Annotated in this window: 51 protein-coding genes, 1 tRNA gene and 6 pseudogenes (2 of these 58 running past the window's edge); 15 read left to right on the top strand and 43 right to left on the bottom strand. The window is 40.9% G+C overall.

Annotated elements, in window-relative coordinates:
• Both ACRWSG_RS13485 and ACRWSG_RS13480 read right to left on the bottom strand, forming a co-directional pair.
• Positions 1 to 1,971, bottom strand: partial view of a beta strand repeat-containing protein gene (locus ACRWSG_RS13485; protein WP_462166522.1) — the start only. Its footprint begins 2,451 nt before the window's first position; only the first 1,971 of its 4,422 coding nucleotides appear in the window; it begins with the start codon at positions 1,969 to 1,971; its stop codon lies off the left edge, out of view.
• On the bottom strand, positions 1,940 to 2,317 hold the full coding sequence (locus tag ACRWSG_RS13480) for a hypothetical protein (protein ID WP_462166521.1): 378 nt from the start codon (positions 2,315 to 2,317) through the stop codon (positions 1,940 to 1,942). The genes ACRWSG_RS13485 and ACRWSG_RS13480 overlap by 32 nt, the downstream gene beginning before the upstream one ends.
• 244 nt (positions 2,318 to 2,561) lie before the next feature.
• Between ACRWSG_RS13480 and ACRWSG_RS13475 the strand changes: the two genes are divergently transcribed.
• The 7 genes from ACRWSG_RS13475 (at position 2,562) to ACRWSG_RS13445 (ending at position 8,810) form a co-directional block, all read left to right on the top strand.
• Entirely contained in the window at positions 2,562 to 3,671 is a 1,110-nt protein-coding gene (locus ACRWSG_RS13475; RefSeq protein ID WP_462166520.1) for a TolC family protein, read from the top strand.
• A 73-nt stretch (positions 3,672 to 3,744) separates the two neighbouring features.
• Positions 3,745 to 4,020 (top strand): hypothetical protein, encoded by a 276-nt coding sequence (locus ACRWSG_RS13470; protein ID WP_462166518.1) that lies wholly within the window; start codon positions 3,745 to 3,747, stop codon positions 4,018 to 4,020.
• Complete coding sequence (locus ACRWSG_RS13465; protein WP_462166516.1) at positions 4,017 to 4,571, top strand: OmpA family protein; 555 nt, start codon at positions 4,017 to 4,019, stop codon at positions 4,569 to 4,571. Before ACRWSG_RS13470 ends, ACRWSG_RS13465 begins: the two co-directional genes overlap by 4 nt.
• A 72-nt stretch (positions 4,572 to 4,643) precedes the next feature.
• Positions 4,644 to 6,752, top strand: a complete 2,109-nt coding sequence (locus tag ACRWSG_RS13460) for a type I secretion system permease/ATPase (RefSeq protein ID WP_462166514.1) — start codon at positions 4,644 to 4,646, stop codon at positions 6,750 to 6,752.
• A gap of 25 nt (positions 6,753 to 6,777) precedes the next feature.
• Positions 6,778 to 8,199: an HlyD family type I secretion periplasmic adaptor subunit gene (locus ACRWSG_RS13455; protein WP_138618713.1), complete on the top strand. Its 1,422-nt coding sequence runs from the start codon at positions 6,778 to 6,780 to the stop codon at positions 8,197 to 8,199.
• 22 nt (positions 8,200 to 8,221) lie between these two features.
• Positions 8,222 to 8,647, top strand: a complete 426-nt coding sequence (locus ACRWSG_RS13450; protein ID WP_462166970.1) for a hypothetical protein — start codon at positions 8,222 to 8,224, stop codon at positions 8,645 to 8,647.
• Complete coding sequence (locus ACRWSG_RS13445; protein ID WP_462166949.1) at positions 8,538 to 8,810, top strand: response regulator transcription factor; 273 nt, start codon at positions 8,538 to 8,540, stop codon at positions 8,808 to 8,810. Before ACRWSG_RS13450 ends, ACRWSG_RS13445 begins: the two co-directional genes overlap by 110 nt.
• On the opposite strand, the gene ACRWSG_RS13440 is transcribed toward ACRWSG_RS13445, so the two are convergent.
• From ACRWSG_RS13440 to ACRWSG_RS13430, 3 genes are all read right to left on the bottom strand, one after another.
• A complete protein-coding gene (locus ACRWSG_RS13440) occupies positions 8,807 to 10,765 on the bottom strand; it encodes a bifunctional diguanylate cyclase/phosphodiesterase (RefSeq protein ID WP_462166512.1) in 1,959 nt (652 codons plus the stop codon). The two genes, ACRWSG_RS13445 and ACRWSG_RS13440, sit on opposite strands and share 4 nt — an antisense overlap.
• 87 nt (positions 10,766 to 10,852) lie before the next feature.
• Positions 10,853 to 11,467: a transglutaminase-like cysteine peptidase gene (locus ACRWSG_RS13435; protein WP_462166511.1), complete on the bottom strand. Its 615-nt coding sequence runs from the start codon at positions 11,465 to 11,467 to the stop codon at positions 10,853 to 10,855.
• 120 nt (positions 11,468 to 11,587) lie between these two features.
• Positions 11,588 to 12,046: an LPP20 family lipoprotein gene (locus ACRWSG_RS13430; protein WP_054554372.1), complete on the bottom strand. Its 459-nt coding sequence runs from the start codon at positions 12,044 to 12,046 to the stop codon at positions 11,588 to 11,590.
• A 110-nt stretch (positions 12,047 to 12,156) separates the two neighbouring features.
• Here ACRWSG_RS13430 and ACRWSG_RS13425 point away from each other — a divergent pair, with 110 nt between their 5' ends.
• The gene (locus tag ACRWSG_RS13425) at positions 12,157 to 13,347 is read left to right on the top strand and encodes a flagellar assembly protein FlgT (RefSeq protein WP_054554371.1); all 1,191 of its coding nucleotides are present in this window, start codon (positions 12,157 to 12,159) and stop codon (positions 13,345 to 13,347) included.
• On the opposite strand, the gene ACRWSG_RS13420 is transcribed toward ACRWSG_RS13425, so the two are convergent.
• Entirely contained in the window at positions 13,330 to 14,229 is a 900-nt protein-coding gene (locus ACRWSG_RS13420; RefSeq protein ID WP_194442586.1) for a LysR substrate-binding domain-containing protein, read from the bottom strand. The two genes, ACRWSG_RS13425 and ACRWSG_RS13420, sit on opposite strands and share 18 nt — an antisense overlap.
• 109 nt (positions 14,230 to 14,338) lie before the next feature.
• Between ACRWSG_RS13420 and ACRWSG_RS13415 the strand changes: the two are divergent.
• The 3 genes and pseudogenes from ACRWSG_RS13415 to ACRWSG_RS13405 all read left to right on the top strand — a co-directional run bounded on the left by ACRWSG_RS13415 (position 14,339) and on the right by ACRWSG_RS13405 (position 17,985).
• A pseudogene (locus ACRWSG_RS13415) lies at positions 14,339 to 15,069 on the top strand (glutathione peroxidase).
• Positions 15,070 to 15,301: 232 nt separating this feature from the next.
• Entirely contained in the window at positions 15,302 to 16,735 is a 1,434-nt protein-coding gene (gene nhaD / locus ACRWSG_RS13410) for a sodium:proton antiporter NhaD (RefSeq protein WP_462166510.1), read from the top strand.
• Between the two features lie 185 nt (positions 16,736 to 16,920).
• The gene (locus ACRWSG_RS13405) at positions 16,921 to 17,985 is read left to right on the top strand and encodes a zinc-binding dehydrogenase (RefSeq protein WP_462166509.1); all 1,065 of its coding nucleotides are present in this window, start codon (positions 16,921 to 16,923) and stop codon (positions 17,983 to 17,985) included.
• 42 nt (positions 17,986 to 18,027) lie between these two features.
• Here ACRWSG_RS13405 and ACRWSG_RS13400 read toward each other — a convergent pair whose 3' ends face one another.
• The 21 genes and pseudogenes from ACRWSG_RS13400 to rppH form a co-directional block, all read right to left on the bottom strand.
• Complete coding sequence (locus ACRWSG_RS13400; protein ID WP_462166508.1) at positions 18,028 to 18,216, bottom strand: hypothetical protein; 189 nt, start codon at positions 18,214 to 18,216, stop codon at positions 18,028 to 18,030.
• 4 nt (positions 18,217 to 18,220) lie between these two features.
• Positions 18,221 to 18,736, bottom strand: coding sequence for an alpha/beta hydrolase (locus ACRWSG_RS13395; RefSeq protein ID WP_462166948.1), 516 nt, complete (start codon positions 18,734 to 18,736; stop codon positions 18,221 to 18,223).
• Complete coding sequence (locus tag ACRWSG_RS13390) at positions 18,688 to 18,984, bottom strand: hypothetical protein (RefSeq protein ID WP_462166507.1); 297 nt, start codon at positions 18,982 to 18,984, stop codon at positions 18,688 to 18,690. Before ACRWSG_RS13390 ends, ACRWSG_RS13395 begins: the two co-directional genes overlap by 49 nt.
• A 360-nt stretch (positions 18,985 to 19,344) precedes the next feature.
• Positions 19,345 to 19,419, bottom strand: a tRNA-Arg gene (locus tag ACRWSG_RS13385).
• Between the two features lie 109 nt (positions 19,420 to 19,528).
• Complete coding sequence (locus tag ACRWSG_RS13380) at positions 19,529 to 20,194, bottom strand: FlgO family outer membrane protein (RefSeq protein ID WP_462166506.1); 666 nt, start codon at positions 20,192 to 20,194, stop codon at positions 19,529 to 19,531.
• A gap of 3 nt (positions 20,195 to 20,197) precedes the next feature.
• Positions 20,198 to 20,872 (bottom strand): FlgO family outer membrane protein, encoded by a 675-nt coding sequence (locus ACRWSG_RS13375; RefSeq protein ID WP_138618697.1) that lies wholly within the window; start codon positions 20,870 to 20,872, stop codon positions 20,198 to 20,200.
• 14 nt (positions 20,873 to 20,886) lie between these two features.
• Positions 20,887 to 21,480 (bottom strand): FlgO family outer membrane protein, encoded by a 594-nt coding sequence (locus tag ACRWSG_RS13370; RefSeq protein ID WP_054554363.1) that lies wholly within the window; start codon positions 21,478 to 21,480, stop codon positions 20,887 to 20,889.
• A gap of 54 nt (positions 21,481 to 21,534) precedes the next feature.
• Positions 21,535 to 22,137: an SPOR domain-containing protein gene (locus tag ACRWSG_RS13365; RefSeq protein WP_462166505.1), complete on the bottom strand. Its 603-nt coding sequence runs from the start codon at positions 22,135 to 22,137 to the stop codon at positions 21,535 to 21,537.
• Positions 22,127 to 22,336 (bottom strand): hypothetical protein, encoded by a 210-nt coding sequence (locus ACRWSG_RS13360; RefSeq protein WP_462166504.1) that lies wholly within the window; start codon positions 22,334 to 22,336, stop codon positions 22,127 to 22,129. Before ACRWSG_RS13360 ends, ACRWSG_RS13365 begins: the two co-directional genes overlap by 11 nt.
• A 53-nt stretch (positions 22,337 to 22,389) precedes the next feature.
• On the bottom strand, positions 22,390 to 25,116 hold the full coding sequence (locus ACRWSG_RS13355) for a hypothetical protein (protein ID WP_462166503.1): 2,727 nt from the start codon (positions 25,114 to 25,116) through the stop codon (positions 22,390 to 22,392).
• Between the two features lie 20 nt (positions 25,117 to 25,136).
• Complete coding sequence (locus ACRWSG_RS13350; RefSeq protein WP_138600288.1) at positions 25,137 to 25,928, bottom strand: fimbria/pilus periplasmic chaperone; 792 nt, start codon at positions 25,926 to 25,928, stop codon at positions 25,137 to 25,139.
• 8 nt (positions 25,929 to 25,936) lie between these two features.
• Positions 25,937 to 26,404 carry a DUF4402 domain-containing protein gene (locus tag ACRWSG_RS13345; protein WP_054554359.1) on the bottom strand — a complete coding sequence of 156 codons (468 nt, stop codon included), beginning with the start codon at positions 26,402 to 26,404 and terminating at the stop codon, positions 25,937 to 25,939.
• 147 nt (positions 26,405 to 26,551) lie between these two features.
• Positions 26,552 to 27,016 (bottom strand): DUF4402 domain-containing protein, encoded by a 465-nt coding sequence (locus ACRWSG_RS13340; protein ID WP_462166501.1) that lies wholly within the window; start codon positions 27,014 to 27,016, stop codon positions 26,552 to 26,554.
• Between the two features lie 111 nt (positions 27,017 to 27,127).
• A complete protein-coding gene (locus tag ACRWSG_RS13335; RefSeq protein WP_054554357.1) occupies positions 27,128 to 27,670 on the bottom strand; it encodes an SPOR domain-containing protein in 543 nt (180 codons plus the stop codon).
• Positions 27,671 to 27,809: 139 nt separating this feature from the next.
• The gene (locus tag ACRWSG_RS13330; RefSeq protein ID WP_054554356.1) at positions 27,810 to 28,319 is read right to left on the bottom strand and encodes an SPOR domain-containing protein; all 510 of its coding nucleotides are present in this window, start codon (positions 28,317 to 28,319) and stop codon (positions 27,810 to 27,812) included.
• A gap of 428 nt (positions 28,320 to 28,747) precedes the next feature.
• A complete protein-coding gene (galU, locus tag ACRWSG_RS13325) occupies positions 28,748 to 29,629 on the bottom strand; it encodes a UTP--glucose-1-phosphate uridylyltransferase GalU (protein WP_054554355.1) in 882 nt (293 codons plus the stop codon).
• A 26-nt stretch (positions 29,630 to 29,655) separates the two neighbouring features.
• Positions 29,656 to 30,506: pseudogene (locus ACRWSG_RS13320) on the bottom strand (thymidylate synthase).
• 13 nt (positions 30,507 to 30,519) lie between these two features.
• Positions 30,520 to 31,323, bottom strand: a complete 804-nt coding sequence (gene lgt / locus ACRWSG_RS13315; RefSeq protein WP_054554353.1) for a prolipoprotein diacylglyceryl transferase — start codon at positions 31,321 to 31,323, stop codon at positions 30,520 to 30,522.
• A 14-nt stretch (positions 31,324 to 31,337) separates the two neighbouring features.
• Positions 31,338 to 32,147 carry a sulfite exporter TauE/SafE family protein gene (locus ACRWSG_RS13310; RefSeq protein ID WP_462166500.1) on the bottom strand — a complete coding sequence of 270 codons (810 nt, stop codon included), beginning with the start codon at positions 32,145 to 32,147 and terminating at the stop codon, positions 31,338 to 31,340.
• Positions 32,148 to 32,484: 337 nt separating this feature from the next.
• Positions 32,485 to 34,760, bottom strand: a pseudogene (gene ptsP / locus ACRWSG_RS13305) (phosphoenolpyruvate--protein phosphotransferase).
• A 33-nt stretch (positions 34,761 to 34,793) separates the two neighbouring features.
• Positions 34,794 to 35,312, bottom strand: coding sequence for an RNA pyrophosphohydrolase (rppH, locus tag ACRWSG_RS13300; RefSeq protein ID WP_054554350.1), 519 nt, complete (start codon positions 35,310 to 35,312; stop codon positions 34,794 to 34,796).
• Between the two features lie 540 nt (positions 35,313 to 35,852).
• Here rppH and mutH point away from each other — a divergent pair.
• Positions 35,853 to 36,524, top strand: coding sequence for a DNA mismatch repair endonuclease MutH (gene mutH, locus ACRWSG_RS13295; protein ID WP_054554349.1), 672 nt, complete (start codon positions 35,853 to 35,855; stop codon positions 36,522 to 36,524).
• Here mutH and ACRWSG_RS13290 read toward each other — a convergent pair.
• From ACRWSG_RS13290 to rlmD, 6 genes and pseudogenes are all read right to left on the bottom strand, one after another.
• On the bottom strand, positions 36,519 to 37,487 hold the full coding sequence (locus tag ACRWSG_RS13290; RefSeq protein ID WP_462166499.1) for a prolyl hydroxylase family protein: 969 nt from the start codon (positions 37,485 to 37,487) through the stop codon (positions 36,519 to 36,521). The genes mutH and ACRWSG_RS13290 overlap by 6 nt on opposite strands.
• Before the next feature lie 155 nt (positions 37,488 to 37,642).
• Positions 37,643 to 38,940: pseudogene (gene eno, locus ACRWSG_RS13285) on the bottom strand (phosphopyruvate hydratase).
• Positions 38,941 to 39,040: 100 nt separating this feature from the next.
• Positions 39,041 to 40,675, bottom strand: coding sequence for a CTP synthase (locus tag ACRWSG_RS13280; protein WP_054554346.1), 1,635 nt, complete (start codon positions 40,673 to 40,675; stop codon positions 39,041 to 39,043).
• Between the two features lie 157 nt (positions 40,676 to 40,832).
• Positions 40,833 to 41,633: a nucleoside triphosphate pyrophosphohydrolase gene (mazG, locus tag ACRWSG_RS13275; RefSeq protein WP_462166498.1), complete on the bottom strand. Its 801-nt coding sequence runs from the start codon at positions 41,631 to 41,633 to the stop codon at positions 40,833 to 40,835.
• Entirely contained in the window at positions 41,633 to 43,792 is a 2,160-nt protein-coding gene (relA, locus tag ACRWSG_RS13270) for a GTP diphosphokinase (RefSeq protein ID WP_054554344.1), read from the bottom strand. The genes mazG and relA overlap by 1 nt, the downstream gene beginning before the upstream one ends.
• A gap of 7 nt (positions 43,793 to 43,799) precedes the next feature.
• Entirely contained in the window at positions 43,800 to 45,125 is a 1,326-nt protein-coding gene (gene rlmD, locus ACRWSG_RS13265) for a 23S rRNA (uracil(1939)-C(5))-methyltransferase RlmD (protein WP_462166496.1), read from the bottom strand.
• Between the two features lie 80 nt (positions 45,126 to 45,205).
• Here rlmD and barA point away from each other — a divergent pair, with 80 nt between their 5' ends.
• Both barA and ACRWSG_RS13255 read left to right on the top strand, forming a co-directional pair.
• Positions 45,206 to 47,974, top strand: coding sequence for a two-component sensor histidine kinase BarA (gene barA, locus ACRWSG_RS13260; RefSeq protein WP_462166947.1), 2,769 nt, complete (start codon positions 45,206 to 45,208; stop codon positions 47,972 to 47,974).
• Between the two features lie 28 nt (positions 47,975 to 48,002).
• Positions 48,003 to 48,329 (top strand): hypothetical protein, encoded by a 327-nt coding sequence (locus ACRWSG_RS13255; protein WP_166341790.1) that lies wholly within the window; start codon positions 48,003 to 48,005, stop codon positions 48,327 to 48,329.
• Between the two features lie 70 nt (positions 48,330 to 48,399).
• On the opposite strand, the gene pdxJ is transcribed toward ACRWSG_RS13255, so the two are convergent.
• From pdxJ to rpoE, 10 genes and pseudogenes are all read right to left on the bottom strand, one after another.
• A complete protein-coding gene (pdxJ, locus tag ACRWSG_RS13250; protein WP_462166495.1) occupies positions 48,400 to 49,131 on the bottom strand; it encodes a pyridoxine 5'-phosphate synthase in 732 nt (243 codons plus the stop codon).
• 43 nt (positions 49,132 to 49,174) lie between these two features.
• Entirely contained in the window at positions 49,175 to 49,861 is a 687-nt protein-coding gene (gene recO, locus ACRWSG_RS13245; protein WP_235377485.1) for a DNA repair protein RecO, read from the bottom strand.
• 17 nt (positions 49,862 to 49,878) lie between these two features.
• Complete coding sequence (era, locus tag ACRWSG_RS13240) at positions 49,879 to 50,811, bottom strand: GTPase Era (RefSeq protein WP_054554338.1); 933 nt, start codon at positions 50,809 to 50,811, stop codon at positions 49,879 to 49,881.
• Positions 50,801 to 51,478 carry a ribonuclease III gene (rnc, locus tag ACRWSG_RS13235; RefSeq protein WP_054554337.1) on the bottom strand — a complete coding sequence of 226 codons (678 nt, stop codon included), beginning with the start codon at positions 51,476 to 51,478 and terminating at the stop codon, positions 50,801 to 50,803. Before rnc ends, era begins: the two co-directional genes overlap by 11 nt.
• Positions 51,479 to 51,480: 2 nt before the next feature.
• Positions 51,481 to 52,415: pseudogene (gene lepB, locus ACRWSG_RS13230) on the bottom strand (signal peptidase I).
• Positions 52,416 to 52,441: 26 nt separating this feature from the next.
• Positions 52,442 to 54,230: pseudogene (lepA, locus tag ACRWSG_RS13225) on the bottom strand (translation elongation factor 4).
• 70 nt (positions 54,231 to 54,300) lie between these two features.
• The gene (locus tag ACRWSG_RS13220; RefSeq protein WP_054554334.1) at positions 54,301 to 54,750 is read right to left on the bottom strand and encodes a SoxR reducing system RseC family protein; all 450 of its coding nucleotides are present in this window, start codon (positions 54,748 to 54,750) and stop codon (positions 54,301 to 54,303) included.
• Positions 54,751 to 54,753: 3 nt separating this feature from the next.
• On the bottom strand, positions 54,754 to 55,707 hold the full coding sequence (locus tag ACRWSG_RS13215; RefSeq protein WP_054554333.1) for a MucB/RseB C-terminal domain-containing protein: 954 nt from the start codon (positions 55,705 to 55,707) through the stop codon (positions 54,754 to 54,756).
• Positions 55,708 to 55,711: 4 nt separating this feature from the next.
• A complete protein-coding gene (locus tag ACRWSG_RS13210) occupies positions 55,712 to 56,338 on the bottom strand; it encodes a sigma-E factor negative regulatory protein (protein ID WP_054554332.1) in 627 nt (208 codons plus the stop codon).
• A gap of 1 nt (position 56,339) precedes the next feature.
• Positions 56,340 to 56,921: an RNA polymerase sigma factor RpoE gene (gene rpoE, locus ACRWSG_RS13205; RefSeq protein ID WP_036969086.1), complete on the bottom strand. Its 582-nt coding sequence runs from the start codon at positions 56,919 to 56,921 to the stop codon at positions 56,340 to 56,342.
• Between the two features lie 393 nt (positions 56,922 to 57,314).
• Here rpoE and nadB point away from each other — a divergent pair, with 393 nt between their 5' ends.
• Positions 57,315 to 57,671, top strand: the 5' end (the start) of a protein-coding gene (nadB, locus tag ACRWSG_RS13200; RefSeq protein ID WP_462166494.1) for an L-aspartate oxidase. The gene runs 1,266 nt beyond the window's last position; the window shows 357 of its 1,623 coding nt (coding positions 1-357); its start codon is at positions 57,315 to 57,317; its stop codon lies beyond the right edge, outside the window.

The following is a 57,671-nucleotide window of genomic DNA, read 5'->3' as shown; positions in this document are numbered from 1 at the left end:
TGTTGAACCAGATACACTTGGAGTCGTGTCATTAGTATCAATAATGAAATTAATACTGACTGTTAAATCTACATTACCAATCGCGGTTGCTTGTGCTTCATTGCCTTGAGGATCTAATACCGATGCGACAACTGTAAAATCTCCTTCAGGTAAAGGTTCTGTCAATTGAATAGACCAACTTCCATCAGCTTGAGTGATTGCGAGTAAATTAATAACCCGCCCATCACTTGCTGTAATTGTCAGCGAAATTGTCGTTCCAGTAGCTACGCCATCGGTTTGCCCACTCAGCAATGGTGTTGTGTCATTACTATCAGCAATAGAATCAATTGTGATTGAAATAGGAGAAAATGCGACGGTACCTGTCGTATTTGCAGATGCTGAGTTACCCGCAGCATCACTAACGGTAGCAATTGCCGTAAAACTGCCTTCAGGCAAAGGGCTTATTGCATCAACACTATAACTGCCATCAGCAAGAACAAGCGCCGTCAACGTTTGCGACTGACCATTACTATCAACAACTTGTATTGTAACTTCGGTGCCCTCTGGCACCCCTTCAACTCGCCCGACAAAGGTTGGCGTTGTATCATTTGTATTGGCAATAGCTGTTAACGTTATGTCAGGAGCCGTCAAGTCAACAACCCCTTGGGTGTCAGCTTGGGCAGTATTTCCGGCTGCATCAGTTACGGATGCACTTACGTCAAAAATCCCTTCAGCAAGATCTGCGACAACATCTAAACTCCAATTCCCATCAGCATCGGTTACCGTTGTCAATGTTTGAACTTGACCATTAATATCAGTGACAACAACGGTAACAAGTGTGCCTTGTTGAACACCAACAACATTACCACTGATATTTGGCGTAGTGTCCTGCGTATCATCAATTGGCGTGATACTAATCACAGGCGCTGTATTATCAATAACACCTGTGGTCGTTGCTTGCGCCTCATTTCCAGCAATATCAACGGCTGTTGCAGTTACAGTAAACTCACCTTCAACAAGTGCATCAGGCACATCAACGATCCAACTACCATCTTCAGCAACAATTGCAGTTACGGTCTGCACTGTATTATCTGCGCCAGTGATCACGACAGTGATTTCACTACCAACAGTGACTCCACTTACCGTTCCTGAAATAGTTGGCGTGGTATCATTTGTTTCGCCGATGGTGTCAATACTTATAACGGGAGCAGTCAGATCGACTAGACCATTTTCACTATCACTGCCTTCATTGCCAGCCTCATCAACTGCCGATGCAACGACCGTATAAAGCCCCTCAGCAAGTGCTTCAGTCGTAATACTCCAATTTCCTTGATCATCTACTTGCGTCGCTATTACCTGCACTTGTCCTGCGCTGTCTGTAACAGTGATAGTGACAGTATCACCACTGCTGATACCAGACACTGTGCCAGTAATTAGTACATTTTGAATCGCTGAATCAGTAAGTGTATCAATCGTTACAACTGGCGCGACAGTATCAATACTTGCGCCTATATTATCTGATACAGGGTCACCATTTGGATCAAGAGCAACCACATCGACAGTGATTGGACCATCAGGTAATGGGTCAAGTGGTGGGGTTACAAAAGTACCATCTGGTTGGACTACAACAGTCACAACTTGGGTATTACCATTCGCGTCGGTTACTGTCACCGTGACCGTTTGTCCTACTAGGTTTTCAGATGTACCTGATATAACTGGTTGTGGATTATTAGTAAGACCTAATTCATTGACACTCAATGTTGCAATTAACTCATCACCAGGTACAACACCATCGGTTGTATCTCTAGGAGAGAAAATGCCAGTGTTATCAGCGTTAAAGCTGTCATCAAATGCTAAACTAGATGGGTCGATACCTTCAGCGATACGTGCTAGCTCTACAAACGAGGTGCCTCCGCCAGATGCAGCACCACCGCCTCCACCAGCAGCCGTCGCCTCTAAATTATCTAAAATGTCTCCCCCCTTCAAGCGCATCTAAAAAATCACTGATATCAGTGCCTGTTTGTTGCTCAGGGGTTGGTTGATTGGGTTGATTTAAACTTGCAATGGCTTCGTCGATACTATCATCGAAAAGGGTATTCTCTGAGTTATCTTGCGTCTCTTTTGCTAGCAAGTCAGGGGTTATAGTCACTGATTTATTGGCAGGAATCGCCAACGACTCTCCTTGTACATCAATTAATATGGTCGAGTTATCTGCAGTAACAACAGTATCACCTACCGTTATCACATCGCCAACTGAGAGGGCTTTTATAGAACCATCCGCTTGCACTAAGCCTGCAGAACCTTGTACATCAATAACCAGTAATTGATTTGCGTCCATTTGCTTTTCCTCAAACTATGAGTAATACATTTGTATAACTTAAGCTTAGCCAGCAAGTAACACTTTGTTACTGGACCATGGTACAGGTGAACACTAAAAAACAGCACTATTTCACTAATATTCGAATAAACAAAACAATTAATAAAAAACTAAAAGCAACACAAAAGTATCATTTGCAGTATTTGAAATTGTTGGCTAAACCTTAACTTAGCGTGAATAAAAATTAGTCTAAAAAGAGGATCATATGGCTATAAGCAAGCAGTTCACTAGCAAAAAGCTCAGCGCTTTACTTATTTTAATGTTTGCAGCGAATGGAAGTATATTCGACGCACAAGCAGAACAAACCTCTGTAATGCCTTTGCATTATGTATCTGATAAAGCAATTTCATCTAACCCAGAAGTACAACAAGCTTGGCATGCATTTAAAGCATCAATGTATGGCATTGATGCTGCTCGTTCAGGTTATTTACCAACCGTCGATGTATCAGCGAGTGCAGGTTATGAAAAACGTAACTACGGTATTGAAGATGAATACAACCGCAATACCGCAGAGCTCACATTGGGGCAAATGCTATACGATGGTTTTAGAACATCGAACACAGTTAAGCGCTTTGAACGAATTCAACTGATACGTTATTTTGAACTACTTGATCAAGCTGAAAAAATTGCACTTCAGGCAAGTATTGCTTACCTAGATGTGCAAAAGTTCACTGAGTTAGTTGAGCTTGCTGAAAATAACTTAAAAGAGCACGAGGCTGTCTATCAGCAAATAGAGCAAAGCGTTGATGCTGGTGTTGCTAGAGCAGCAAATCTTGAACAAATTAATGGTCGCCTCTCGCTTGCGCAATCGAATGTTATGACAGAGTATGCAAACTTGCATGATGTAAGTGCTCGTTATTTACGCATTGTTGGAGAGCTGCCAACAAAAGGAACTGCAAAAGCAAGACTAAGTGATGATGCAATTCCCATCACCATCAATCAAGCACTTGATATAGCTTACAAAAGCAGCCCTAACTTTTACGCGTCTCTGTATAATATCGAAGCGCAAAAAGCGAATGCTGATTCACAACGCTCCGCATTTCATCCTAATGTAGATTTATCTGCACGCTACGGAATGCAAGATAGAGATGAGTTAGGTTTAAATGAAACTCGCTCTGAGGCAAGAGTTGGTATAGATATTCGCTACAATTTATACAATGGTGGCTTAGACAGTGCGAATCTTGATCAAGCCTATCAAGAGATTAATGTTGCTAAATATCAGCGCGACCAAACCTGTATTGAAATTAGACAAAACCTTCAAGTTGCTTATAACAATGTGCAGGTTTTACAAAATAAGAATCCCTTCTCTTGCTAGTCATAAAGAGTCATCTAATAAAGTAAAATATGCCTATAAAGACCAGTTTGATATTAAAAGAACGTTACTTGATGTGCTTGACGCTGAAAATGAAGCATTTCAATCAAATCGTTCTTATATCGCGGCTCTATATGACAGACAGTCAGCTATTTTAACTATGCTTGCGGAAATGGGGAAATTACTCGACACGCTCAACGTTACATCCGACAAGTTTCCAAAAATTACAGAGTTAACTGATGACCCAATTGCATTAAATGCAGACAGTATTTGTCCAAAATTTGATGTAGCTGCAACGATTGGCAGACAAGCATTCTTGCAGAAAAAAAACAGCAAGATAATGCATATATGACAGTAACCGCTATGCCTAGCTACTTAACTATGCCGGCAGCTCCTGTCGAAACAGCTACGACATTTGCCGATGATGATAATGATGGTATCGCAAATGCGCAAGATGAATGCCCATCTACGCCTGCATTTACGGAGGTTGATGAAAAAGGCTGCACAAAGTATCGAAGCAACACGAGTAATGTAGAGATTGGCATTCCTTTTCTCGCAGACTCAAGTGTTGTGCGCCCTCAGTATATGCAGGAAATAGCTCGACTTGCTGATTTCTTAAAAGAACACCCCAACAAAAATGTTGAAATTCAAGGGCATGCTTCCCTTGAAGGACCAGCCCTTCACAATAGAAAGCTCTCTGAAGAACGCGCATCTTCGGTTGCTGAGATATTAATCCAGCAATACGGTATTGCCCCAAACAGAGTGAAATCGCTTGGTTATGGTGTTGATCAACCAAGAATAAATGAGATTTCAGTTAGAGCAAATGCTGCAAATCGTCGCATTGAAGCAGTGATAACCGACGCAGGTAGCCGCCCAGCAGTCATGAAAGATGGCTGGTCGTAAAGCTCATGGTGAATTTGATACCAATTCGCTTAATTTAGTATTTTTGCGCATTGGTATAAGTATGGATATTGTATGCAAGAAACTGATGCTCAAGATCATGGTGGCAGCCTTGTTGACTGTTTAGAAACCCTATGCCGCTATCATGATCGAGAATTTTCTCGTGAAACATTATTAAGCGGTTTACCCCTTGAGAACGGCTTATTGACTCCGTCAGGTTTTTCACGTGCCGCTAAACGTATAGGCTTTAAAACTAAAATTGTTCACAAACCCCTATGCGACCTTAATACAGCTTTGTTACCTGCGGTGTTAATCCTAAAAGGTAATAAAGCCTGTGTAATTACTGAGCTTGATATCGAAAACGACAGCGCTAAGGTCATCTACCCTGAATTAAATGACTCCGCCGTTAAAATCAGTATTACAAAACTTTCTGATAGCAGCACAGCAATGGTTATTTATGCACAGCCCGAATTCGCTTTTGACGCACGCTCCCCTGTACTACAAAAATTAGCCAAAGATGGCTGGTTTTGGGGAGTCATCAAAGAGTGCAGAAGTTTATACAAAGATGTAGTCGTTTCTGCCATTGCATTAGGCGTATTATCAATTGCGATGCCGCTTTTTGTTATGAATGTGTATGACCGAGTTGTACCCAATCATGCAGTAGAAACCCTATGGGTGCTGGCAAGCGGTGTTTTAATTGCACTCACCGCAGATTTTATTTTACGGTTAGTTCGAAGTTACTTTGTGGAGCTGGCAGCAAGTCGTATTGATGTCAAAGTTTCAGCTGTCATTATGGAACGCGTACTTGGCATGAAACTAAAAAACCGCCCCGCTTCTGCAGGTTCGTTTGCAAGTAATATTCAATCATTTGAAGCGGTCAGAGGCTTCTTTAGCTCTATGACCCTTATTGCGCTTGTCGATTTACCTTTTGTTTTACTCTATTTAATTGTAATCGCGATCATTGGCGTCGAATTAAGCTTACCAATAATCGTCGGGGCTTTGATATTGCTCTGTTACGCATTAGCAGCCCACCGAAAGCTTGAAAGCCTCTCAGAGCAAACAATGAAAGCAAGCTCTATGCGCAATGCAATTTTAGTTGAAAGCTTAACTAATATTGAAGATGTAAAAAGCTTTCATAGTGAGTGTAAAACTCAGTCCAATTGGGAGAAATCAACAATTTACATTGCTCGCGTTAACGCGCAAAGCCGCTTAATTTCATCTTCTATCAGCAATGCAGGTTCATGGGTTCAGCAATGTGTTGGGGTCATAATTATGATGGTTGGCGTACATCTCATTATTTCCGGTGACCTCACTCAAGGAGGGCTCATTGCAGCCTACTTACTTTCGTCGCGTACTATGGCTCCAATTACCCAATCTGCTGCTGTGCTAGCTCAGTTTCATCATGCCGCAATTGCAATGCATTCACTCAATGAAATTATGGATAATGAAGTTGAACGCCCAGCCGGCAAGCACTGGCTAAGTCACCCAGTACTACTGGGTGATATTGAATTTAATGATGTTCGGTTTAAGTACTCTCAAGAAAGCAATGAAGCATTAAGTGGTGTTAGCTTTAAAATAAAGTCTGGTGAAAAAGTAGCGATTCTTGGTCGCAATGGCTCTGGTAAAAGCACAATTGAAAAATTAATTCTCGGCCTGTATGAACCAACTTCTGGCAGTATCTTAATAGATAATAATGATATCCATCAGATCAATCCTGCCGAGTTACGACATAACATTGGCTATGTACCACAAACAATTTCTTTATTTTTTGGCACCCTTAAAGACAATATCACCCTTAGTGCATGGCATGCTAAAGACGAGCAAATTTTATCTGCGTGTCAACAAAGCCAATTATTTGAGTTAATAAACTCACACCCAGATGGTTTTGACCTACAAGTGGGTGAACAAGGCCGGCTACTTTCTGGCGGGCAGCGCCAAGCTGTTGGGATTGCACGTGCGCTTCTGAACAATCCGCCCATCTTACTGATGGATGAACCCACATCAGCACTTGATCACAATAGCGAAAGTAAAATTATTAACAATATTAAGCGCAACTGCCAAGAGAAGACCCTAATTGTCGTCACTCACAGAACCTCATTACTCGAGCTGGTAGACCGCATCATTGTACTTGATAACGGCAAAGTGGTTGCTGATGTCCCAAGGCACAGGTGTTATCGGCTTTAAATAACCATACAGTAGGAAAAGTATCATGAGTAATAAAAACTTACCTATTGAACAACGCTCATTTGAGCATCTAAACAAGGTGCTGGAAAAGCAAAAAGCAAAACGTCCCTCTATTTTCTCTAAGCTTTTTTCCGGTTGGTTATCACCGCCAAATAGTCAAGACTGGGTCGTTGACGCACAATGGGAAAAAATGCAGCAACAACCAGCAAGTGCCCGATTACTGCTTTACATTATCTGTATCAGTATTGTTGCGCTTATTGTTTGGTCGGGATTTGCTCACCTTGATGAAGTAGCCAGAGGAGAAGGCCGTGTAATCCCATCTCACAAGTTACAAATAGTGCAGTCGTACGATGGTGGTATGGTCGAGCAGATATTTGTACGTGAAGGACAAGTTGTTAATGCAGGTGATGTTTTAATAAAAATTGATCCCACACGGTTTATTTCTTCATTTAGAGAAAACCAAGCTAAGGTACTGTCTTTGACTGCTAAAGTTGAGCGATTAAGAGCACTTACGCAAAAAAAACCTCTGCTATTTGCTGCCAGCTTGATAGAGCAAGCACCGGACGCGGTTCTACATGAACAAGCTATTTTTGAAAGCAGTAACAAAGAACTGGAGCAACAGGTTACCATTCATAAACGCCAATTAGAGCAGCGTCGACAAGATTATGCCGAAGCTAGGGCTGCATTACAGCAACACACGAATTCATTGAGTTTAGCTAACCGAGAGTTAGCAGTAACTCGCCCCCTACTTCGCACAGGTGCGGTATCAGACATAGATATAATTCGCTTAGAGCGCCAAATTGTTGAACATACAGGTGAAATAAATCGAACAAAAGCGGCAATAAATCGTAGCCTATCAGCTATAAATGAAGCAAAAAACAAAGTCACCGAAGTTGAGCTTGCCATGATAAATCGCTGGAGTAATGAGCTATCAGAAGCCTTACTCAGGCTTGATGCAATGAAAGAAACTGAGTCTGGACTTGCTGACAAAGTTGCACAAACGGAGATCCGCTCCCCCGTCAATGGAACGGTTCAACGCCTATTAGTCAACACAGTTGGCGGAGTACTCCAACCTGGCAGCGACGCAATTGAAATTATTCCACTCGATGATCAATTGGTTGTTGAAGCTAAAATTCTACCTAAAGACATTGCTTTTTTACGCCCAGGTCAAGCTGCAATGATTAAATTTAGTGCTTATGATTTTGCGATCTATGGCGGCTTAGAGGCTGAAGTTACTCATATCAGCGCTGATACGATTACAGATGACAGAGACAATACATTTTACTTAGTGCAGCTTAAAACAAATCGTAATCACTTTGCAGACAACCTAACCATCATTCCGGGAATGACTACACAAGTCGATATTATTACCGGTAAAAAAACGGTTCTTGAGTATTTATTCAAACCAATTTTGCGTGCAACGTCGCTGGCAATGAGTGAACGCTAGCGGGCTTTTTAATGGAGTAATCATGCGTCGCAGTATTTTTATTACACAAGATGATTTGCAATCGCCTCACTGGCTAAATGCATTTCCAAATTGCGTAATTCAGACAGCCTGTCCTAAGAAATTATTAGCAGACACATTAGTCTGGTTACTTGCAGACTCTGCGGATTGGCAAGTGCAGCTACAAAAATTAACCGCACAACGACTACCCGTGATTGTGATGACAACTCAGCTGGATATTCAACAACTGTGTGATGCACTGCAACTTGGTGCACGTGGATACATTGAAGCATTTGCAAACAAAACTGTCATCGAACAAGTTGCTGAAACCGTTAACGCCGGTGGAATTTGGCTTCCTGGGCAATTACTTTCAAACTTGGTTGGCGTGTTATCAGGACAAGCAATTAACTATCCGCATCAATGTGATTCTGAGTTCTCTCACCAAGCGTGAAAAACAGGTTGTTGATGAAGTTATAAAAGGTGCAACCAACAAACAAGTCGCGCAAGTTTTAAATATTACTGAGCGCACTGTCAAAGAGCACATGAGCTCAATTTTTCACAAATTAAAGGTACGCGATCGAATGCAATTAATGCTTGCTGTGAAGGGTCATTAAACTGACTCTTCAACCGCAACAACACCATCAAAACCAAGCCCTTTTAAGGTTGATTGATCACTTGGGTTTTTAACCCCTTCAGCAACAACCTTAATCCCTAGCGAGTGAGCTAATGAGCATACCCCTCTCAAAAAGCTTTGGTTTGAGTCATTAAAACTAATGTTATGACAATAAACGCTATCTACCTTTATCATCTCAAGGCCAAGCTCTTGGATTTTAGTTAATTTTGTAAACTCAGCCCCAACGCGTTTTAACGCAACTTTTGCACCTATGCTATGCACCTGACTGCAAAAACGCCTGAATAACGGTAAATCTTTAATGGCAGTGTTTGCTCGTACCTCAAAGCAAATTCGCTTAGCAAGTTCAGGGTAAGCACACAATCCTGTCAAAATTGACGCTACGGCCATATCATCATGTAAGGTACCTGCTGAGAGCTCCATCCCCAGCAAGGCACCGTCTGTTAACTCACCATATTGCTTAATCATCAATTTCATTAGGCTCCAATCAAGCCGCGCTAGTAATTGAAGTTTGTGCGCCCATTGATAGTAAAATCCTATTCCGTACTTCTCTCCTTTGAGCAATAAACTCAGTGAAATTTGTTGTTGTAGAAGAACGTCGCTGAACGAGGTAACGGGATATAATGCAATTTCTAGTTGGTTTTCTTTTAATGCTGATTCTATCGTTTCTCGCCAAAAATTAAGGTCATCATTTCTAAGCTCAGCAGTACCATCTACAGTAAAGTGGGCATTACAACCAGGCTTTGAAATCGCCACTTTTAATAAGCTATCAACCCGTTTTAACAGCGCTCCTCGCGTATCGTTGGTAGTAACTAAACTGCAACTATGAGATACAGCAAGATCCACCTGTGCGTACTGAGCAACTAATTGCTGATGAGACTGCAAAATATTGTCACTCAACAGTGTTAGATCACTCACATCAGAAAATAACACCAAAAAGTCGACATGCGACATTCGCGCAATATGGCTCTCTCTAAAGCTATCTTCATTTGACTCTAGAAATGCAACTAACGACTGCGAGAAAAGACGTAAAAACTCGACCATCTCTACACGTCCAACTTGCTCTGTTAGCTCGTCAAGATTAACCACCCTAAAAAGGAATAATGCGCCATGCCCTTGTGTATTATCTAAAAAGGTATCTAAGGTCGCATTAAAATACTCACGATTTGCAAGCCCAGTCAGGTCATCGTGCTGGCTCTTAAAACGCATTTCTTCAAGCCTTTGACGGTCTTCTTTCACAATGCGGCTAAAACGTGTAGATAGTAAGTTCATTGAAGAAACTAATTTGGCAAACTCGTATGTTCTAGGCACCTTTGATTTAATAAAGCGCTTTTCTCCTAACGCTATTGCTTGGCGCATTACATCGCTCAAAGGGCTTAAAATTTTCGATAAGAAGTAAGCGCTCGCTATACAAGCAACAACTGCAACAGCAAGAAAGCTAAAAAACAAATGCACCGAACTTTGCCAAAGCGCATCTTGTGTATGTTGACTATGACTTTCAACATATAAAGTACCATATTGCTGCCAACCATCACTGACAAGCGCAATGCCGGGTGCTACTTCAAGAGAATATAAATGGCGGAACCAGCTCGGTGCATCAAGCACTAACTCGCCCTTAAATGCACGTTTTATAATAGTCTCACCATTCGGATCTTTTAATTCAATACGTTGGTAATAACCTGTATCAAACGACGCCGAAAGAAGCAGTTCGATTTCCACCGGGTCCTTATCCATTTGACTCAACATTAGCGCTAATGAATTTGCATTATCTACATTTTTCATTTTAAGTTCGGCTGTAAAATAGTCTTTTGCCGAACTTGTACTAATCAGCAAACTGCTAATAAAGCCAATAATGATCACCACTAAAATGGCAATCCATAACTCTTGTTTCAAAGTAATGGTTTTTTTGCGTTTAAACGCTTTAATTATATTCACCATTTAACTCCTTCTTTACGAGTTTGCTCTAAAATATGTCGCCAACGTGATAGCCTCGCTGTCGGATCGGCTACGCTTTGTGCTGAATTGTTAGCCCAAAGGTCCCTTACTGTTAAAGCTGAAAACAGGACTAAGGTCGGTGCGCTTTGCAGCAGGCAACACTTTTACGATTAAGCTGTCTAAAATAAGTGGTTGTGCATTGGGTTGACTGTAATAACCCAACACCATGTGGGCTTGGGTCTTCCTAGTTCCAGGTAATTGCGCTTTAACATAAATCAATCGAAGCTTGGTGTCGCTTATACCCAAAGCGCGTAAGCTGACGTACTTAGCAATAGCATAATCTTCACAATCACCAAGCCCTGTTCCCATTGTTTCTAGTGGGGTTGCCCAATAATCATTTTGTTTCCATAGCTGGATATCAGTTTGATAACGTAAACTACGCGCAAAAAAATCATTAACGACTAAAATTTGCTGTTGTTCAGGAAGATTTTGAGCATGCTGTAACATGCCTTGCCATTGCCTTGCGACAGTAACTCGCGTGGCACCGTAGCGTTGCTGCATTTGTTGAATAAAGGTTGAGAACTCGATCACTAAGCGCTCAGCTAAAGCACCGCTAGTGACGCAAAATAGAATGACAATTGAAGAAGATAAAAAGCGGTAACGCCCAATAAAACGACAAGCAAAGATACAAGCCTTAGATAACATAAGGCATGCCTTGAAGATATTCAGCTTGAATGTAATCGTGTGTGTTACCCATTATGCTTTAATAAAAAAATATGATTTTTAAAGCATAGCACCCAAGCTGAAACTATGAGAATTTAAGCGCTAATAATACGTTACTTTTTTTACCTGTCGAGGTTTTACTTCGCCGATGTATAAATCGTGGACACGCTTCATATCGAGCTGCAATTCAGTTGCATAGGTATCGCCTACTGCATAAGTCTTGATCACCTGTGCACCTTTGATCACACCTTGTACTTGGCTTTGTAATTGATCATTATGTGCGATACTGTTTTGCACTGTGGTACCTGCGGAAATTTTTTGCCCGTAAACTTGCTCAGCAAGCTCTCGATACGCTTCAAGCTTTGAGGCTTTAATCGCAAGAAGGGTACGCTGCGATTCATTATTACCAGGTTGAGCACTAATAGGCGCATAACCCACGGCTTTTAGCACTGGGTAGCTATCTGGCTCAATGTAAGTGTATTCTACATGTTTATCAAAAATACTACTGCAGCCGGTTAATGCTGCGCAGGCAACCAGCCCACCGAATAATAATGCTCGCATGATTTATTTCCGCTTAAAACTCTTTGGCTACAAATATGCACGTTTAATGCCACTGTGGTACAGTCCTTGCTCGTTAAGGTTATTCATTGGTTTTAATGCTAGGTGTCAGCATGAAAAATAAAACAAGAGCCAACTTTAAGTGGTTCGCTTTAGCCTTTACAATTTTGTTTTCTAACAATAGCTTAGCGCAGTGGTTTGAATCTACAGGTCATGCTGTTATAAAAAATGGCGATACGAGCCAAGCCAAATCTGCCGCTATTAAAGACGCCATAACTCAGGCGTTAGTGTTTTCTGGCGCTCGAGTTAGCTCAGTACAAACCCTCGTTGACGGGGTTTTGACGCAAGATCAGCTAAAAATAAGCAGCCACGGTGAAATCCAAAAAATAGAACTGATCAGCGAAGACCGCCATAACGACACCTATGCTATAACGCTTCGCTTAGATATTTTTGCTCAAGCAGAAGAATGCCCAGCAAACCAATACACTAAATTTATTGCCGTGACACAAAGCCAACTGGCCAACCGCGAGCAAGCGCGCATGGGCCAAATTTTTGACGTAAACAAAGCTATTAGCGAACACCTCTATGCCAGCTTAAACAATACGCAAATGGCTGCAAAGCCAACAGCCTATTACAATATCCCACTGCGAGTAGATCATTTTTTCACTCAGCAATACGATTACAGTAATGCGCTACTTGAAGAGATCACTAGTCGCAGTAACTCGCAATATGTATTACTGAGCCGTATTCGTGACTTATCGGTTAACCATAAGATCAACAACGATTATGCATTTTGGCAAGATGACAGTTTCAAGCGTGCATACAAAGTAGATTACGTATTATTTGATGGCACCACTTACGAAAAGCTCTGGCAAAAAAGCTACCAAACAGAAGGCATTTGGCCGTATAAAAAGACTGAGATCATCGATGTATATAGCGACCGATTTTGGGCAACTGACTATGGCCAAGCTATCAGCGATATAAACCAAACCCTAACCTATGACTTACAAGCAGCCATGGCCTGCTTACCCACGCAAGGAAAAATACTGCATATCGAAAACGATAGGCTAATCATCAACTTGGGTAAGGCGCACGGGATTGAGCAAGGGCAAATTTTAAATATTGCCCATCATAATTACCTAACGGATGCTCAGGGTAATAAGCTTCCGCATAAAATCACCACACTTAACCAGGTAAAAGTAACTCAGCTTTATCAGCAATCAGCGGTAGCCATAAGTATTGATCAGCAACCACTACCAAACATTCAAATAAACGATATTGTTGAATTAGCTACTAGCGAGTAAATGAGCTTGTAGTCCCTTATGAGCATTTAGCCAGTCGGCTAATTGCTCAACGCCTGCTATATGTGGGTAATGCTTACGGGTTGCAATAACAACTTGGCGCTGCTGATTTGGTGTAATTGCTAAGTACTTTACTCCTTCACGTGGTGTACAAGCAAGCTTAGGAACAAAAGTTAACCCATCATCCATTGCCACCAGCGCGAGTAAGGTTTCAATACTATTGCCTTTATATTGATTTGACACCTCAACCCCTGCTGAAAAGCAAAATTGTTCTGCTTGATCTTTAAAGCAATGCCCTTCATTTAGCATCAATAAATCACAACCTTGTAATTGAGCCAGCGCAACCTCAGGGCATTTTGCTAATGCATGTTGTTCAGAAACCGCTACTAAAAAATCTTCTTTATAAAGCGGTGACACATGATAAGGCGCTAAATCAGCCACATCAGCAACAATGGCAATATCAATCTCACCATTATCAAGCGCTACAAGCGTTTGTGCTGTTTGCATTTCTATAAATGAAAACTGAGTTTCACTAAAGGCTTGCTTCATCGATGTTAGCAGCGTTGGCAGTAAATAAGGCGCAATGGTAGGAATAATACCGACATTTATTTTACCTTTAAGTGGGTCGTGTGAGCTGGTAGCTATTTCTTTAAGTACCTGTGTTTGCTCTAAAATAACTGTGATCTGTTTAAGTAGTTGCTCACCTTGCACAGTCAACGTAACCTGCTTAGTTGAACGGTCAAAAATAACAACACCCAACTCTTGCTCAAGCTTTTTGACCTGACCACTCAATGTAGGCTGGCTGACATAGCACGCATCGGCAGCTTTTCTGAAGTGCTTATATTGTGCAACCGCTTTTACGTATTCAAAGTCTTTTAAATTCATACCACACCATCAATAGTTTTTACCTATCATACTAATACAAACAAACGATTGGAGCTATCATAAATTAAATTGCATAATGGCACTCAACAAATCAAGAGGAATCAAAACAATGTTAAACAATATCGAAAACGCCAAAGAGTACCAAACGTTACATTCGCAACGCGTGTAGACGAGCAGTGGAAATCAATAACCACTGACGAAATTTTTGAAGGTAAAACGGTTGTGTTATTTGCATTACCTGGTGCATTTACACCAACATGCTCATCAACTCACTTACCACGTTATAACGAGCTTGCAGCTGTATTTAAACAAAACGGCGTTGATGACATTGTTTGTATTTCTGTAAACGATACATTCGTAATGAATGCATGGGCTCAAAACCAAGAAGCGCAAAACATTACTCTATTACCAGATGGTAACGGTGAGTTTACCGACGGTATGGGTATGCTCGTTGATAAAAACGACTTAGGTTTTGGTAAACGCAGCTGGCGTTATTCTATGCTGGTAAAAGATGGCGTTATCGAAAAAATGTTTATTGAGCCACAAAAGCCAGGTGACCCGTTTGAAGTATCTGATGCAGATACCATGCTTGAATACATTAACCCAGCACAGGTAAAACCAGAATCAGTGAGCATTATTACTAAGCCTAACTGCCCGTTCTGTACCAAAGCTAAAGCGCTACTAGAGGCGAAAGGTTATGTGTACGAAGAAATTGTATTAGGTCAACACGCTTCACTAACGAGTTTAAAAGCAATTTCAGGTCGTGAGACAGTGCCGCAAGTATTTATAGGCGGTGAGCACATTGGTGGCTCTGACGATTTAGAAAAACACTTTGCATAATTTTCAAGTTGGGGCTGCTCGTTGCAGCCCTTTATTATTTTAAAACCTCAACCAATTGATTAAATTACAAATTATACAACTGGTCTGCTCTCGCCATCACCCATATTTATATTCAAAATACCAACACCTTAGTTACCAAATTGTTACATAAAGCCAAGAATAAACTTAAAATGTCTGCAGCTACATTTACTCAAACCGTAACGAATTTAAGATGAATTAAGTGGAATATACAATGAAAAAACTATTACAAGGACTGATCCTATCCTTGCTATGTTTCGGTGGCCAAGCTCATGCTGCGTCAACTGGTACTATCGATTTACTCACCCATCCTGTTGGCATTATCTGCCTTGTTATTTTTATCTTTGCTTATGTGCTCGTCATACTCGAAGAAAAAATTCACTTACGCAAATCAAAACCCGTATTAGTTGCAGCCGGGATTATTTGGACCCTTATTGCTTGGCAATACAGTGCACAAAACTTATCTGATCTTAGCACCGACGCATTTCGTCATGCCTTGTTAGAGTTTTCAGAGTTAATGCTATTTTTGCTCGTTGCGATGACCTACATTAACGCCCTAGAAGAACGCCGTTTATTTGATGGTCTAAGAAGCTGGCTAGTTGCGAGGGGCTTTAGCTACAAACAATTATTTTGGATAAGTGGTGTACTGGCATTTTGTATTTCACCTGTAGCCGATAACTTAACAACCGCCCTACTTTTATGTGCTGTGGTAATGAAAGTTGCAGCAAATGATAACCGCTTTATTGCTATGTCATGCGTAAATATAGTGATTGCCGCTAATGCCGGCGGCGCATTCAGCCCATTTGGTGACATCACGACACTGATGGTTTGGCAAGCTGATGTTGTTGCCTTTACCGAGTTCTTTGTTTTATTTCTGCCAGCTTTAGTCAGCTATATTATTCCTGCCTTTGTTATGTCTTTATTTATCAATAACCGTCACCCTGATACGGACGATGAAGATATTGAACTTAAACGCGGTGCGCTTCGCATATTGTGCTTATTCTTACTGACAATTTTAACCGCCGTGGTGCTAAAAACCGCCTTTGGTTTACCGCCAGTTGTGGGCATGATGATGGGCCTTGGCTATTTACAGTTTTTTGGTTACTTCTTACGCGTGACACTCCCCGGCTCTCTTGCCAGAAAGCGTGCGATGGCAGAGCGTGAAGGTGATAAAGAGCGCTTATCTCGCTTAGGTAACGTTGTTCCTTTTGATGTATTTAGCCGTGTATCGAGAGCAGAGTGGGACACGCTCTTGTTCTTTTATGGCATCGTTATTTGTGTTGGTGGCTTAGGGTTTATCGGCTACTTAGCGCTACTTTCTGATTTACTTTATAACAACTGGTCTGCCACCGGTGCGAACATTATTCTTGGTTTAATGTCAGCGGTAGTCGATAACATTCCAGTGATGTTTGCAGTGTTACAAATGATGCCTGATATGTCGCACGGTCAATGGCTGCTTATCACGCTAACAGCTGGAATTGGTGGTAGCCTGCTATCAATTGGCTCTGCGGCAGGAGTTGCATTAATGGGTCAAGCGCGAGGGATCTACACCTTTAATAGCCACTTAAAATGGTCGCCGGTCATTTTACTCGGTTACTTTGCTGGAGTATTAACTCACTTATACCTCAATACTGCCTACTTCGGCTAAACTTCTGTAATGTCAAAGTTAAACCCTAATCACTCTTAGGGTTTTAACTTTAAACACTCGATAATGAGCAGTTACAAACGACAGTGTCATAATAAGCTGTGTTTTTGTCGCAAAAAGTCAAGATTAAGGAAGGCGCTTTACTTTAGTCTAATAATTCACAATTAAGGTGAATTGAGGACACACATATGAGCCAAATGAATTCTGTTGCCATGCAAAATGGCAAGCTGCATGTAAAACAAATTGATATCCCTACACCTGGACCCGGCCAAGTACTGGTAAAAAGCCTAGCTTGCGGTATTTGCGGTTCTGATATTCATATTACCCGCCACACAAGCGATGTATTCGATATCTATAAGAACCTTGGCATCATGGCTAAAGAGGCAGGCGATGACCAAGAAGTATTATTAGGCCATGAGTACGCGGCAGAAATCGTTAGCTATGGCCCAAATACTAAAGGCGAATTAGCTAAAGGCACCCGCGTAACCTCAGTGCCAATTTTACTTTCTGCGGGCGGCGCTGGCGTAGGTGTAACCCCTGGGCTATATGGTGCCTACTCTGAATACTTTATTGTTGATGAAGCCTTGCTATTACCTATTCCTGATGCTGTTCCATCAGAAGCAGCAGCCATTACAGAACCACTTGCTGTTGGCCTGCACGCAGTGAACCGTGCACAAATGAATAATGATGATGTTGCCATTGTGGTTGGCTGTGGCCCAATTGGCCTTGCCGCGATTGCCGCATTAAAGCTTCAAGGTATAAAACACATCGTTGCCTCTGATCCACAAGAGAGCAAAAAACAAATTGCCCTTGAATTTGGCGCGACAGAGTACGTAAACCCTATGGAGGATGATGAAGTTGCTAAAGCCACAGCACTTGCGGGTAACAACAAAGTCGTTATTTTTGAATGTGCTGGTGTAAGCCGCTTATTAAACGATTACATTTTACGTGCGCCAGCAAAAGCAAAAATCATTGTAACTGGTGTACATACCGCGCCACTAAACGTTAACTTTGCTTATGCCACAGTGAAAGAGTTAGACCTTATTTTCTCTTATTACTACCAGCCAGAAGAGTTTGCACAATCACTTGAGAACATCGCGTCAGGCAAAATTGCATGGCAAAAAATGCGTACTGGTAAAGTCGGCATAGATGGCGTACAAAGTGCATTTGATACCTTATTTAAACCAAACGACCATATCAAAATCATCATTGAGCCATGGCGCACAGGCGAGCTTGAAAAAGTAACGGGTTAATTTTAATGAGGCTATTAAAAAATTAATAGCCTCATTTTAGAGCTAAAATCTATAAGCGTTCAACTTACTATCAAAAACTAAGCCATCAGTCTCCTCACCTCTACCGCCATTTAAAACAGTTGTAAAAAATGATTTAACTACATCATTTGTCTTTTCATAGAACAGGCCATGGGTTTTTCCAACATTTGGGCCGCCAGTAAAGTCAAAATAAAAAGCATTTGAAGCGACCAAATTCCTAGCAGTTCTTCCTAACCGATTCTTTTTGAAAATTCGCATCAGACCATTTTAGGACCCAATCATTTTCATTGATCGTAATATAAACTCGTTTTCCAGCTTCTATATTATTTACCCAATGTTGATGACCTGCGTTATCAACATCAGCTTGGCACAATACAACGTTATCAAACATTCTTGTTTCAGCTTCGTATAAAGCGTTGATAACGTAATTCTGAAACAAATAATTCCCCAAACTGTATGTCATAAAGGTAAATTTAATATCACATGCCTCAAGGGCCTCTTTATTGAACGGCTCTTTCATGTAATGACCTAGCTTTTCCAACGTAGCATCCAAAGCACCAACTGACGCCTGTGCATTTCTCTTAGCGCTTCGGTATTCTTTTGTCTTAAAACCTCCAGGATTAGAGGACCAAGAAAAAACAACAACCTCAACCCCATGCTCTTTTTCTAATGCTAATGACTTTTCTAAGTTCTTATAAAAGCTTTGATTAAAGCCATGTACAAAAAAACGCAGTTTTTACCTGAAGAAGTGAGCCGTTCACGAACTTCTGCAAATGCTTTTTTAGAGGGAATATTATTCTCTGTGATTTTAGATGGCTCAGTGACTAGTCGCACTTGCCATACTCCCTCTACTTTATCTGCATAAGCGAGCCTAACTTCATTAGGTCCTTTAGCGTTTGCGTAGTCACCAAAAGCATTGTGATCGCCTACGCCATTTTTAAAGTTTGATTTATTTATATTTCTATTCGTAATAATCAACATATCAATATCCTTATTCTGTTTTTAGCCATAGGAAGTAGTTAGAACCTGTCACTTTTATAGGCGGGTTTAAAACTAATCTACAAAATAATGATTAGTTTAGATTTCAATCAAACCGCAAGAAAAACAGTAAAGAACACGACAAACGTATTGTTTTTTAATATTGAAAATAGACATAGTGTTGAGTAAGTGAAATGCTGGCAGCACTAAAAAACGACTTGATAAGAAGACTGTTCGGATGAAGAAATCTGTATTATTTAATAGAACACTCAAATTTATCGGATATTGATTTAGGCAATCGATTTGGAACTTTAATGCTACAAATTTGCTTCAAAGAAGAACATGACTAACCATTGATTTTATTGGTAGCCCCTACAGGAATCGAACCTGTAACTGCCCCTTAGGAGGGGGCCGTTATATCCATTTAACTAAGAGGCCACTCAAAAGCTGAGGTAAAGCTACAGAAAATTATAACGGTCTAAGGCTTTGGTAATCAAGAAATTAATCCAACCGGCTTTAGAGCAAGCCGATCGGTAAAATAATGAGGCTAGTTAACGCGAGCAGTTGCTGATTGGATTGACTCATTCTTTAGCACAAAATAAGGGATCACTTTTTGTGCGCTGGCAATAACCAGCTTTGAGTTTAAATTAATTACTCGCGCATTCACTTCAACACCATTTGGGCGGTATATCAGCGTGCCTGTAAGTACATGGCTCGCGATGCGACGCTCGGCTAACTCTTCTACATCCCGCGACATAACAAAATCACCACGTGAGGTCACACTAATGATATCCATCGCTTTAAAATCAACAACGCCAAAGCCGAATTTTTGCAGCTGGTGCATCATTGTTTCAGAGAGTTGATTACCAAGTTGAGAGCTGTTTTTTAGGCTCGCATCTAAATCAACAAAGCTAGTAATGGCTATTCCTAACTCGCTTTCTTGTTGCATGGTATCCACTAATTCAAGGGCCATTTGCTCGACATAATTAACAACGGTTTTATGATGTTGATAAGGCACAAATAAACGATGGTTAGCGTTATCCTGCTGCATATCTTTTTGCTCAAGCGCTTGCAGCATAGCAACATAATCGACTTGAGTACTTGCTGATGCAGGTGCACTTTGAGCGGTATTTTGCGGCCCTGCTGATTGCTCTGGCAGCAATTGGCAGCCAGAAAGCGCGAGCGTTAACGATGCGAAGATAAAACCTTTCATAGCTTACTCACTTGCTTGTTTAAGTGTAATACCATCACTACGGTTGGTGCTATCAAGGGCATCAACCACTGATTGTGGTATAAAGCCTTGCGCTGACCCTACAACTGCTTTGCTTGCTAAACCAACAATGCGGGCATTAACGAGCACACCACTTTGATGATTAACCAAAGTACCCGCCAATACATAATTGAAGTTTTGATCTTGGCTTAGCTCTAAATAATCACGACTGAAAACATAGTCACCACTTGGCGTGACACGCATATAATCAGTGGTTTTAAAATCAATGACAGGTACACCAAATGCATGAAGCTCATGAATGAAACTTTCAGCAATTTGATTACCTAGCAAATTCGTTGAGTTGTAATCTGCATCAAGGTATACAAAGCTTGAAACAGCAACCGGCGTGTTATCGCTAACATATTGCAAGTTTTCAACTAAGTCCTGCATGATGCCACGCACATAGTGATTAATATTTTTGCGCGTTGGTGCAGCGGTAAAGGTGCTGTTATTCATCACCGCCTGATTGGTTTGAAACACACTGTCGTTACTATGCGGCGCGGCAACTTCTCTTTGCGCAGCTAATTGAGGATCATTATCGTGTTGTGTTACATCACCAGTTAACATTGACGAGCAACCAAAGCCAAAAGGCAAACATAAAGTTAAAATTAAACGTTTCATTAAATGAGTTCCTCTTAATATTCGCTTCGATACAACTGGCCATCACGTTGCTGAACTTTTTCAGCGCCCCACATCACATTGATAGGGATCTCGGTGCTTGCTGCTGACACTATTCGCAGATCTTTGGTATTTACCAATCGGGCGTTAACTATGTAGGCATGTTGTTGCCGCGTCAGTGTGCCGGTAATAACAAAGTCAATATTCTGACGTTGACGCAAGGTATTTACATCACGACTAAGTACACTATCGGCCGATTGCTGCAAATTTAAAGTCTTTTCTAATCGATACTCTATGGTATGAAAACCAAGCTGAGTAAATTGCGTTAATAAACTTTCTTGAATTTGCTGACTCAAGCCACTGCCCTGATCTTCTGCTAAATCAGTACCTAAGCCATCAGCCATATAGAAACTGGTCACAGCAATACGTGCATTGCCTTTGTAAGGGCCTTGAATACGGCTCAGCTGACTACTTAGATCAGCAACGTATTGATGCACCGTATAAGGTGCCATCGGCGATTTTGGGGTTTCTCTAGGGGGCGCTTTTTGTGGCTTTTCAGTTAAGCTACAACCCACCAACACTAAAAAAACTGAATAAAATAACAGGCGCATAATTGCCATCCTCACTAAACTTAGTAAGTATAAAGCAATAATTATGCCTAAGTATTATTGTTGATGGGATAAATCAAGCGGATTTTGCACATAGTGCGATACCAAGCATGCCACCCCGACAGATGCTAACTTTTTACAATCATTAGCAGCTTGCTGCTTTTGTTGATATGCACCAATTTTCAAGCGATGGAAAGTGCTGCCATTTACAGTTACTGACTCTACATTAGCAATAAACTGACCATGAAATAGTGCCGGCGCTTGTTTTTTAATTTCAGCAAGGCGAGCTGTTAGTCGAGGTAATTCTGTTACGGAAGCAAGCTGTAGTGCAAACTTAGCTTCAGGCTCCGCAATAAACTGAGGTACGGTTACTGATGACTTTTTAGTATTTACAGGCTCAGCTTGCTGCGTATTTAACAAAGTAAGTTGTTCAGTGAGTAAGGTTAACTCACTTTCAATTGTCAGCAAGCGCTCAAGCTCTGGCTTCATTGCTTGGAATTGCTGATGCGACTGCCTTAGCTCCATAAGCTCTTGTTTGCTAATTTTCACTAAGTTTTCTTCACTCACTTGTGGCTCTGATACGCTTTGGCAACCAAAGATAGGAGTAACCAGTAAAACTAACCATACTTTCTTCAGATTTTGAAAAATACTAAAAACCATAATTTGCTCCTTGCAAGTGTTGGACATGCTGTTCTGTTACATGGCATTTAATTGCTTGTGATATTAGCTGCACACATTGCTGCTCAAGCTCGTTTGCAGATTGTGCGTCAAAGCCAACCGCAAGCGTGTAGTGCGCATTTGCTTTATCGTGAATATAAAAAGCGTTTTTTAACCCTTGCTGTAACAAACGCTGTTTCACCAATGAGTAATACACCTTTAATATTTTCAGTGAATTAAACTTGCCAATACTCGCTATATATCCCTGGCGCTTTTCGAGTGTCGCAAAGTAATGTCAACTCCCACCAGCACATCACCTTTGGGCGATAACTGTATTTTATGTGTTTGAGTACTAGTCAGTGATTTTTGTCCTTGGTACTGCTTATCTACAATCGCCTGATACTTACCGGGCTTAATATCAGTAAACAAGTAATAGCCATCATAAGCCGCTTGCGTAGTTGCTACATCATTACCTTGCTCATCCACTAAAGTAATTTGGGCATAAGGTTGAACATTAGCTCCTTGCTCTGTCTGCTGATAAACAGTGCCTTCTATTTCGCTGGCATTATTTACTGGGTAATCCATGTACTCAACAAAGCCTGCTCGTGGTGTTATGGAGAAACCATCGTGGGCGGGGATCATAAAAGGGTCAGCAAAACTGTCACGATCGAGCACTATATCTGTTGTGCGGTTAGCTGGCATAGCAGAAAGAATCGCGATCCCTTGTTCATCAGTAATCGCTTGGCGATAATTTTGTAAGCCTTTTACTTTAACACCCGCCAAGCCCTTCTCATTACTGTCTTTAATACCATTATCATTTTCATCTAAAAACACATTAACCATTAAACTACCTGTATTGGTCAATGTTCTGTTGCTCATAAATGGTTGATTATATTGGCTATCAAAACCAAAGCTAAATCGGCTATTTAAGCGAATTTGCCATTGGTCATTACTATCGTAATTAACATTACTGCTTAAGTTAATCCTGTCATTTTGCCACGTTAGTCCTAATTCTGCAGACTGAACATCGTAATCTAGAGAGTCCCTTAAAGTTAACTCTGCTTGGAGACTCGGGCCTAAACTTCGGCTAAATTCAGCTTCATAACTTGCTATCTCACTCACTGGAGAAAGTCGATAATTAACACCAAACCGACTGTACACTCTGCCTAGTCGTGTTTGTAAACGCGTCATACCATCTACACTTTCTTGCCCGGCGCTTGGGTCTTGCCATTGCAATAAATTATTTATTGAGACGTTTGCATAGCTGTAATTTAAACGGTTATAAATTTGCTTTAAATCACCACTTTGTGCGTGTTGAACTAAAAAGTTGTTTTGATAATTAAGCCGCCCAAAGTTGTTTTGCATCAGCTCACCAGACATATCAAATTGATAGCTTTTCAGCGTTATATCTCGACCATTCAGGTTATCTGTACGGTTCGTAGCGCTGAACAACAAGGACTGATCAGCCAGTTTAGTTCTTGTTGTTAATTCAAATTCTCTTTGTTGTTGATTGTTTTCTTCATATTCCATATTAACTAATAACCTATCTAACAAGCTGAGATTCGTTCCTAGAGCAACATGGTATAACTCATCTTGCTCTCGCTTTTGCGCCATAAAGCCTGAGTACATAGCAACGTTATCACTCAATCCATATTGGTATCGCCCTGCAGCAACCCAGCCCTTGTTTGCACTATTACTGTAATTACCTAATAACTGCTTGCCTTGCTCTGAAACAGATAACTCATAGACTGCTTCCCCTTGTTCAAGCTGCGTACCATCAATGTAGTAATATTCTGTTTTTCGCTCTACTTGCCCTTGCGGACCATAAAAAATCAACTCAAAGTTGTTTTCACCAAACAGTAAATCAACGTCAGCAAAAACATAGCGCCCATCCGCCAAGCTCAATTGCTGCTCAATTAAAATACCATTGCGGTATAATTCAACATCCCAACCTGGCTGTACTGCACCAGTTAGATTCACTCGATTATTATTAACTGCTTGCCCAAGTTGATAATTCGAAATTTTAACTCCGCGCCCGTACTGGTTGTTAAAACGGCTGCCAACTTGCGTAGCTGTGACATCACCTACTTCAATAAGACTTGCAGCAAGTGGACCTAACAATTGATTATTCACATCTTGCTTGGAGAAAGTTAGCCTTGAGTTATTCAATAAATCACTTTCACGACCCGATAAAAAGTATTCCATAGTAAGGTATGCAAAATCTTGCGAGCCAAGTAATGAGTAACTAGCCTGACTGCCATCATTATCTTGGGTGTAATTCAATTGTAAGTCAGCCACAGGGACAGATAAAGTCTGATATGGGCTTGGTTTCCAAGGTAAAGTTGCTTGCTTTTGAGTACTATAGCTTTGTAGTTGTTTTTTATGTCGCTGCGCTTGGGCGACAACCGGATAAACAGACTCAGTTTCAATATACAGCTCTAAGCTTGCGTAGTCAGAGCGATGTTTAAATTCTAAAGCCTCAGCGAGTACTGCTGCCTCTATATAAATATCATCATCAACACTAATTTGTTGTTCTGTAAGCTGCCACTTTTTTGTATCTGTAATCAACTGTTTTTGAGCTGTTAATTGAAAGGTTTTATTGGTGTTGATGAACCAACCTTCGGCACTCTCGGCTGATATATCGACATTAATTGCAAGCTGTAAAATATCAACTAGCCCCGAAACGCCAAGCAATATGTCTTGATCAGACTTAAGGGCAAACAACTCACCTAAATAATTTTCATTTAAATAAATTGAAAATAGCAAAAATTCCCCAGTGGCAATTCGTTGCTGAGCGTCTAAGGTATCTGCAGAATGATTAACAGCAGTTATATGCTTAGATTGTGGAGCGTAAAGCTGTTCGCCATTTAGCTTAGCTCTTATGGCATTGACTCTAGCTAGTACATCCTCTGTACTCACAGTCGAATTAGCAACGCTGATAGGACTTAATAGCATAAGCCCTAACGCAAATAAGCGATTCATAAATTTTTTCGCATTAATCCCTAATGTCGAATAGGCAATGAATATGAGCCAAAATCGACGCCTTCATACTCATCGGCACCTTGATATTTAAGCTCAATGTTCCCTTGTTTTGGCAACTGTTTACCAGAGAATAAATCTAACAACACAGTCGCTTGTTCAATTTCAGGGTATAGGCTTAGATTCCCGATTTCTGCGATTTTTTCTTGTTTACCTGCAGAATTAGTAACATACGCGCTAAGTCGACCGTAACTACTAAAACCTTGTTGTTCAGTTAATTTAACGGCAATTTTTGGTTTTTTGTTTACCGAATCTTCAACTATTTCTGCAGTTTGAAATGCAACTTTTGGCAGCTCACCTTGTTCACGATATACAACTGGAATACTAAAACTCAAAATCATATTCACTTTAAGTCCAGCCTTAGCTGCCTTATCTTCATTTGGTAAGGCTTGAAATAGTAAATGGGAACGATATTCCCCTTTAGCCAAATCCTTAGGCTTTCTAATTGCTATTTTAATCGTTTGCCTTTCGCCAGGTGCTAAGCGAATTTGCTTTGGTGATAAGCGTGCCATAGGAGAAAGGCTCGTGGTTACTGGCTCACTCAATGTTTGATAGCCCCCACCAGGTAGCGCTAATTTTTCGCTCCATACCACGCGGTATGTACGGTACTCTTCTGAGCTATTAATGACGGTGACTTTTGCGCTTCGTTGGCGCTCATCAAATGAAACCCGCGTTGGTGAAATAAGTAAGTTTGCCGTTGCATATTGACTGAAAAAAACAAAAAGAAGTCCACATAAAAGACGTTTTGCGAACATATCTATCCTTAGTAATCGACTGATATTTCTAAATAAGTTGTAGAAGAATACTGACCATCAGCGTATGGTTTAGCGCTACGGTCTGTCGTTAAAATACCGCCAATAAATACTTTTGCTTCACCAAATTCATTGGTAATCACATATTTAGGAAAACCATTAAGGCGTACAGAAAATCCAGCACTCGAGTTGCCATCGATATCATGTGTTAAGTCAACTGGGGCAACTAGATTCATAGTTAGCTGAGTTCTAGCTGGAAAGTCAGTAAGTAATAATTCTGCAGGGCGGCCATTTTTAAGAACATAAACCGAGCCCTGCGTATTGATACTGCCATCATCTTTGACGATTACAGAGCTGGTATTTGTATTAGCTAGAATAACTAGAGTACCAAAATCAAGCGCTTGTTGCTCTGTGCTCGCAGCCTGTAAGGGTGTTGAGAACACACAAAATAAAACAGTAGCTAAAAGCAAAAAGCGCATGACTAATTACCTAGTATTATTAGTAAGCAACTTCTAATTGGAAAGTGCCGGTATACTCAACATCACGATAAGGCTCAGATGACGCCGAATTTGAGGTAGATAAATTGGCACCAATGTTAAACTCAACACTGCCGTCTGCATCTGCTGTTAAATTTGGGCTGCCTGGAAGGTAATAAGCATTTGCATTTGGTATGAAGTAATAAAATACTTCCATTCATCAACAATAAAGTTTGGCTCATTTAAACCTTGTCCATCAGAAGCTAAAGTATTAGCAGTAGGATCAGTAATCGACAAACGCGCATTTGGCACCGCTTCCGATACCGTAAATGAAGCAGGAGACCCTTGCTCAATAATTGAAATAATCGCAGGAGATGCATCTGTTCTTGTTGAAACAGGGCTTGCATCAGGTTCTGGGTTAATTGTTAAAACAGCTTGCGCAGCACCTGAAGGATCGGCTACGGCACGAATAGTACCAAAATTTAGATCATTTCCTTTTGTTAAAACAACTGAGTTTTGAACCTTTACTGTTGCACTGAAAGATTCAGTAGTGGCATAAGAATAAAAAGCAGAAAATGCTAATGAGCATGCAATTAAAGAAAGAGGTAATTTCATATTAAGTCCTTATAAATAAATGGCTAAGCCATTTTGCTGTATCTTAAGCTTTATCGACCTCTAGAACAAATACTTTAAGGTTAATCCCCTAATTTCCAAGAGGAAAGATACTTATAGCATCTCCCCAATAAAAGGGGCTGTCACACAAGTTTGCCCCATTCTTTTGGCTATCTCACAAAAAGCTGTCGCCTGAGTATAATTTGCAAATGGACCTGCTCGTAATCCATACAAGGTTACCCCTTTTTGCTCACGAGTTTTAAAGCGAAAATCTAGGTCATTTAAAACAGCAGGATAATCACGTTTAAGGTTCAAGACCTGATGTCTGACCTTTTTCGGCGTTAAATATAAGCCTAATTGTACACCTGCTTCTGCTGCTTTGTTTGCAGCAATAATCGTTTCTAATGAGTCGATTGATGATGATTGCTGAGATTGTATTTGCTCACTTTGGTGATAGATCACATCATTTTGCGGCTCAAATGCCGATGGTTGTGCAGTTAAATCACTATTAGCCGAAAGTACCTCGATTAACAACGCAAGGTCTTTTTCCATTGCAGCAAGACGTTCAATGCTAGGCTGTTGATTTTGCCACTCGGCAGCAAATTGCTGTACCTGCTGTTCAGTATAAACAGGCTGGCTTTGTTCTTGGCTCATCATACATGCTGTTAAAGCAGTTAAGCAGATGGTTAACAATAAATATTTAGAGAAAATAGAAAAATGCATGGTGACGTCAATTCTAAAAAACAGACTTAAATATTAGCAATAAAAATGCCACCTTTAGAGTGAATATTTGACGCTAAAAATAAATTCGATTATCTGTGTATTTACTAACCCAACAATCAATACCTTGTCGCTTAATAGCCGCGCAGTCAGCTTTCGCATTTTTTAAATACTTATAGCCTCCAAACTTTAAGCGGTAGAAAGTTCTATCATGCACGTCTGCAACTTCAACATTCAAAATTGGTTTACCTTGAAAAATACTAGGCGCTTGTTTTGCCATTTTATGAAAGGTGACTTCTATTGCGGTCTCAGAGCTAACTGATGCTAACTGTAACGCAAAAGTATAATTAGGTTTTGTAGGTGCTAATATAGCAGCAGTGGCTAGGGTATTTTTTTGTGTAGCCGTTGATTGAAGCTCAGAACTAGTTTTTACATTAATTTGAAAAATAGGATCGATTAAGCGAAGTGCAAAACTTTGCATAGAATTAACGGTAGAGCTTAGCAGCAGCTCATTACTGCAACCAGAAACAGTTAATAACACCATTAGGTATATACTGCAGCGAAAAGGCTTGAAGTAATCTTTCATAATCAGGATTCTTAAACGTACCGTTAAAAAATTGCTTCTTACTTTGAAGAAGACTATCTGTTAGTACTTACCTGTACATCAAAAGCTAAAAGATAATTTAAGATATTGAAAATAAACACTAACATTATGTTTTTATTATAATTTCAGTTTAGTGCTTTAATTCGCTGCAAATCATGTTGTTAGTAAAAAGTAGCTTTATAACATAAACAATTTGCAGCAAAATTATTAATGCTTTTCATTACTCAGTTAACTAACTGAATTAGAGCAATTAATCACCATACTCATCTTAACAACCCTATAAGACAAAGGTATATCAGAAAAGTCCCTAATTTGTTAATAATCAACAATTGTCAGCTGCTTGTAAATAACAAAAAAGTGCCATATAGGCACTTTTTTAACATAATTTATTACTAAGTAAATAGAATTGGTTATTTAACCAACGACTTTATGAAGTCGCTCAATTCATCTTTGAATTCCTCACGTCGTAAAGCAAATTCAACGATGGCTTTTAAATAACCAATTTTGCTACCACAGTCATGGCTTTTACCTTTCATAGAGTATGCATCAACCGTTTCTTTTTCCATTAGCATGGCTATGGCATCTGTTAATTGAATTTCATCACCTGCCCCAGCTGGAGTTTTTGCAAGTAATGGCCAAATATTTTTGCTCAGTACATAGCGACCCACAACAGCAAGATTTGATGGAGCTTGATCAATAGGAGGCTTTTCAACCATATTCAAAATTGCGGCGCTTTCACCTTGATTGATTGTTACATCACCTAAGTCTACTACACCGAACTTGTCTACTTCGTTTTGCGGCACAGGCTCAACCATAATTTGGCTCTCACCGGTGGTTTCAAAACGCTGGATCATTTCTGCTAAGTTATCTTTTTTAAGATCGCTCGCAACATCATCGATGATCACATCCGGTAAGATAACAACAAACGGTTCATTACCTATAATAGGCGCCGCACAATTTATCGCATGACCAAGGCCTTTCGCTTCACCTTGACGAACGTGGATAATAGTCACATCTTTCGGGCAGATTGACTGTACTTCAGCAAGTAACTGACGTTTCACACGCTTTTCAAGTGTGGCTTCTAACTCAAAACTGGTATCAAAGTGGTTTTCAATTGAGTTTTTACTTGAATGCGTTACTAAAACAATTTCTTTAATTCCGGCTGAAATTGCTTCATTTACAACGTACTGAATCAACGGGCGGTCAACAATAGGAAGCATTTCTTTAGGGATTGCTTTTGTTGCAGGTAACATACGCGTGCCAAGGCCAGCAACTGGGATCACTGCTTTCATTGATTTCTCCTTAAATTTTATTGTTCTTAAACTGAAAACGGATACTTAATTGCATCGTGACACTGATAACCTACTACTTCAAAATCATCTTTTGTAACCCAGCTTTCAATGTCTTCTAATGATTTAATATTTGGGTTTATTTTTAATTCTGGCGACGCGAAAGGCTCTCGCTTAAGTTGTACATCACGCATCAACTCAAGTTGGTTTTCATAAATATGCGCATTCGCTATTTTATGATACGCCTTACCCGGTTTATGTCCGGTTATTTGTGCAACTAAAGCAAGTAACACAAAACATTGAATTTGATTAAAGTTCAGACCCAACGGCACATCACAGCTACGTTGGTATGATGTCAAGTATAGAGTATCGCCTAACAGAGAAAAGGTATGTGTGTGCATACAAGGGCGCAAACAACCTAGCTCAAATTCACCTGGATTATAAAAAGTGACGATTTCACCGCGATCATCAATTCCTTTCGATAAGTTATCGATAACTTTTTTAAGCTGATCAAGGTGGCTACCATCAGGGCGTTGCCAACTGCGCCCTTGAACACCATACACACGACCATATCATCCTCACCACGACGATGCGGATTTTCAAGCCACGCTTTGTTCTCGTTCGCGTTGGCATTCCAAGTCATACAGCCGATATCACGAAACTGTGCAGCGCTGTCGTAACCACGTAAATAACCCAGTAACTCCGCTATCGCCGCTTTGTAAAAGCTCTTTCGCGTGGTGATGAGCGGAAACTTGTTATTTGCCACATCATATTCAAGATCGGCATTAATTACTGTTAAACATTTGGTTCCTGTGCGTTTGTTCTCAACCCACACACCTTCGTCAACAATACGCTGACATAAATCTAAATACTGTTTCATTGATTTGCTCTTGTTATGCTTTGCTTGCCACGCTTTGCTGCGGCTTTTTATAGGCCCATATTAACAAACCAAGGCCACCAATTACCATCGGCAATGACAGTATTTGACCCATAGAGATAACGCCTGCAAATAAACCTAAATGAGCATCTGGTTCACGGAAGTATTCAACAATAAACCTAAACGTACCATAGCCAAGTAAGAACACCCCAGCAACACTTCCCGCTGGACGAGGCTTTTTGATAAACCATTGTAAGATTAAGAACAGTACTAGGCCTTCTAAAAAGGCTTCGTATAATTGGGATGGATGACGTGGCTCTGGGCCACCTGTAGGAAAAACAAATGCCCAAGGTACATCTGTCACTCGGCCCCATAGTTCGCCATTAATAAAGTTACCAATACGTCCGGCTAATAAACCAAGCGGCACAAGTGGCACTACAAAGTCACCTACCTCAAACAATGATTTTTTACGGGTCCATGCAAAGATTGCAATGGCTGTAATTACACCCAGAGTGCCGCCATGGAACGACATGCCACCTTGGTCAATTCTGAATAAATACAGTGGGTTTTCGATAAAGTAGCTGAACTGATAAAACAATACATAACCAATACGGCCACCGAGTATTACCCCGAGCATGCCGTAAAATAATAAGTCACTGACTTGTTCTTTTGTCCAACCAGAGTTGGGCTTTGCTGCTTGGCGATTAGCAAGCCACATCGCCAAAGCAAAACCAATTAAATACATTAAACCGTACCAACGTACGCTGAGCGGGCCTACCGAAAAAATAACCGGATCGATATCTGGAAATTGAAGAGCCATAAAAATAAAAACCTTTAACTAAACACCATTTTAAGCGCAATTATGACAAGTAATAGCGCGAATACTTTTTTTATTGTTGCCACAGGCAAGTAATGCGTAGCTTTGGCACCTATAGGCGCAATGAGCGACGAGGTAACCACAATCCCGACTAACGCAGGCAAATACACAAATCCGGCAAATCCATCACTGAAAGATGTTAATTGCCAGCCGGCAGATACGTAACCCACCGAGCCAAACAGCGCAATGACAATACCACAAGCAGCAGCACAACCAATGGCCTTTTTAATATCAACGGAAAAATAATGCAGTAGCGGCACAATAAGCGCCCCACCACCAATACCAATTAGTCCTGAAAGTGCCCCCATTATGGCACATAAAAAGCCAAGAATAGGCCCTGATGGAAGCGGCTTTTCACTGGCGGCTTTTTTTCGTGTCGATAACACCATTCTAAGTGCGATAAACACCACGCTACCGGCAAAAACAAAGCGCAGCAGCTGCTCAGGAATAAAGCTTGCTGCAAAGCCACTGATCAATCCGCCTAGGCCAACGCCAGTCATAACCCAAGGAGCAATTTCCCATGGCACGTTAGCATTACGATGATGAGCAAGGGCTGAAGACGTCGAGGTAAAAATAATGGATGCTAACGAGGTTGCTATCGCGATAACTAATACATGGCTTGGGTCGGCAACATTAAACGACACTAATAGCGCACTAAGTACTGGCACGATTATAAGACCGCCACCAATGCCTAATAATCCTGCTAAAAATCCAACCACGCTGCCCAAAATTGCGCAGTACACCATTAAAAGTATTACGTCATGCATAGCACACTCATATATTCAATTTGTTATATACATATACTAAACTAATATATATACCCAAACCACCTCAAGATGCGAGTTTCAGTTGGAATTAAAAGCGATTTAGGCAAGGCATTGATTGCAAGTAATAGTGGTTCTATTGTTAAAATCAATAACGCAGTATAAATCGCTTTTAAACCAACCCTTTGGGCGTTTCACAGGCACTTACTCTCATCGTTGTGACTTCTTAAAAGGGACTGCCATTGTTGCAAAGTAACGCCTTGATATTAAGCACCTGTGAAACGCTGAATTCTACATCTTGAGGTGGCTTGGTATAAGTGCTTCACAGCACAATTTTCCCTCATGATTGACCTTGGCTTGGGGTGTAAAATAGCTCGCCGAGTTGATGTTCAATCATAAAGTTACGCGTTAACCTAAGTACATGTTTTGCAGTGGGTTGTAATAAACACTCTGCAAGTAACTTTTCCATATCACTGACATTTAATCGCCTAAGCACAAACTTAATTTTACTAATCGAAGCAAAGTTCATACTCAAGCTTCGATAACCCATTGCAATAAGCAGTAATGCGCCTTCTGGATCGCCGCCTAACTCACCACACAAGCTAAATGGCAGCTCATGTTGCTGACACTCCTGTGCTATTTTTAACAACACTCTAAGAACACTTGGGTGATAAGGATTAAATAGCTCAGCAACGCGGGCATTAGAGCGGTCAACTGCCAGCATATACTGGGTTAAATCGTTGCTACCTACAGAGCAAAAATCGACTTTTTGCGACCACTCTTCAAGCATAAATACACTCGAAGGTACTTCTAACATCACCCCGATTTCAGGGCGCTCAATGGCTTGTTCGGGGTATTGCTCACTTAACTCAAAATAGGCTTGTTCGAGCAGCTTTAAAGATTCATCGACTTCTTCTGAGCCACTGATCATCGGCAGCATAATTTTTAAATTCCCCAAACCAATGTTGGCTTTTAACATCGCCTTGAGTTGATCTAAAAATAGCTCGGGGTGATCTAAGGTCACACGAATACCACGCCAACCTAAAAATGGGTTTTCTTCGGTTATATTGAAGTAATCTAAAACTTTATCACCACCAATATCGAGTGTACGCATCACCACAGGATTAGGGTGGTAACTCGTTAGCACTTCGCGATACCAGTTTTCTTGTTCTGACTGTGAAGGAAATTGGCCTTTTTGCATAAACCAGGCTTCGGTGCGATAAAGACCTACCCCATCGCAAAATGGCTTATTGTCATGCTCGGTATTTAATTCAAGACCCGCGTTTAGTAACAAGCTAATGTGTTCGCCATCTTTAGTGACGGCATCTAGGTTTTGCTCTGCAACAAAACGGTCGTTCAATAAGGCTTCTTGATATTTAAGCTGGCTGTATTCCTCTTGCAGCATTTGTGAAGGAGAAATATATAAACGCCCTGCATAGGCGTCTAATATCATTTGCTTGCCTTCAAACTGCAATAACGGCACATCTTCAATGCCCCAAATTGCTGGGATCCCCATAGCACGAGTTAAAATTGAAGCATGGCTATTTGCCGCACCATTAACACTAACAACCCCAGCAAGGTGGCCTTTAGGTACTTCAGCGAGCATTGCGGGGGTTAGTGTACCGGCAATTAAAATAGTGTCTTTAGGGTAAGGTTTTGCCGCATGCTCAGTATTAACTAAGTGATGTAAAACCCGTAAACCAATATCTTTAACATCAACAGCACGCTCTTTAATATAAGGGTCTTGCATGGCATTGAATTGAGTCACCAATTTTTCAATAACAATTTTCAGAGCACTTTTGGCGTTCCATCCTTGTTTTAATTGCGCTTCAACATTTTGACCAAGGCTTTTGGCATCGAGTAACTGCTGATAAACATCAAATACAGCAAGTGCCTCTTGCGGAATAGAGTCACTCAGTGTCATAGATAAGGTATTAAACTCGTTACGCGTCGCAGCCACAGCTTGGGTAAATAGCTTGCGCTGGGTGCTCACATCGTCGTCTTTTTGCAGTTCTATAGAGCTAAAGTCAAGTTTAGGGATTACTACAAAGGCTTCACCTATGGCAATACCCGGCGCACTTGATACCCCTTTTAATACTGAGGTTTGGTGTGAAAACTCATCAACCCGTAATATTTCTTTTATTTCTGCATGCGCTAACTGAGAAGCTAACTGATCCAGAGCGTAATTAAGAATGACTCTTCGTCAGGGCTAAAAACACGGGCTAGTTTTTGTTGAACAACAATAACGCCTAAAACCTTTTTCTGATGCACGACTGGCACTGATAAAAACGCGTTGTAACCTTCTTCATTAACTTCAGGTGAGAGTTTAAAACGAGGGTGAGATTTAGCAAAAGCTATATTAATGGGCTCTTCACGCTGAGCAACAAGGCCAACGAGACCTTCGGTAAAGCCTATACGAAACTTACCCACGGCATCTGGGTTGAGGCCTTGGGTGGCCATCAATACAAAGTTATCTTGGCTATAATCGGCAAAATAAATCGAGCAGCACTGTGTTTGCATGGCATCTTTTACCATTTGCACAAAACACCCCAGCGCACTGTTTAAGTCCGCCTGTTGCGACACTGCCTCAGCAATTGATCTGAGCGTGGCTAACATGATGCTGCTCCTTTGATTTAAATAAGGTTGCCCTTATCGTTTATGTCGCCAATGATCTTTGTGTTGCTCTCGTTTATTAAACGGCATTGCAAACGGAGCAAACTCTTTCATTACTCGACGATATACATCGCGCTTAAACGAAACAACTTGCCTAACCGGATACCAATAACTCACCCATCGCCAATCATCAAACTCGGGGTGATGAGTTTTAAGTAAATTTACATCTTCATCTTTACAACGAAGTTTCAGTAAAAACCATTTTTGTTTTTGCCCAATGCACACAGGACTTGAGTCTCTGCGAATTAAACGCTTGGGTAATTTATAGCGTAACCAATGTTTAGAACTTGCGACGATCTCAACATCTTCAGGAAGCAAGCCCACTTCTTCGTGTAATTCTCTGTACATGGTTTGCTCAGCAGTTTCGCCGTCATCCACACCACCTTGGGGAAATTGCCAAGAGTGTTGACCATAGCGACGAGCCCAAAATACTTGTCCCTGATTATTGCAAATTACAATTCCGACATTGGCACGAAAACCTTCGGCATCAATCACCTTAGTGCCTCATTTGTAAGTCGATTTTTATTGATTGTTCCACATAACCTGCGATACAGCAAACACTTTACACCTAAGCCTAAATTAGATTGAAAAATTATTTTTTAACAAACATGTTTAATCAAGGTGTTACGAAGTAATTATCATAAAAATGTGCTGTTTGATTAAAATAACTATTTACAACCGTATTTTTATCACCTTACCCACAGCTTGTGCATAACTTTTGTAAATCATGCCTAAATTGCAAACAAATCCACAATACACAGTTAAAATATCCACTTTCTCCACAGAAACTGTGGATAAACATGTTTATATATCTGTATTTATACAAACAACTGATTAATTAATGAAATAGAAACACTGTACAAAAACAGCAAAATAGATAAATATCAATTAGTTAGATTATGACACCGAAAAATAAAACTGATTATTTTTAGCCCACACTTAACGTGCGCAAAAAACACCCAAACACAAAGATATCCACTAAGGCGCGCATTTGCTATCATGAACCGGATAAATAGACAATCAAATAAACGCCTTATGCGACCTATAAAACCCGCTTCTATAAACGAATTAATGCAACGTGTTGATGCTATTGCTGGCCTCACCCTAGGGCAGCTAGCCGAGCAATATCAGTTCAAAACCCCTGACGATTTACTTCGTGAAAAAGGCTGGACCGGGCAACTTATCGAATATGTGCTTGGCGCAACAGCGGGTTCAAAACCAACACCTGATTTTGAAGAGTTAGGCATTGAGCTAAAAACCTTGCCGATTTCATTTAAAGGCAAACCTCTCGAAACAACCTTTGTTTCGGTAACGCCGCTATTAAATGTGACAGGAATGACTTGGCAGCAAAGCACGGTTCGTAAAAAGTTGAATCATGTTTTATGGCTACCGATTTTAGGCGAACGTGAGATACTGCCTTTTCACCGTACCATAGGCAGTGGCTTTTTATGGCAGCCAAGTGCAGAGCAAGATGCCCTTTTACAGCGTGATTGGGAAGAACAAATGGAGCTAATTGCCCTTGGTCGCGTAGATGAAATTTCGGGTCATTTAGGTGATGTAATGCAAATAAGGCCAAAAGCTGCCAATAGCAAAGCGCTGACTGATGCAATTGGACCGAATGGCCAGATAGTACAAACCTTACCTCGCGGCTTTTATCTAAAAACCAGCTTTACCGGCGAGATCCTAAAACAACAATTTCAGCTATGAATTCCAAATAGAAGCTCTTAACCAGAATGGTTTTTCTCTGAACCATAGAGTACAAATCCATTTTTCACCATCAATTACTGGTTTTCCAGAATGTACTGAACTTTTATCAACTTTAGTATCAAGCATATTGTTAAATTGAATTAACTGACCTGCTTTCGCTGATACTTCTAATTCCCAAAACTTAAAGGCAGTCTCCCCACCTTTAAACCCCTCATTAAGGTTTAAAATGATTGTTTTTTTTCGTTGCCCAAAAAAGTCTATTTCTTTTTGGGCTGCACTATTGCTCGGGGTGATAAAGTCATAGTGCCATTTATACTGCTGTCCTTTTTTATATCGATAAATGATAGCTGGTTCAGCATACTTCAAATCAAAAATATTATTAATACACATATATCTTTGAATAAGTGCCGTGAAAAAATCATTGACTGGTAAAGTAACAATATGTTGATCATTATTTCGAATTGAATCTACTTTCTGATGCTTTTGTTGTTCCGAATAAAGTTTGGCATCAGTTAATTTTTCTTTGGCAAATCCAATCACTTTTTGTAGGGCTTCATCATTCATTTTACTGTCGAGTAAGTTAACTCGAGAATCACCAAGATTTTGCGATACAGGAAGGGGTAACAACATTTGAATTAGTTGAGTCAGCTCTTCAGTTAGCAACTCATTAATCTCAGGGACTTTACTAACTAGATGAGGCGAGGCTTTCAATAGCTGACACTTTTGAAACTGCAATTTAGGCCAATACTCAAACAACAATTCAAGTTCATTTAAATTATGATACTTTGCAATTAGAATGCAGTTAATCAATTCATCATGTAGCAAAGAAGATGATATAGCATGGTAAAACCAAGCTCTCGCAAAGTCTTTATTTTTAACCGCGTAATCAATTATGGCCGAATTTTCAACTATTTTGCCATTGAACCGCGCTTCTAATAATTCAAAAATTAACTTGCCAGCCACATTACCCTCAGATTAAATAGAACAAAACACAATAATCTTTAAAACATTATCATTTTTATATTGATTACAAAAGCTTGCTGTTACTACTTAAAGTTTACGCTATAAAAAAACCTCCCGAAGGAGGTTTTTAAGGTCTTGATGAGCTAAAAACCAGATTACTGACCTTTAACCTCTTTAAGACCATTGTAAGGTGCTTTCTCACCTAATACTTCTTCAATTCGAAGTAATTGGTTGTACTTAGCAATACGGTCAGAACGGCTTAATGAACCCGTTTTGATTTGACCCGCTGCAGTACCTACTGCTAAATCAGCAATTGTCGCATCTTCAGTTTCACCTGAACGGTGTGAGATAACAGCTGTGAAGCCAGCGTCTTTAGCCATTTTGATAGCAGCAAGCGTTTCAGTTAATGAACCGATTTGGTTGAACTTGATTAGGATTGAGTTAGCAATACCGTTATCAATACCACGCTTTAAGATCTTTGTGTTAGTTACGAAAAGATCATCACCTACTAATTGTACTTTGTCGCCAATTAGTTGTGTTTGGTGTGCGAAACCATCCCAATCCGACTCATCTAAGCCGTCTTCTATTGAAACAATTGGGTATTGCTCTGTAAGGCCTTTAAGGAAGTGGTTGAATTCTTCAGAAGTGAATTTTTTACCTTCGCCTTCAAGGTCGTAGATATTTGCTTCTTTGTCGTAGAACTCAGATGCCGCACAGTCTAGAGCTAGAGTGATATCTTTACCAAGCTCATAACCTGCATTTGCAACAGCGACCTTGATTGCAGCAAGTGCCGCTTCGTTTGATTCAAGGTTAGGAGCAAAACCACCTTCATCACCTACTGATGTAGAGTGACCTTCAGCTTTAAGTACTTTTGCTAGGCTGTGGAAAACTTCAGCGCCCATGCGCAACGCTTCACGGAAGTTTGTAGCGCCAACTGGCTGGATCATGAACTCTTGAATATCAACAGAGTTATCAGCGTGCTCACCACCATTGATGATGTTCATCATAGGTAATGGCATTGAGTAAACACCTGGTGTGCCGTTTAAGTCTGCAATGTGCTCATAAAGCTCTACGCCTTTAGAGTTAGCAGCCGCTTTAGCTGTTGCTAAAGACACAGCTAAGATAGCATTTGCACCTAATTTTTCTTTGTTTTCAGTACCATCTAAGTCAAGCATTACTTGGTCAACCGCTTTTTGATCAACTGCGTTTTGACCTTTAAGCGCTTCAGCGATTTCGTTATTGATATAGCCTACTGCTTTTAAAACACCTTTACCTAGGTAACGTGCTTTATCACCATCACGTAATTCAAGCGCTTCGCGAGTACCTGTTGATGCACCAGAAGGTGCTGCAGCACGTCCCATGAACCATCAGCTAAATGTACATCAGCTTCAACAGTTGGGTTACCACGCGAGTCCATGATTTCGCGACCAATCACTTTTACGATTTCTGACATCTTGATTCCTCTTTTCCCGAAAATGGTGAGTTAGTGCCAGCTTTATTGTTGCTGGCTTTTTAAAACAAATAAGCCGTGCATATAGCACGGCCTATTTAAATTACGATGACGCTTTTTGGTGAGTATGTGCAGCTGCAACAAACCCTTCAAACAGCGGGTGACCATCACGTGGCGTTGACGTAAATTCCGGATGGAATTGCGCGGCAATAAACCAAGGGTGATCTTTATTCTCGATGATTTCGACTAGTTTCTTATCTTCAGATAAACCAGTGAAACTTAAGCCAGCTTTTTCAAGCTGCTCTACAAAGTGGTTATTCACTTCATAACGGTGACGGTGACGTTCAACTATTTCGTCACTTCCGTATACTTCGCTTACTTTTGAACCTGGTGTTAAGTGACACTTCTGTGCACCTAAACGCATAGTGCCACCAAGGTCAGATTGCTCATCACGGATTTCAACGTTACCGTCAGCATCTTGCCACTCTGTGATTAAACCAACAACTGGGTGCGCAGAGTTTGCGTTAAACTCAGTTGAGTTTGCATCTTCAAGGCCTGCAACGTTACGCGCATATTCAATAAGCGCTACTTGCATACCTAAACAAATGCCTAAGTAAGGAACTTTGTTTTCACGTGCATATTTAGCCGCTAAGATCTTACCTTCAACACCACGGCCGCCGAAGCCACCTGGTACTAAGATAGCATCAAGGTGAGATAATAACTCAGTACCTTTGCTTTCTAAGTCTTGTGAATCAACATATTCGATGTTCACAGTTAAACGGTTTTTCAGACCCGCATGCTTTAATGCTTCGTTTACTGATTTATATGCATCTGGTAGTTCTATGTACTTACCAACCATACCAATTGTCACTTCACCTGTCGGGTTAGACTCTTGATATAACACTTGTTCCCACTCAGATAAATCTGCTTCTGGGCACTCAAGGTAGAAACGACGACATACGAAGTTATCTAATTCTTGTGACTTAAGTAACGCAGGAATCTTATAGATGCTTTCTACGTCTGGTAATGAAATAACGGCTTTCTCTTCAACGTTAGTGAAAAGTGCAATCTTCGCACGCTCGTTATTTGGTAATTTACGATCAGAACGACAGATCAAGATATCAGGTTGAATACCAATCGAACGTAATTCTTTTACTGAATGTTGTGTTGGCTTAGTTTTAACTTCACCTGCTGGGCCTAAGAATGGCACTAGCGTTAGGTGGATAAACAATGCGCGCTCACGGCCAATTTCAGTACCAAGCTGACGAATTGCTTCTAAGAATGGTTGTGACTCGATGTCACCAACTGTACCGCCAATTTCAACGATTGCTACATCGCGACCTTCAGCACCGTCGTATACACGTTGCTTAATGTCGTTTGTGATGTGTGGAATAACCTGAATTGTTGCACCAAGGTACTCACCACGACGCTCACGTCGTAATACATCTTCATAAACACGACCTTGTGTGAAGTTGTTGCGGCTAGTCATCTTGGTACGGATGAAACGCTCATAGTGACCTAAGTCAAGGTCAGTCTCTGCACCGTCTTCAGTTACAAATACTTCACCGTGCTGAATTGGGCTCATAGTGCCTGGGTCAACGTTAATGTAAGGATCCAGCTTTAAAATAGTCACGTTAAGACCACGTGCTTCTAAAATAGCGGCTAATGACGCTGCTGCAATACCCTTACCCAACGAAGAAACAACCCCGCCAGTTACGAAGATAAATTTTGTACTCATGCGAACCCTAGAATATCAGGAATTAAAAGGAATAATATAGAATCAAGACGGGGCGATATTGTAGCAAAGGGACTGCTATCAATCCAGATAAAATTAGCAAATAAGTGCACAAAAAACGAGCTTGGTTACGCTGTACCCAAGCCGTATCATAACTTACTTAGTTTGCCTGCTTTTTAATGGCTTCCCATGCGTTGTCCATTTCTTCGAGGCTAGCCGTCTCTAAACTTTGACCACGTTCACCTAAGTAAGCAGCCACTTTTTCAAAGCGTGACGCGAACTTAGCATTGGCACTTCGTAATAATTGCTCAGGGTCACGTTTAATATGACGGGCTACATTTACCGTTGCAAACAGTAAATCGCCAAGCTCTTCTGCACTGTGCTCTGAGTATGGATCATGAGCCAATGCTTCTTTAACTTCGTCTACTTCTTCAGCAACTTTATCGAGTGCCCCATGATAACTTGGCCAATCAAACCCTAGGCTTGCTACGCGCTGTTGAATCTTCTTCGCTTTTGATAAGCCCGGCATCGCATCAGGAACATCTTGCCATAAACTCATTTGTGGAGAGGCGGTTTTTTCTGCTCGCTCTTGTGCTTTAATAGCTTGCCACTGCGCTGAAAGCTCAGCGTCCGACAGCTCACTTTGCTTTGCAAAGACATGGGGATGACGACGAACTAATTTATCATTAAGCGTATTAGCCACATCGGCAAAATCAAATAAGCCCTGCTCTTTAGCAAGTTGAGCATAAAAAATAACTTGAAAAAGTAAATCGCCAAGCTCACTTTTAAGCTCAGTGAGTTCACCTTTTTCAATGCAGTCTGCTACTTCGTAAGCTTCTTCAAGGGTATGCGGTACAATCGATTTAAAGTCTTGTTTTAAATCCCACGGGCACCCAGATTCTGGGTCCCGTAGTTTAGCCATAATTGCAAGCGACTGCTCAATTGCCTGTTTATCATCCATTACGAGTGACCACGCTTTGCATCATGTACACCTTCGATTTGGTGTAACTTAGACAATAAGCGGTTGGTGCTTGATAAGTCATGTACTTCAACCTGCATTGAAAACAGCGCAAGTTGCTTATCTTCAATTGTGTTGACGTTCATGTTCAGCACATTCACTTTTTCGTTTGCAAGCACTGAGCTGATATCTCGAATAAGACCTGAGCGGTCAGTGGCTTCAACTTTAATCGTTAATGAGTAAGAGCCATTAATGTCGTCTGACCAACTTACTGATATCACCCGCTCAGGATGCTTCTGGCGAAGTTTCTCAAACGAATCACAATCCTCTCGGTGAACTGCAATCCCTCGGCCTTGCGTAATGTAGCCGATGATTTCATCACCCGGCACGGGTCGGCAGCATTTAGCAACATGGCTCATTAAGCTACCTACCCCATCAACAACAATACCGTTCTTATCGCCAGTGACACTTTTTGGTTTTTTAAACTTAATTTGTGGTTCGTCATGCTCACGGTCACTAATAAAGTTTAATAACTGGTTTAAGCGAACATCCCCAGCACCTACCGCAACCATAAGGTCGTCAAGGCCTTTAAGGTTAAAACGCTCAATTGCTGGCGCTAGATCTTTGGTCGATAAATCCAGCTTTTGCAGCTCAGTTTCAAGAATCTCTTTACCGGCACTTAAGTTTTTATCGCGATCAAGCTGCTTAAACCAATGATGGATTTTAGAACGAGCTCGTGATGACTTAATATAACCAAGCGATGGGTTTAACCAATCACGACTTGGATTAGGCTGCTTTTGAGTTAAAATTTCAACCTGATCACCGGTACTTAATTGATGAGTAAAGGGTACGATTTTGCCGAACACTTTTGCACCAATACAGCGATGCCCTACGTTTGAGTGAATGTAATAAGCAAAATCAAGTGGTGTTGCACCCAGCGGTAAATCGAAAATATCACCCTTAGGCGTAAACACATAAACACGGTCTTCTACTACTTGGTTTTTAAGCTCTTCCGCAAGATCACTACCATCAACGACTTCTTCTTGCCATTGCAGTAACTTACGTAACCAACTAATTTTTTGCTCGTAGCCCGACCCACGTCCTGGCAATGCACCTTCTTTGTACATCCAATGCGCAGCGACACCTAACTCAGCATCTTGATGCATTTCGCTCGTACGAATTTGAATTTCAACGGTTTTACCTTCAGGGCCAAATACCACGGTATGGATTGACTGATAACCGTTTTGTTTAGGTGTTGCGATGTAATCATCAAATTCTTTATTTAAATGGCGCCAGTTAGTATGAACGATACCTAACGCCGCGTAACAATCTTGCAGACGCTCTACCACTATGCGCATAGCGCGAATGTCAAAAAGCTGGTCGAACTCATAGTTCTTCTGTGCCATTTTTTTGTAGATGCTGTAGATATGCTTAGGGCGACCATACACCTCACCTTCAATACCCGCCTCAGCCAAGCGTGCTTTAACTAAAGCAACCATGTTCTCCATGTAAGCTTCACGGGCAAGGCGCTTATCATCTAGCTGTTTAGCGATATTTTTATAGGTATCTGGATGCAGATAACGGAACGACAGGTCTTCAAGTTCCCACTTAAGCTGGCCAATCCCTAAACGGTTAGCAAGGGGGGCAAAAATGTCGCGAGTTTCTTTAGCGGCAATAACGCGCTCTTCTTCACTGGCGTCTTTAACATCACGCAAGTGGCACACTTGCTCTGCCAGTTTAATCACTACAGCCCGCACATCTTCAACCATGGCTAATAACATGCGGCGGATATTATCAATTTGTACAGTGCCTTTCCCTTGGTGGGCTAAGGTACTGATGGTCGCCATTTGGCTTACGCCTGTTAGTAATAATGCAACGTGGTTACCCAGCTTTTCAGTGACTGTCTCTATCGAGATTTTTTCAGCTAAAAAATAAGGCGTTAAAAAAGCAGTAGCAAGGGAATCTGCGTCTAAATTTAGCTCAGCTAAAATTTCCACCATTTCAATGGCTGTGTTTTCACGTTTTGCATCATCGCAATGCAGGCACAGTTGGTGAGCCTGCTCTAATAAGGTATGTTTGTCTTCTGTTAGCGCTAACAGCTCGATACGGCTGGCAAAATCACTCGGCTTAGTTAGCTGATGTGACTGTCTAGTAGCTACCATGTGCGCTTTACCTCCTGTGAAATAACGCCATCGTTTCAATATGCCCGGTATGCGGGAACATATTCATAAGCCCAATTTTTTCAATGCTAAAGCCTGCTTGTAAAATAATTGCACTGTCACGGGCTAAAGTAACAGGATCACAAGAGACGTATAAAATCGTTTTAAACTGAGTAAGTGGTAACTGCTCTAAAATAGCCATTGCACCAGTACGTGATGGATCAAGTACTAACACGTCAAGTTCGGCACTAAACCAAGCAGCTGATTGCAGTGATTTTGTTAAATCAAAACAATAAAAATCGGTATTCGACAATGAGTTAGTTTGCGCATTTTGTTTTGCTAATGCAACCGCAGAATCGACCCCTTCAACACCAATAACATATTTAGCATACTTTGCAATCAATAATGAAAAGTTACCAATGCCACAAAACAAATCCAATACCTGCTCATGACCTTGTAAATCAAGCCACTGTTTTGCTTGATGCAGCATAGCTTGGTTTACTTGCGGGTTAACTTGAATAAAGTTTTCAAGGCCAAACTCAAAGCGTAAATCATAAGCCGGTATCTGGTAGTACGGCATTGGATGGTCACTGTGATCAATTTCGCCACTGTGTGACTGCCACACAACACGCCAGCTATATTCATCACACGCTGCGACTACAATAGCTTTTAACTCTGCGTTAATGGCTTTGGTATGCCTAATAACCACAAAGGCCGCGTTATCAGCTTCACATAATTGTAAGTGACTAATGCTACTCAGACCTGAATGGCTGTTGATAAGAACATCAAAAACTGAAAAAACGTCTTTAAAAGTGCCGCTCAGCACATCACAGTTTTCTATGCTCACTAATTGTTTAGAACCTTGAGCCCGATACCCTACTCGCATTTTCTTTGCGGCTTTGTCGTGCATTACGGCAATGCGCGCAGAGCGACGATAATGGTGCTCTTCACTAAGCAGAGGTGCTTGCCAATTTAAGTCATCAGCTTTGGCAAACTTGCTAAACAGCTGGCTAACCGCAGCTTGCTTCTCAACCAATTGCTGCTCTGCATCAAGGTGCTGTAGCTGACAACCACCACAAACCTGATAATGCTGGCAAAAAGGAGTAACCCTATGCGTTGAGGCTGATAGCACTTTTTTACAATCAGCACTGGCAAAACGTGCCTTATCTCCAATCAATAACGCTTTTACTTCTTCACCCGGCAAAGCACCATTAACAAAACAGACTTTATTCCCCTGCTTAGCAACGCCCCGCCCTTGGTGATCCATAGCAGTGACATTCAGGGTTAGCATTTTTTGCGAAACGGATTTCTTTTTGGCTTTGAAAATCTGTGCCATTGGGCAACACCTTAATTATTGATAAAGCGGGAGTAAGTATATACTCTTAAACAACGATAATAATGATAACAACATTCTTTATGACTAAATTTGGCTTACGTGACTCAGTCTTAACCCTTACACTTATACCGACTGTGATCATAGGCTTGTTGCTGGGCGGTTATTTTACAATAAATCGTTACATTGAGCTCGATGAAATTTTGTATCAACAGGGCGTGACTATTATTGAGCCCCTCGCCATTGCTGTTGAGCAACCGCTATTAAAGCGTGATAAAGCCTTATTAACTCGCTTAGTTAGTCATACGCACAACAAACACTCCCCTGCTATCCAATCAATTGCTATTTTTGATGAAAACAATGAGTTAGTGATTTTTAGTAAATACCAAAGTGAGTTCAAAGAAATTGTTAGCAGCAATGCAAACAACATGGATGGCATCCAAGTACAAAATTCTGAGCACTATTTAACATTCTCCACTGCCATAATTAATCATAGCCGCCAAGACACGATTTGGAATCATCACAGCTATCAAGCATCACTTGGTACTGTGGTGATCATGCTTAACAAACAACAAGCCATTATTGGCCAGCAACGAGCATTATTGGTCAGTGGCGTAGTGATATTACTCGCGCTCATACTTGCTATCGTATTAGCGTTTAGACTAACTCGCATGTTTATTCAGCCTCTTAATAAGTTAGTACTAGCTACCGACAAGCTTATTGAAGGTAAAGTAGACACTGGACTTGATCAAAAAATGTTTGGTGAGTTTGAGTTATTACGCACAGGTTTAAATACCATTGCAGAAACCATGGTCGTGCAACGTGATGAGATGCAAAAGCACATTGACCAAGCAACCTCTGATTACCGCGAAACACTCGAACAATACGAAACCCAAAATATTCAGTTAAGTATTGCTAAAAAAGATGCACAAGATGCGAACCGAGTAAAATCAGACTTTTTAGCTAAAATGAGTCATGAGTTACGCACACCTTTAAACGGTGTAATTGGTTTTACTCGCCAGCTTTATAAGACTCCGCTGAATAAGCATCAAAAAGATTATCTTGATACCATTGAACTGTCGGCAAATAGTTTACTTACCATTATCAGCGATATTTTAGACTTTTCGAAATTAGAAGCCGGAGCCATGGAGCTTGAGTCAATGCAATTCCAGCTCCGTGACAATATTAATGAAGTTATGACCTTGTTGGCACCAAGTGCTCACGAAAAACAACTTGAACTATCGATATTTATCCACCCACAAGTACCCGACAACTTAACTGGCGACCCGACCCGCTTTAAACAAATTTTAATCAACCTGTTAAGTAATGCCATTAAGTTTACTGAAAAAGGCTCAATCAAAGTTGATGTTGGCTATCGCTTATTAGATGAAGAACGCGCCTCTATTTTAGTGTCTGTCACCGACACCGGTGTAGGTATCCCAATGGATAAACAAGATGCGTTATTTACCCCATTTGGCCAGGCAGACTCTAGTATCACCCGTAAATTTGGTGGCACAGGTCTTGGATTAATCATCACTAAGCATATTGTTGAAGCGATGAATGACCGCATCACCCTAAACTCAGCACCTGGTAATGGTACCTGCTTTACGTTCAATGCCGTATTCAGAACGCCAAGTAACTCAATTACCAGTGACTTACCGACTCAATCATTAATTAATAAACGTATTCTTTACCTTGAACCTCACGAGCATACACACCAAGCGACTCTGTCATTGCTCAATGAGTGGCAAGCACGAGTAACTGCCTGCTTAGATGAAGAAAGTTTCTTAACTGAGATTAACAAAGACTTCAGTTACGATATTTGTATTATCGGTCATACAGCTGCAATTGATGATATGCAACAGCTCAAGAGTTATGTAAAAGCCGTTCGCCCTGTCACTGACTATCTTTACCTTATGCTCAATACAGTTTCGCATAATATGCGCGAAGCCTTTATTGGCAGCGGAGCAGATGCGTGCTTAAGCAAACCACTTAACCACCGTAAATTATGCGAAGTGCTTGCTGCACCTTATCGCCTTGATCACCCTGTACATAACATTGAACAAGGCGATGAAAAACTATTACCGCTAAAAGTACTGGTTGTAGACGATAACGATGCCAACCTTAAACTTATTTGCACCTTGCTTGATGAACAAATAGAACTGATAGATACCGCACACAACGGTTCACAAGCTTACAGCTTAAGTAAAAGCCACAAATATGACTTAATCTTCATGGACATCCAAATGCCAATTATGGATGGTATTACCGCATGTAAACTTATTCGCGAGTCATCTCTTAATGAAGATACTCCTATCATTGCTGTAACCGCTCACGCCCTAGCGGGTGAAAAAGAACAGCTACTTAAGGATGGTTTTAAAGGCTATTTAACCAAACCTATTGATGAAGATATGCTAAAGCAGATAATTAGCGATCATAGTCCACAATCACCGATTAACCGCGAACGCAACAAAGTTCCGGCAATTAATTCAGAGCCTCCATTTGAAAGTGCCCGCTTAGATTGGCAGTTAGCACTACAACGTGCTGGCGGTAAAGAAGAGCTAGCACTAGAAATGCTCAACATGCTATTACTCAGCGTGCCTGAGACCTTACGCCTACTCAATGAAGCTATAGAAAAAGAAGACTGTGAACATGTACTTAGCATAGTCCACAAGTTCCATGGCGCATGTTGTTACACCGGCGTACCCAAACTTAAATCCCTCGCAGAGACCCTCGAAACAGCATTAAAAAGCGATTGCGATTTAAATTACATTGAGCCTGAATTGTTTGAGCTTGTTGATGAGCTAAATAATTTGTTGAGCGATGCTGGAATGCTTGAGCAGCAACGTTAAAAGTTATGAAGGATATCAAGGAAGATTAATGTTTTTTATTTTATTTTTGTTTTTTACATCATTATCGTTCTTTTGGTTCATACTCAGTTCTAAAAAGCTGTGTGTGATAGCAAACGAATACGTAAAAACTAATTACACTGAACAGTGGCAAGCATACGAGAATAAAGCCCGCTTAATGAAAGTAAAACCTGACTCAATGGTTATTCATTCAATCAAGAAAGGTGAATTGTCGGCCGAAGATGATGATGTTTTGAAAAGCTTTAAGAAAAAGCATCAATATTTAGTGGTCCTACTCTGCCTTTCCCCTTGGCTATCTTCATTGCTTGCACAATTTATTGTTTATCTAAGTAAATAAAAAACGCGGTGGATATCACATCCACCGCGCTCAGTATTCAAATTTGCTGGCTCTTATTAAAGGCGTCAGCTTAAAGTCTTGCTTCAATCATTAAACGTTTCATATCGCTGACTGCTTTTTCTAAACCATCAATCGCTGCACGGGCAATAATCGCATGACCAATGTTTAACTCATAAATTTCTGGCATTGCCGCAATAGGTTTTACATTGTGATAATGAATGCCATGACCGGCATTAACGATTAAACCTAAGCTATCAGCATATTGTACGCCGCTACGAATACGCTCAAGCTCAGTGTGAAGCTCTTCGTCATTTTCAGCATCAGCATAAGCACCGGTGTGAATTTCAACGTATGGAGCATTACACGCATTTGCAGCGTCAAGTTGTGCGTTGTCGGCATCTATGAATAACGAGACCTTAATTCCTGCTGCAGTTAGCTTTTCTGTTGCTGCTTTTACTTTTTCAAAATTACCCGAAACATCAAGACCACCCTCGGTAGTAAGCTCTTCACGCTTTTCAGGCACTAAACAAACATAAGCAGGTTTCACTTCAAGGGCGATGTCGATCATTTCATCGGTCACTGCAATTTCAAGATTCATACGTGTTTGAATCGTTTTTGCCATCACATATACGTCGCGGTCTTGAATATGACGACGGTCTTCACGCAAATGAATGGTGATACCATCTGCACCAGCATGCTCTGCAACAGCTGCAGCATGCGCAGGATCTGGGTAACTCGTGCCACGCGCTTGACGTAAAGTGGCAATGTGATCAACGTTTACACCAAGAAGAATATCTTTCATTTTTTTACCTGTTTAAAACAACGATTCAAGGCTGAACATCAGCCTACTTAATAAATAACTCACGGCTTTTTAATGGCTTTTTACCAAGTAAAGGCTTGAGTAAGTATCGACTTAATTGCTTTGCCATATATAACACATCAGGGGCGCTAAAGTCATGAGCTGCTATGGCATTTAATTGCTTTCCTGAAAAACCACTATGGGGGTCGTTATGCAGTAAAAAACCGTATTCAGCAAAGTACTGGTAATTTGCTGCATCGATAATTTCATCACCTTCGGCATCAACACTAAAATCAACGCCATAACCAAGCATTTCAAGTAACTGAAACTCATAAGAGCGAAGCACCGCTTGCAGGTTTTTAGTGGTTGATAATTCACCTAGATGCTGTTTATAAAGATGATAAACACTTTCCATCGGCTCATTGATAGGTACGATACGATTGGTTAATTCGTTCATATAGAAGCCGCAATAAAGCTCGGTACCCTGCAACATAGTTTGCCGGCCATGGGGTTCAAAACGATTAATGTATTTTAAATCAGACTTGCCGTTATATTGTACGAGCAGAGATTGGAAAGGTTGTAATTGTGCTTTATGTTTAGTGGCCTGGCGACCACTAACACGGGCCAGCATTCTCAGCTGACCAACGCCTTCTACCAGCATATCGAGCATGACTTGCGAGTCGCTAAATGGACGTCGGTGCAGCAAGTATGCTGTGTAGAATTCGCTATCCATGGCGTGTAAGACTTTACTTAGTCTTCACCATAGCCAAGGCTACGTAGCGCACGCTCATCGTCGGCCCAGCCAGACTTCACTTTTACCCAAAGTTCTAAAAACACTTTGTTATCAAGCATATCTTCAAGGTCTTTACGAGCTTCACGGCCAATAACTTTCAGCTTTTCGCCTTTATTGCCGATCACCATACGCTTTTGCGTTTCACGCTCAACGAGGATCAAACCATTAATTTGCCAGACACCGTTTTCTTGCCATTTAAACTGCTCGATCTCTACGGTGACTGAATATGGTAACTCATCACCCATAAAGCGCATCAGCTTTTCACGGATCACTTCAGCCGCCATAAAGCGCATTGAACGGTCTGTTACGTAGTCTTCAGGGAAGTAAAACTCACAAAGCGGTAAACGCTTTTTCACTTCATCTTTGATTAAATCAATATTTTTACCCTGCTTCGCAGAGACTGGCATAATAGCCACAAAATCAAATTTACCACCTAAAAACTGCATGTGCGGAAGCACTAAATCACGGTCTTTAACTTGGTCAATTTTATTCATAACTAATAACACTGGGCGACCACTTTGACGTACTTTATTTAGTACCATCTCATCGTCTTCGTTCCAGTGTGTGCCTTCAACCACAAAGATGATCAGTTCGACATCGCCAATTGAGCTTGATGCAGCACGGTTCATTAAACGGTTAATAGCGCGTTTTTCTTCGACGTGTAAGCCTGGTGTATCCACATAAACAGCTTGGTATTTACCTTCGGTATGAATACCCATGATACGGTGACGTGTGGTTTGTGGCTTACGCGAGGTAATAGACACCTTTTGCTCAACAATATAGTTAAGTAAGGTTGATTTACCTACATTTGGGCGGCCAACAATGGCAACCATACCGCAGTGCGTGTCTAGCTCTGCAGGTTCTTTGCTAATTAAATCATCAAGATTCATTTTTAAGTATCTTTAAGGCTTTTTCAGCGGCTTTTTGCTCAGCTTTACGACGCGAGCTACCAACTGAGATAATGCTATCCATCCCTTCAACAATACATTCAACCGTGAATGTTTGATTGTGCGCTTGGCCTTTTGTATCAATTACAGTGTAGCCAGGTAACGATAATTTGCGCGCTTGTAAGTATTCTTGAAGTAATGTTTTTGGATCTTTTTGATTTAAGCCCGGCGAAATTGCATCAAGACGCGACTCGTACCAGCTTAAAATTAACTCACCACATTGCTCAATGTTTGAGTCTAAGAACACCGCACCAATAATCGCCTCAACGGCATCAGCAAGGGTTGATTCACGGCGAAAACCACCGCTTTTAAGCTCACCTGGACCTAAGCGTAGATAATCGCCTAAGCCAAACTCAAGGCCAAATTCAGCCAACGTTTGACCACGAACTAGGGTCGAACGCATGCGGCTTAAATCACCTTCGCGTGCTTTTGGAAATTTAGTGTAAAGCGCATTCGCAATCACAAAGCTCAAAATCGAATCGCCCAAAAACTCTAAGCGCTCGTTATGTTGACCTTTGTGACTGCGGTGCGTCATTGCCTGCTCAAGCAAAGCTTGATCAGTAAATGTATAACCTATTTTGTTGTATAACTCTGTTACGTTTTTTTTCATCGTTACTGAATATTACCTAGGCGTTCAAAACGAACACCAGTTGGAACCCAGCCTGGTAAAAAGTCATCTGGTCATTCTCAAATTCAAAACTCATCCATATAAAGACGGCTTTACCTACCAAGTTTTCTTTAGGTACAAAGCCCCAAAAGCGACTGTCTTGGCTATTATCACGGTTATCACCCATCATGAAATAATGATCGGCAGGAACAACCCACTCATCAGAGCGTGTACCTGGTTGTTGATAATAACGGCCTTTCATTTCAGGAGCTTGCGGGTTAATTAAAATATTATGATTCAATGTGCTTAGGTTTTCTTCTAAGCGCACTAAATTCATCGAACCCTGCTTGAACTCGTCACTATTGAGGATTTCCATATCAATTTTGTTGTATTCATTACACAGCAAATCACCTTGCTGCGTTTCACCTTCGGCACATTTTGGCTGAATATAAAGGTGCTTATTGCGATAAACAATTTTATCGCCCGGTAAACCAATCGTACGTTTAATGTAATCTACACGCTCGTCTAATGGGTATTTAAATACCACAATATCACCACGTTCAGGTTCATCAACATCAACTAACTGGCTGCGCCAAATTGGGTCTTTGATGCCATATGAGTACTTCTGTACCAAAATGAAGTCACCCACTAATAGGGTTGGCATCATTGAGCCAGATGGAATTTGAAACGGTTCAAAAATGAAAGAGCGAAAAATCGTGATCGCTGCAATCATCGGAAAAATTGACTTAGCCGTTTCAGTGATACTTGGCTCAGGCGCAATTAATGCGGCAGTTTCTTCGTCTAGTTCACCACCTGCTGCATTTTGAGCAAGGGCAATGCGTTGCTGACGCTTTGGCGCATACATAAAGTGGTCAATTAACCAAATTAATCCTGAGCCTAGCGTTAACAACACTAAGAAAATAGAAAAGTAACCCGCCATGCATTAATTCCTTTATTTACTTCTAATTATTTACCAACTTTAAGGATAGCTAAGAATGCATCTTGAGGTACTTCAACGTTACCTAGTTGCTTCATTCGCTTTTTACCCTCTTTTTGTTTTTGTAGCAGTTTCTTCTTACGGCTCACGTCACCACCGTAACATTTTGCGATTACGTTTTTACGTAATTGCTTAACTGTTGTACGGGCAATAACATGCTGACCAATCGCTGCTTGAATCGCAATATCAAACTGCTGACGTGGAATTAAGTCTTTCAGTGCTTCAGCTAACTGACGACCACGTGATTGTGCAATATCACGGTGAACAATAATCGCTAACGCATCAACACGCTCACCATTAATTAATACGTCAACACGTACCATGTCTGAAGCTTGGAAATGCTTGAAGTTATAATCAAGCGATGCAAAACCACGGCTTGTTGATTTTAACTTATCAAAGAAGTCCATGACTACTTCAGCCATCGGTAATTCGTACGTCACCGCAACTTGCTTACCATGGTAGCTCATTTTAGTTTGCATACCACGCTTTTCAACACAAAGCGTAATTACGTTACCTAAAAACTCTTGCGGAACTAATATGTTAGCTTCAACAATTGGCTCACGGATTTCAAGAATATTATTTACTGGCGGTAAGTCAGACGGGTTATCTATCTGTTTAGTTCCGTCTTTAGTCTCTACTTCGTAAATTACTGTTGGCGCAGTGGTAATAAGAATCAATGTCGTATTCACGCTCAAGACGCTCTTGAATGATTTCCATGTGTAGCATACCTAAGAAGCCACAACGGAAACCAAAGCCTAGTGCTGTTGAGTTTTCTGGCTCGAAGAATAACGACGCATCGTTCAAGCTTAATTTATCAAGCGCATCACGGAATGACTCATAGTCATCTGATGAAATTGGGAACATACCTGCATAAACCTGCGGTTTAATGCGTTGGAAGCCCGGTAAACGCTCAGGCGCAGAATTACGTTGTAAAGTGATGGTATCACCTACAGGTGCACCATGGATTTCTTTAATACCCGCAATAACAAAGCCTACCTCACCGGTTTTTAAGATACCCGTGTTAGTTTGTTTTGGTGTGAAAATACCCACTTTATCTGCGATATGAACTTGATCATTCGACATGATCTTAATTTTATCGCCCGAGCGTAATTCACCATGTTTGATACGTACTAGTGATACAACGCCTTGGTATGGGTCAAACCATGAATCAATAATAAGCGCTTGTAGTGGCTTGTCTTTGTCACCTTCTGGCGGCGGAATATCTTTAACAATAATTTCGAGTACTTCTTCAATACCAATACCCGTTTTAGCACTACATTGCACTGCATCTAGGGCATCGATACCAATGATGTCTTCAATTTCTTCTGCTACACGAAGTGGATCGGCTTGTGGTAAGTCGATTTTATTTAGAACTGGAATAACTTCTAAGTCCATTTCGATTGCTGTGTAGCAGTTAGCTAAAGTTTGAGCTTCTACACCTTGACCCGCATCAACAACTAAAAGTGCACCTTCACAGGCTGCAAGTGAACGTGATACTTCGTATGTGAAGTCAACGTGTCCTGGCGTGTCGATAAAGTTTAACTGGTATGTTTCGCCGTCTTTAGCTTTATAATTTAGCGTTACACTTTGCGCTTTGATGGTAATACCACGCTCACGCTCTATGTCCATTGAGTCTAACACCTGCTGCTGCATTTCACGGTCTGTTAAACCACCACAAACTTGGATAAGACGGTCAGAGAGAGTCGATTTACCATGGTCAATATGGGCGATGATCGAAAAATTACGGATATGCTTCATAAACTGGATTCTAAACTTCTATATAAAATGGACTAAGTGTATAAAGCGACAATTTTACATTTAATTGGCTTTAATCACCATCTATTTGAGTGAAAGGAATAGTAATTGGGTGAATTTTTATTACTTTAATATCATGCTTCAGGCTCTTAACCCTTGATTTTGCTATCGCATAGCCCGTCAAACCACCAATCACGGCGGCTAAAATTTGCCAGCCTTCGGCAAGCGAAAAAGCCGAAAATGCGATTAAAGCAAACCCTAAACTAAACAAAAGGGGTAGCATGTAAACAGCCATAGCGTGTTTAACTAAATGGCTATCATCGAGTGCTAAAGTTACTTTTTGCCCTACTTGGAGCTCTTTTTCGAAGGTATAAGGAAAGGTTTTTTTAGCTGTTCCAAACAGCTTTGCAAAAACTTGCGAACCACAACGACCATTACAGCCGGCACAGGCTTGCTTTTGTTCTGCTTCTAAATTCGCTGTCGTGCCTTTAACTGACACGACAGTGAGTGTTTGTTCAATCATGATTTAAAGAGGTCGCGCTACCGACTCAGCTATAGCTTTGGCTGTCATAGCTGGGATATTACCAACAACCGATACATCAAAGCTACCACCATTGTGCACATACACAGTCGTTGCACCTGAGGTTAAAGCGCCGCTTGCACGCTTTCCAGGTAACGGTCTTTGAATAAAAACAGACACTTCAACAAACCCATCTGAATATAAATAATAGTCAGCAAGTTCATTATTTAAATCAAGTTTATGGCGATCTGACTTTAATAACTTAAAGCCATCAGGGAGCCAACCAATTTTCCAATCATTCGCTGCGCCGTCACCATCGCTGGCTAAATCGTTAGTCGCCAACACCGCAGGAAAGTCACGGTTTTGCATTTCAACTAACATAGGTGCCGGCTGCTCTGTTACGCTGATATGAGTTAACTGTAACTGCTCAAGCATTTCACCTTTGTGATTCACATAGGCAGATTTAAGTAACAACGATGACTCAGTATCTAGCCAAATCCAATAGTTATATTTGTATTCATCTTTTGATTCTATACGCACTAACTGTGCTGAGCGCCCTGCAATACGGCCTTTTCCGCCAAGCACAAAATCATAGTGAGCGCTTAGTCGATTAATATCTTTAAAAAGTACTTCAGGAATTGGCCCGGCTATAGAGTCTGTTTTCACTGAATAAGGCTCAGAATGAGGCTCAAAATAGGTCACTTGATCGTCAACGCGCACCATTTCTAGGCCAGCGCCGTTGAGTAAACTTAAATGCTCAAGCTCAATATCGCCTTGTTTTGCATGTAACCAGCGATAGGGTTCCATGGCTTGGCCTTTTACAACCACAAATGATGCGTCAAAGTTGCGAGTATGAACGGCCATAGCCATATCATTTAATAAAGTCTTGGCGGGATTTTCGTCGCTGGCAATGGCTGGAGCCGTTAATACCAGCGACAAAATAAAAGTAAAAACTTTCATTTAATTAGTTTTTTTCCTCGTCTGCATTTTCTGCAGTTTGCGATTTTTCTAGCGAATATGCAACACGTGCTTGACGTTGGTGCTCAAGCACTAATGCACCAATACGCTGTTGTTGTAACTCACGTAAACCTTGCTCTGCATTTTCTAATGCAGGTTGCTCAGATGAGTAACTAACAGGAGAAGCCATACCGGTTAATGGTACAGTTTGTAATGTTGGGATGTCATTTTGTGGCACTTCACTGTTTTGTGGCAAAGTTTGTACGCCCACAATAGCAAACATGGCAACACTAGCAGCAATGGCCACTTGGGCAAATGGACGACGCCAATTAAATGCTACTACGTTATCAGTGCCTGTTGCCGCCACGATTTCTTCGCTTTTTGGTGCCGTTGTTTTATTCGCGAAATCTGCGTAAACAGGTTCTTGCTCTAGTGATTCAGCCACTGCATCTGCAATGTCAAAATTAAAAGCGTTGTTATTTGCCTCAGCACGCATTACATCACCAATCAATGCGTAACGACCAAATGTAGACACATCGTCGTTTGTGATCGCTTGATCAGTTAACTGCTGCTCGCCGTCAAGTAACGCGGACAACTGCTCATTATCCAACTTGTTAACGTCTGCTTTTGTCATACTAAGACTCACCTATTAATGGATTCAATTTATTATCAATCGCCTCACGGGCACGGAAAATACGTGAACGCACCGTTCCCACAGGGCAATCCATAACCACGGCTATTTCTTCATAGCTCATACCTTCAATTTCACGAAGGGTAATCGCGGTTTTTAGATCTTCAGGCAAACTATCAATCGTATTAAAAATTACAGCACGTACTTCGTCACTTAATAACAGGTTTTCTGGCGATGCGTTTGAACGCATTGCATCTGCACTGTCATAAAATTCTGCTTCTTCGGCATCAACATCGTTAGCTGGGGGTTTGCGGCCCTGCGCAACTAAGTAATTTTTAGCACAATTTACGGCGATACGGTACAACCAAGTATAAAAGGCGCTATCACCTCTAAAGTTAGGTAAAGCACGGTAGGCTTTAATAAAAGCTTCCTGTGCGACATCAGCAACATCACCTTGGTTCGATACATAACGTGAAATCAAACCTGCAATTTTATTCTGATATTTTCTAACTAATAGGTTGAAGGCGTTTTTATCTCCTTGCTGGACCCTTTTAACTAGCGCTAAATCCAAATCCTGCTCGCTCATTCGAGCCGGTACTCCTCTGTTTGATTCTTGCTTGCTATTCATATACTCGCCATTGTTTACACAAACTCTGACTCCACCATGAATATAAAAGTTCAGTTTAAAATGATTTTTTTATAAAATAGCACGCAAATAAATTGAGTCATACCAATCTTATTACACGACAACCTCAATAATTGCTTAAGAATCAACGGTTATCTAAATTAAACTCACAATTTAAAACAGCTAACAATAAACTGTTTATGTGACGATAAAACTAATAAGATTGGTATAACGTATTAAAATGACTAATAGTGTTAAAGCAAATATGGTACATATACGTATACCACATAAAAATTTATTTGCTCAAACTTTTGGCACTACTAGCCGAGCATTGTAACCGCAAAGACCACAGACATGAACCAAAATAAACATCACATTACTGATGTCGCTATCATTGGCAGCGGCGCCGCTGGCCTTTCTCTTGCTTTATCGCTTGCAAATCACTGTAAGGTGACGGTACTTAGTAAAGGCGCATTAACAGAAGGCTCTACCTTATATGCTCAAGGTGGTATTGCAGCAGTATTTGATAAAAAGAATGACAGTATTGAATCTCATGTTGAAGATACCCTCGATGCAGGTGGCGGATTATGTGACCGTGATGCGGTTCACTACACAGCGAGCAATGCTAAAAAATGTTTAAAGTGGCTTATTGAGCAAGGCGTACCTTTTGATATGGAATTCGATTCAAAAGGTAAAGAGCGTTTTCATTTA

The organism is Pseudoalteromonas sp. GB43 (genome assembly GCF_054923805.1).
Note: the sequence above shows the minus strand (reverse complement) of the source record. Positions and strands in the feature narration are given on the sequence as shown.

Bases quoted from the DNA above. Each gene is read 5' to 3' on its own strand.
- ACRWSG_RS13480 (WP_462166521.1), bottom strand. From the start codon at position 2,317: ATGGACGCAAATCAATTACTGGTTATTGATGTACAAGGTTCTGCAGGC.
- ACRWSG_RS13475 (WP_462166520.1), top strand. From the start codon at position 2,562: ATGGCTATAAGCAAGCAGTTCACTAGCAAAAAGCTCAGCGCTTTACTT.
- ACRWSG_RS13465 (WP_462166516.1), top strand. From the start codon at position 4,017: ATGACAGTAACCGCTATGCCTAGCTACTTAACTATGCCGGCAGCTCCT.
- ACRWSG_RS13460 (WP_462166514.1), top strand. From the start codon at position 4,644: ATGCAAGAAACTGATGCTCAAGATCATGGTGGCAGCCTTGTTGACTGT.
- ACRWSG_RS13455 (WP_138618713.1), top strand. From the start codon at position 6,778: ATGAGTAATAAAAACTTACCTATTGAACAACGCTCATTTGAGCATCTA.
- ACRWSG_RS13450 (WP_462166970.1), top strand. From the start codon at position 8,222: ATGCGTCGCAGTATTTTTATTACACAAGATGATTTGCAATCGCCTCAC.
- ACRWSG_RS13440 (WP_462166512.1), bottom strand. From the start codon at position 10,765: ATGGTGAATATAATTAAAGCGTTTAAACGCAAAAAAACCATTACTTTG.
- ACRWSG_RS13435 (WP_462166511.1), bottom strand. From the start codon at position 11,467: ATGTTATCTAAGGCTTGTATCTTTGCTTGTCGTTTTATTGGGCGTTAC.
- ACRWSG_RS13430 (WP_054554372.1), bottom strand. From the start codon at position 12,046: ATGCGAGCATTATTATTCGGTGGGCTGGTTGCCTGCGCAGCATTAACC.
- ACRWSG_RS13425 (WP_054554371.1), top strand. From the start codon at position 12,157: ATGAAAAATAAAACAAGAGCCAACTTTAAGTGGTTCGCTTTAGCCTTT.
- ACRWSG_RS13420 (WP_194442586.1), bottom strand. From the start codon at position 14,229: ATGAATTTAAAAGACTTTGAATACGTAAAAGCGGTTGCACAATATAAG.
- nhaD (WP_462166510.1), top strand. From the start codon at position 15,302: ATGAAAAAACTATTACAAGGACTGATCCTATCCTTGCTATGTTTCGGT.
- ACRWSG_RS13405 (WP_462166509.1), top strand. From the start codon at position 16,921: ATGAGCCAAATGAATTCTGTTGCCATGCAAAATGGCAAGCTGCATGTA.
- ACRWSG_RS13390 (WP_462166507.1), bottom strand. From the start codon at position 18,984: ATGTTGATTATTACGAATAGAAATATAAATAAATCAAACTTTAAAAAT.
- ACRWSG_RS13380 (WP_462166506.1), bottom strand. From the start codon at position 20,194: ATGAAAGGTTTTATCTTCGCATCGTTAACGCTCGCGCTTTCTGGCTGC.
- ACRWSG_RS13375 (WP_138618697.1), bottom strand. From the start codon at position 20,872: ATGAAACGTTTAATTTTAACTTTATGTTTGCCTTTTGGCTTTGGTTGC.
- ACRWSG_RS13370 (WP_054554363.1), bottom strand. From the start codon at position 21,480: ATGCGCCTGTTATTTTATTCAGTTTTTTTAGTGTTGGTGGGTTGTAGC.
- ACRWSG_RS13365 (WP_462166505.1), bottom strand. From the start codon at position 22,137: ATGGTTTTTAGTATTTTTCAAAATCTGAAGAAAGTATGGTTAGTTTTA.
- ACRWSG_RS13355 (WP_462166503.1), bottom strand. From the start codon at position 25,116: ATGAATCGCTTATTTGCGTTAGGGCTTATGCTATTAAGTCCTATCAGC.
- ACRWSG_RS13350 (WP_138600288.1), bottom strand. From the start codon at position 25,928: ATGTTCGCAAAACGTCTTTTATGTGGACTTCTTTTTGTTTTTTTCAGT.
- ACRWSG_RS13345 (WP_054554359.1), bottom strand. From the start codon at position 26,404: ATGCGCTTTTTGCTTTTAGCTACTGTTTTATTTTGTGTGTTCTCAACA.
- ACRWSG_RS13340 (WP_462166501.1), bottom strand. From the start codon at position 27,016: ATGAAATTACCTCTTTCTTTAATTGCATGCTCATTAGCATTTTCTGCT.
- ACRWSG_RS13335 (WP_054554357.1), bottom strand. From the start codon at position 27,670: ATGATGAGCCAAGAACAAAGCCAGCCTGTTTATACTGAACAGCAGGTA.
- ACRWSG_RS13330 (WP_054554356.1), bottom strand. From the start codon at position 28,319: ATGAAAGATTACTTCAAGCCTTTTCGCTGCAGTATATACCTAATGGTG.
- galU (WP_054554355.1), bottom strand. From the start codon at position 29,629: ATGAAAGCAGTGATCCCAGTTGCTGGCCTTGGCACGCGTATGTTACCT.
- lgt (WP_054554353.1), bottom strand. From the start codon at position 31,323: ATGGCTCTTCAATTTCCAGATATCGATCCGGTTATTTTTTCGGTAGGC.
- ACRWSG_RS13310 (WP_462166500.1), bottom strand. From the start codon at position 32,147: ATGCATGACGTAATACTTTTAATGGTGTACTGCGCAATTTTGGGCAGC.
- mutH (WP_054554349.1), top strand. From the start codon at position 35,853: ATGCGACCTATAAAACCCGCTTCTATAAACGAATTAATGCAACGTGTT.
- ACRWSG_RS13280 (WP_054554346.1), bottom strand. From the start codon at position 40,675: ATGAGTACAAAATTTATCTTCGTAACTGGCGGGGTTGTTTCTTCGTTG.
- mazG (WP_462166498.1), bottom strand. From the start codon at position 41,633: ATGGATGATAAACAGGCAATTGAGCAGTCGCTTGCAATTATGGCTAAA.
- relA (WP_054554344.1), bottom strand. From the start codon at position 43,792: ATGGTAGCTACTAGACAGTCACATCAGCTAACTAAGCCGAGTGATTTT.
- rlmD (WP_462166496.1), bottom strand. From the start codon at position 45,125: ATGGCACAGATTTTCAAAGCCAAAAAGAAATCCGTTTCGCAAAAAATG.
- barA (WP_462166947.1), top strand. From the start codon at position 45,206: ATGACTAAATTTGGCTTACGTGACTCAGTCTTAACCCTTACACTTATA.
- ACRWSG_RS13255 (WP_166341790.1), top strand. From the start codon at position 48,003: ATGTTTTTTATTTTATTTTTGTTTTTTACATCATTATCGTTCTTTTGG.
- pdxJ (WP_462166495.1), bottom strand. From the start codon at position 49,131: ATGAAAGATATTCTTCTTGGTGTAAACGTTGATCACATTGCCACTTTA.
- recO (WP_235377485.1), bottom strand. From the start codon at position 49,861: ATGGATAGCGAATTCTACACAGCATACTTGCTGCACCGACGTCCATTT.
- era (WP_054554338.1), bottom strand. From the start codon at position 50,811: ATGAATCTTGATGATTTAATTAGCAAAGAACCTGCAGAGCTAGACACG.
- rnc (WP_054554337.1), bottom strand. From the start codon at position 51,478: ATGAAAAAAAACGTAACAGAGTTATACAACAAAATAGGTTATACATTT.
- ACRWSG_RS13220 (WP_054554334.1), bottom strand. From the start codon at position 54,750: ATGATTGAACAAACACTCACTGTCGTGTCAGTTAAAGGCACGACAGCG.
- ACRWSG_RS13215 (WP_054554333.1), bottom strand. From the start codon at position 55,707: ATGAAAGTTTTTACTTTTATTTTGTCGCTGGTATTAACGGCTCCAGCC.
- ACRWSG_RS13210 (WP_054554332.1), bottom strand. From the start codon at position 56,338: ATGACAAAAGCAGACGTTAACAAGTTGGATAATGAGCAGTTGTCCGCG.
- rpoE (WP_036969086.1), bottom strand. From the start codon at position 56,921: ATGAGCGAGCAGGATTTGGATTTAGCGCTAGTTAAAAGGGTCCAGCAA.